Below are 55,910 nucleotides of genomic sequence, written 5' to 3'. Positions count from 1 at the left end.
CCCGGCTTGGGAGGCGGCGCCGCCCACCCCTCCGCAGCCCACGGAAGGCTCGACGCCCATGCAGAGCAAGCCCGCCGACGAGCACTCGTCCGCTCCGGGCCCCGAACGTCGCCGCCTCACCTCCCCCGAAACCGAGTCGGGCTCCTACGCCTGGCGCACGGCCGCCGACGACGGCTGGTCGCGGGTGGACAACGCCTTCGCCGAGACCGTCTCCGAGACGACCTCGGTGGGACTTCCCAAGCGCCGCCCCATGGAACGCCTGGTTCCCGGGGCCGTGGAGGAATCACAGGAGACCGTCAGCGCGCAGAAGCGCAACCCCGAGGGCATTCGGGGCCTGCTGTCGGCCTATCACCGTGGGGTGCAGCGAGGACGTGGCAATGACGGTAACTGAGTCGCTGAACCGCAACACGGAAGACGCTACTAAGGAGCGCAAACGATGAGCACTGGTGGAACCTCGGTCCAGGACCTGGGCTGGCTGCTGGCCGGCTTCGCCGAACGCGTGCCGGGCGTGGCCCACGCCGTCGCGGTCAGCGCCGACGGTCTGCTGCTGGCCTCCTCGCGGGACCTGCCGCGGGACCGGGCCGACCAGCTGTCGGCCGTGACCTCTGGCATGGTGAGCCTCACCCAGGGCGCGTCCCGCGTCTTCGAGGGCGGCGCCGTCCTCCAGACGGTGGTCGAGATGGACCGCGGCTTCCTCTTCGTCATGTCCATCAGCGACGGCTCGTCGTTCGCGGTACTGGCCTCGAAGAACTGCGACGTCGGCCAGGTCGGCTACGAGATGGCACTCCTGGTCGACCGCGTCGGCCAGGCCCTGACCCCTTCGGCCCGCAGCTGACCGGGCCGCTCGCACAGCCGCGTTTGGCGGTTGCGCGAACGGCACGGTAGGCTCCTTTCGAGCGGGACAGCCACGGCCCAGAGCCGTGAATGTGCATTGCACGAGTGGGACGAACTGAACACCAAACCCCTCCGTCGCATCCCCAGGCGACGGGCCGGTGCCTCCCCTGGCATCCGGTACACGGATAACTGACATGACTGCGGCACAAGGATTGTGGGATCTGCGGGTCGCGGTTGGAGGTAAGTAATGGTCCTCGGTGGTGATGAGCCGACCGGCTCACTCGTCAGACCGTACGCGGTCACTCGCGGCCGCACGCGGCCCCAATTGGAGATCGCCCTGGAAGCGCTGGTGGAGACCACCGCCCGCGGCCGGTCCGGGCAGTTCCTCGGCGGCCGGGAGCAGAAGGTGATCGTCGACCTGTGCGGCGGGCGCCTCCAGTCCCTCGCCGAGATCGCCGCGCGCATGGAGGTGCCCCTGGGCGTCGCGCGCGTGCTGGTCGCCGACATGGCGGCCGATGGATTGCTGGCAGTGCACGAACCCACCGGATTCGACGCGGACGGCGGCGACGAATCGGTCGGAACCGAGCTCCTTGAGCGTGTCCTCAGTGGACTCAGGAGGCTATAGACCCACATGAACTCACCCGCAGACACCTCTCGTGTGACCTCTGCCAAGATCGTCATCGCCGGCGGCTTCGGCGTCGGCAAGACGACCTTGGTCGGATCGGTCTCCGAGATCACTCCGTTGACGACCGAGGCGATCATGACCTCCGCCTCGGAGGGCGTCGACGACAACAACCTGGTGCCCGACAAGGCGACCACCACGGTGGCGATGGACTTCGGCCGTATCACCATCGACCAGGACCTCATCCTGTACCTGTTCGGCACGCCCGGCCAGACCCGCTTCTGGTTCATGTGGGACGAGCTCGTGCGCGGCGCGATCGGCGCGATCGTCCTCGTGGACACCCGCCGCCTGGCCGACTGCTTCTCGGTGATCGACTTCTTCGAGCACCGCAAGCTGCCCTACCTGGTGGCCGTGAACTGCTTCGACGGCAAGCAGCTCCACGACCTCAACGACATCCGCGACGCCCTGCAGATCTCGCACGACGTCCCCGTGATGTACACGGACGCCCGCAACCGGGAGTCCACCAAGCAGGTGCTCATCAAGCTCGTCGAGTACGTGCTCTCGATGCGCCGCACCCGCACCGTCGGCGTCCACTAGCTGCCCACAAGCGGACGCACGACCGTCTAGGCTGACCCATCTCCCTGGACCATACGTCGAAGGGGCCCAAAGCTTTCCAGCTTTGGGCCCCTTCCGCGTCCCCCGGACCCGGGCACGGCGAGTCGGGCGAAGCGCCGGGCGGTGTCGGACCCGGAGGCCATACTCAGGGCCCGGCCCCATTCCGGAGCCGCGGCATCGAGACGGAGGAGTCCGGCATGACGAAGTACTTGATCTCGTTCCCCAGCGAGGCCATGGTGTTCCCCGAGGAGGACTTCCAGGCGGTGGTGGACGACTCCCACGCCGTCATCGAGGAGGCCAAGGCCGCGGGCGTGTACGTCTTCGGCGGCGGGCTCAACGAGGAGGTCGCGCCGGTGCTCGTGGCGGCCGACGGCAGCGTCACCGAGGGGACGTACCCGGGCCGCGCGGTGCCCTGGGGCGGCTACTGCGTCCTCGAGCTGCCCTCCCGCGAGGCAGCGTACGAGTGGGCGGCGAAGATCGCCGCCGGGTGCCGCTGCGCGCAGGAGGTCCGGGAGTTCGGGTACGACCCGGCGAGCTGAGCCAGGCCCCAGGGGCTACCAGCGGTAGTCGAGGAACTTGCCGTCGAAGGTGACCACGACGCGGTCGCCGTCGGGGTCGGGGCGGCGCTTGATGTCGATGTTGAAGTTGATGGCGCTCATGATGCCGTCCCCGAACTCCTCGTGGATGAGCTCCTTGAGGGCCGGGCCGTACACGGTCACGGCCTCGACGAAGCGGTACACCGTGGGGTCGGACATCAGGGCCGGGTCGGTGCCGCGCGAGGGCTGCAGCCGCAGGCTCTCCTCGACCGCCTCCTCGAGTTCGAGCAGTTCGCAGACCGCCTTGGCCTGCAACGCGGTCAGGGGGTGCTGGCCCAGGAGTGCGGCGGTCGTCCACACCAGGGGCGCCTCCAGGTGCTCGGCGACCTGCGCCCAGGTCATACCGCGCCTGATCCTGGCGGCGTTGACGAGGGCTCCGGCGTCGGTCTTGGAGAGGATGGGCGTCATGGAGGGCTCCTTAGGACGGGAGCTTTCAACGTAACGGCATACCAGTAGCGCCGCCAAGCGCGAACGCGAATGGAAACCCGATCTTCACGCCGGTGTCACGCACTCCAGAACGCCTGCGGTGCAGCGTTTGTGACACGGCCATCTTCTGTCGTTCACGGGAGCGAAACGAGGGTTGGGGAGACTCCACCCGGTTCAACCGGTAGGGCCGAGGTCGTCCCCCCGGCGTACCCCCATCCCCGAGGAGACGCCCATGTCCTATGTGAAACCCGCGGAGTTCACCGCGAGAATGATCGACGCCGGCGAGGCGAAGGTCTTCATGTCGACCCGCGACACCGTCCTGCGCGCCTTCATGGCCGGCGCGATCCTCGCGCTCGCGGCGGCGTTCGCGGTCACGATCTCGGTGAACACCGGGCAGCCCCTGCTGGGAGCGCTGCTGTTCCCGGTCGGCTTCTGCATGCTGTACCTGCTCGGCTTCGACCTGCTCACCGGCGTGTTCACGCTGGTCCCGCTGGCGCTCATCGACAAGCGCCCCGGCGTGCGGCTGCGCGGCGTGCTCCGCAACTGGGGCCTGGTGTTCGTCGGGAACTTCGCGGGGGCCTTCACCGTGGCGCTCATGATGGCGATCATCGTGACGTACGGGTTCTCCGTGGAACCCAACGAGATCGGTCAGCAGCTCGGCGTCATCGGCGAGAGCCGCACCGTGGGCTACGCCGAGCACGGCGCGGCCGGGATGCTCACGCTGTTCATCCGCGGCGTCCTGTGCAACTGGATGGTCTCGACGGGCGTGGTCGCCGCGATGATGTCGACCTCGGTGCCCGGCAAGGTCATCGGCATGTGGATGCCGGTGATGGTGTTCTTCTACATGGGCTTCGAGCACTCGATCGTCAACATGTTCCTGTTCCCCGCGGGGCTGCTGCTCGGCGGCGACTTCTCGGTGGGGGACTACCTGGTCTGGAACGAGATCCCCACCGTGGTGGGCAACCTCGTCGGCGGCCTGACGTTCGTGGGCCTCACGCTGTACGCGACGCACGCGCGCACCGGCACCACGCGGACCCGCCCGGTCACGGTCGCCGCGCCGAAGTAGCGCAAAGCGAAAGGGCCCCGATCCGATCGGGGCCCTTTTCCGTTGTCTCAGATGACCTTCGGGATGGACCCGGTGTTCGTCAGCGCCTCGTTGAGGAGCGGCCCGACCTGCATCGTGAACTGGCCGAGCTCGTACCCGAGCTGCTCGCGGTCGCACTGGGAGACGGCCAGGAGCGTGAGGCAGATCTGCGGTCCGACCGGGGCGGCCAGGAGGACGCCTTCGGCCATCTCGACGATGACCTGCTGGGTGGGGCCGTGGTCCATGGACCGGCCGGCGCCCTCGCCCATCGACAGGAGGCCGGAGCCGATGCCCGCCAGCTGGTCCGCGCGCTCCTTGGGGAGCCCGGCGGAGACGGCGAGGGGGAGGCCGTCGACGGAGACGAGGACGGCGTGCGAGAGTCCGGGGGTGCGGGCCACGAGCGAGCCGAGCAGCATGCTCAGCGACCGCTCGTAGACGCCGAGGTTGGCGCTCATCGGGTGGCCATCCGCTCGTTGCGGGCGGGCGCGCCGGGGCGGCCGCCGCGGGCGCGGCCCCAGCCCTTGAAGTAGCCGGCCGTGTTCTGGGCGAGCAGTTCGGGGTCGCGGTCGATCGGCTCGTCGAAGCGCGGGTGCTCGTCGGCGACGACCGCGCCGGGGACCAGGTTCGCCTGCGGCTTGCGGCGCGGCAGCCCGGTGGGCGTGGTCGGCTCCTCGGTCTCGGGCGCCTCGGTGACGTGGCGGGCCATGCGCCAGCCCTCGTCGCCGGGGAGGTTCCACGACTCCGGTTCGGGCTCTTCGCCTTCGGGCCGCTTGAACCAGGCGCTGCGGGCCTGGCCGAGGATCATGAGGCCGTCGTCGTCGGCCATGAGGCTGGCGACGTCGACGATGTGGACGTCCTCCCGGGGCTGCCACGGGTGGCGGCGCGGCTCGGGGTCCGGCTGGCGCATGCCCTCGGACTGGAACGCGTCGTTCAAGGCCGTGCGCGAGGGCCGCTCGGCCGGTTCCGCCTGCGGCAGTTCGGCCGGTTCGGCCCGGCGGCGCCTGCGGATGGAGCGGGTGTGGCTCTCGCCGTCGACGGGCATCTGCGACTCGGGGATGACCTGGGTCGCTTCGAGGTCGACGACCGAGTGCAGCTGGGACGCGGGGTCGAGCGCGCGCAGGCTCTGGCGGTCGGGGAGGTCGCCGGGGAGGCGCACGGTGGTGTGCGTGTCGTGGCCGCGGCGGATCGGCCCGCGGTCCTCGTCGTCGTCGTACTCGGGGCGCGGCGCGTCGAGCCGGGGGCGCTTGGCCTGGAGGAGGCCGATGAGGCCTTCGAGCGACCGGTCCCAGGCGGAGATCGCCGCGGCGGTCGCGGAGACGGAAGGGGCGACGGACGGGTCGTCGCCGCCGCCGAGTTCGCGGATGGCCTCGGTGAGGGCGCCTGCCATCGCCGCGACCTGGCCGGGGTCGGCCACGGTGGCGAGGTCGGCGGCGAGCTCCTCGGTCGAGATCGACTGGAGCGCACCGGGCTGGGGGAGGCGGGTGAGGATGGCGACGGCGTTGGCCTCGCTCGGGTCGTCCCACGCGGCCAGCGCCGCCGGGAACACGGCCCGCAGGAGGCACGTGAGGGCCTCTGCCGCGTCGTGGCGTGCCCTGGCGGCCGATGCCACCGTGTCGAGGATGGGCCGCAGAGCGTTCATCTCAGGGCGCGCGGCGTAGGGCTGGCCGGAGACTTCGCCGGTGGCGAGGCCGCGGGCCATGGCGATGGCGTCGTCGAGGGCGTCCTTGGAGCGCGAGGCGGGGCTGGTGGAGCGGATGACGAGCTGTCCGGCGGCGGCGGCGAACTCGGCGAGCTGGACGACGTCGCCGTCGACGGCGACCGAGACCGACTGGCCGGGCGCGGATCGCGCGAGAAGGCTGTTGAGGCGGACCCAGCCGCGGGGGTCGTCGCCGAAGGTGTCGGTGGCGATGAGGCTGCCGCCGGCCGCGACGAGCGCGACGGCGCAGGCGGTGTCGCCTTGTCCGGCTCCTGCTACCTGCTGGTCGATGGTGATGCCGCAGAACACTTGCACCCGCGGGGCTCCTCTCGTCGGGCGCACCCGGACGGGCGCCGGCCCCTGTCGGCGGGCCGCAGCCCAGCCTGTATTTACCAGTCCGTTATCAGTTTTCCGCAGAATACTCGGTTCTGCAAGCGGACGGTCAGTGCGGGTTCATGAAGGGATGGAAGGTCATAGCACGCATTTCCGTCAATTCCTTGACGCTGCCCACCAGGGGATTCCCTTGTGGAATAACGCTGTGACACGTCGAGGCGCCGCCGCGTGGGGACGCGGCGGCGCCTCTGCAGGGCTTTGGAAACGGACTCCGAGTATGAGTCCGGATCGGCTGTTCGGCCGATTGCGGGCGGCGTTAATCGCGCCATTCGACGTGGTCGTTGATCTTGGCGATGACGCCGCGCCAGGCGATGGCGGCCTGCTGCGAGTCGTTCTTCTTCAAGCGGCGCTTGGCGAGTTTGCCGCGCAGGCCTCCGTCGACGACGACGCGGAAGGTCTCGTCGAGGTCGTCGAGCGGCGAGCCGGGCGCGAGCGAGGCGATGACGGAGTCGTTCTTGAGCGCGTAGCCGAGGTCGCGGCCGACTTCGGCGGCCTTGATGAGCAGCTCGGGCTCCCAGGACTCCTGGCCGCCGCGGAGGTTGGCCACGACCAGGTCGAGCTCGTAGATGTCGTCTTCGTCACACACGATGTCGTCGGCGCTGAGGCGCTCCTGGAGTTCGGCGTACTCCTCGATCGCGGCGAGGTCGTGGTCGTCGTTCGCCTTGACGTAGGCGACGAGCGCGTCGGCTTCGCGGAAGACGAGCAGCTTCCCCTTGCGGGTCAGGAAGACCGGGACCTCTTCGGGTTCGGCGTCGAGGGCGTCCTCTTCTTCCTCGGCGTCCTCGTCCTCGAAGTCGGCGGCGTCGGGCTCGGGGGCGTCCTCGTCCTCGGCGTCGGTGTCGTCGTCTTCGGCGGCGGCGTGCCTGCCGACCGGGACGTCCTCTTCTTCTTCCTCTGCCGCTTCGGGTTCCTCGGCTTTGGCCTTGGCGCCGGGGAGGGTGTCCGACATCCGGTACGCGCGCAGGGTGAAACCGGAGTCCTTGCCCAGGTGGAGCTCCACCGGGTCGACGCTCGTCTCATTCCAGAGCTTGTCGGTCTCGGCGCTGCGCACCGCGTCAGATTCGGCCGCCATGTCGCGTCCCTCCCGTAGTGATCTAGCTGGGGAACAGCCTACGACGGGGCGACACGCCCGGTCGTACCCGGTAGACCCTGAAAGAAAAAGGCCCCGCTCGATGCGAGCGGGGCCTTCTTGCAAGCGACTAGTACGCGCCTCCGGCGGCGGCGGCCATCCCGGCCGGGTGCCACACGGTCTTGTACTCGGTCCACTGCCGCAGCAGGTCGAGCGAGTCGCCGGACTTCCCGGGGCGGCGCACCACCTTGAGCGTCTCGGCCGCGGCGGCCTCCAGGGAGGCGGCCAGGCCGGCGTCGGCGACACCGGAGAGGTCGATCCCGTTGACGTCGGCGTGCGCGGCCAGGTGCGGCGCGACCTCGGCGGCCTTGCCGCTGAGGATGTTGACGACCCCGCCGGGCAGGTCGGAGGTGGCGAGCACTTCGCCGAAGCTCAACGCGGGCAGCGGCTTCGACTCGCTGGCGAGGACGACGACGGTGTTGCCGGTGGCGATCGCGGGGGCGACGGCCTCGACGAGCCCGAGGAAGGGGTCGTCCTGGGGCGCGACCACGGCGACGACGCCGAGCGGTTCGGGCGTCGTGTGGTTGAAGTAGGGGCCCGCGACGGGGTTGGCCCCGCCGAGCACCGACGTGTACTTGTCGGTCCAGCCCGCGTAGTGCACGAGCCGGTCGACCGCGGCCTCCACGGTCGCCAGGGCCGCCTGCGGCTCGACGCCCGTCGCGTCGGCGACCTCCTCGGCGAACTGCCCGGCGCGGCCTTCGAGCATCTCGGCGGCGCGGTAGAGGATCTGCCCGCGCAGGTACGCGGTCTGGCCCGCCCACGGCCGCTGCGCCTTGCGGGCGGCGGCGACGGCGTCGCGGCCGTCCTTGCGGCTGGCGAGCGCGGCGTTGGCCAGCTCGGTCCCGTCCGGACTGCTCACGGGGTAGCTCCTTCCGGACTCCGAGCGCGGGAACTTCCCGCCCACGTACAGCTTGTAGGTCTTCTTGACCCGCAGACGATCAGACATCGAGGTACGCCTCCAAGCCCTGGCGGCCGCCTTCGCGGCCGTAACCGGACTCCTTCAGGCCGCCGAAGGGGCTGGCGGCGTCGAACTGGTTGAACGTGTTGGCCCACACCACGCCCGCGCGCAGCCGCTCGGCGGCCCACAGGATCTTGGAGCCCTTCTCGGTCCACACCCCGGCGGACAGGCCGTACGGTGTGTTGTTGGCCTTGGCGATCGCCTCGTCGGGGGTGCGGAACGTGAGGACGCTGAGCACCGGGCCGAAGATCTCCTCCTTGGCGATCCGCATCGACTGCTGGACGCCGGTGAACACGGTGGGGCGGAACCAGAACCCGCGTTCGGGCAGGTCGCAGGCGGGCTGCCACACGTCGGCGCCCTCGCCCGTCCCGGTCTCGGCGAGGGCCCGGATGCGTTCGAGCTGCTCGGCGGAGTTGATCGCGCCGATGTCGGTGTTCTTGTCGAGCGGGTCGCCCACGCGCAGCGTCTCGACGCGGGCCTTCAAGCGCTCGAGGACCTCGTCGGCCACGGACTCCTGCACGAGGAGGCGCGAACCGGCGCAGCACACGTGCCCCTGGTTGAAGAAGATGCCGTTGACGATGCCCTCGACGGCCTGGTCGACGGGGGCGTCGTCGAACACGATGTTCGCGGCCTTGCCGCCGAGCTCCAGGGTGAGCTTCTTCTTCGACCCGGCGATGGACTTGGCGATCGCGCGGCCCACGGCGGTGGAGCCGGTGAACGCGATCTTGTCCACGGCGCTGTCGACGAGCGCCGCGCCCGTTGCGCCCGCGCCGGGGAGGATGTTGACGACGCCCGCGGGCAGGTCGGCCTCCTGGCACAGCTCTGCGAACATGAGCGCGGTCAGCGGCGTGGTCTCGGCGGGCTTGAGCACCACCGTGTTCCCGCACGCGAGGGCGGGCGCGATCTTCCACGCGAGCATGAGCAGCGGGAAGTTCCACGGGATGACCTGGCCGATGACGCCGAGCGGCCTCGGGTCGGCGCCGAGGCCCGCGTAGGCGAGCTTGTCGGCCCATCCGGCGTGGTAGAAGAAGTGCTGCGCGGCGGTGGGGATGTCGAAGTCGCGGGTCTCCTTGATGGGCTTGCCGTTGTCGAGGGACTCGGCGACGGCGAACTCGCGGGCCCGCTCCTGCAGGAGCCGGGCGATGCGGAACAGGTACTTGCCTCTTTCGCTGCCGCTCATGGGGCCCCACACGGACTCCTGCGCGCGGCGGGCGGCGGCGACGGCCTTCGCGACGTCGGCCGCGCCGGCCTCGGCCACCGTGAACAGGGCCTCCTCGGTGGACGGATTGACCGACTTGAAGACGGCGCCGTCGGCGGCGTCGGTGAACTCGCCGTCGATGAAGAGCCCGTAGTGCTCTTTGATCTGGGGCCGCACCGACTCGGGTGCGGGCGCGTACTCGAACATCGCTTAGTCCACCGTCACGTAGTCGGGGCCGGAGTAGTGGCCGGTTGTGAGCTTCTGGCGCTGCATGAGCAGGTCGTTGAGGAGGCTGGAGGCGCCGAAGCGGAACCACTCGTTGGAGAGCCACGGGTCGCCGAGGACCTCGTTGACGCACACCAGGTACTTGATGGCGTCCTTGGTGTTGCGGATGCCGCCCGCGGGCTTGACGCCGACCTGGACGCCGGTGAGTGCCTTGTAGTCGCGCACGGCCTGCATCATCAGCAGGGTCACGGGCAGGGTGGCGTTGACGCCGACCTTGCCGGTGGAGGTCTTGATGAAGTCGGCCCCGGCGTACATGGCGAGCCAGGACGCGCGGCGCACGTCGTCGTAGGTGACCAGTTCGCCGGTCTCGAGGATGACCTTGAGGCGGGCGTCGCCCGCGGCGGCCTTCACGGCCTTGATCTCGTGGAACACCCGCTCCAGATCGCCCGACAGGTAGGCGCCGCGGCTGATGACCATGTCGATCTCGTCGGCTCCGGCGCGCACGGCGGCCTCGGTGTCGGCGAGCCGCACGTCGAGGGGCACCTGCCCGGCCGGGAAGCCCGTGGCCACGGAGGCGACCTTCACGTCCGAGCCCTGGAGGGCCTCGGCGGCGACGGCGACCATCGACGGGTAGACGCAGACCGCGGCGGTGGAGGGCGCGTCGCCGTCGGGCCGCATGGCCTTCGCGGCGAGCGACCGGACCTTCCCGGGGGTGTCGGCGCCTTCCAGCGTGGTGAGGTCGATCATGCTGATGGCGAGGTCGATGGCCTTCGCCTTCGCGTCCGCTTTGACCGAGCGGGTGGCGAGCCCCGCCGCGCGCGCTTCGAGGCCGACCGCGTCGACGCCGGGGAGGGCGCGGACGAGGGACGCGGCCTCGACGCCGCTCAAAATTGATCCCATGACCCGATAATATCCGTTCGGTGTGACGTGGCGTTCGGAGTGTGGCGACAGGCTCACATTAGCGCGGCTGCCTGGGCGTTAAGGTTGGGAACCGTGGATGTCAAGATCGTCGAACACCCGCTCGCCGCAGAACGGCTTACCGCCATGCGGGACGAGCGCTCGGACTCGCCTAGGTTCCGGGCTGCCCTGCACGAGCTCACCATGATGCTCGTCTACGAGGCCACGCGCGACGTGGCCGTGACCGAATACGAGATCCGGACGCCGGTGGCTCCGGCCAAGGGCTTCCGCCTCGGGAACCCGCCGGTGCTCGTGCCGGTGCTGCGCGCCGGGCTCGGCATGGCCGACGCGGCGCAGGCGATGATCCCTGACGCGTCGATGGGGTTCGTGGGCCTGGCCCGCGACGAGGAGACGCACGAGCCGTACGCGTACATGGAGTCCCTGCCGGACGACCTGACGGGGCGGCACGTGATCGTGCTGGACCCGATGGTCGCCACCGGAGGGTCGCTGCTGCGCTGCTGCGAGATGATCGCCGCCCGCGGCTGCACCGACATCGACCTGATCAGTGTCCTGTGCGCGCCGGACGGCATCGAGAAGCTCGCCGCGTCGGGCATCGCGATGAAGATGACGACCGCGGCCGTGGACCCGGTCCTCAACGACAAGGCCTACATCGTCCCCGGCCTGGGGGACGCGGGCGACCGCCAGTTCGGCGCGTACCGCCGTTTCTAGCAGTCGACAGAAAAAGGGGCCCGGGATCATGCCGGGCCCCTTTTCCTGTTCACAGCTCGATGACGTTCACTCCGGGGAGGCCGCCGAAGTCGGCCTTGCGGTCGAGGGTGACAAGGGCCCGCTGGGTCTCCAGTGCGGTTGCGGCGATGATGAGATCGAGCTCGCCCCGAGGCGATCCGGTCCTCGTGCAATGGGCCTTGAGTTCGGCATGGAACTCCGCCGTATCCGCCGTGTAGTCCTCAATGGTGCAAAGCCGAAGCACGCGTTCGATCGCGCCGGTCCGGCGCGCTCGCTTTTCAGGCGGGGAGAGCTTCACGCCGACCTTCAACTCGGTCAGCGTCACGGTCGCGACGGCGGCGTCGTCGTCGAAGTCCAGAACCGATGTCGGGTCGAGCTTGCGCCGCTCGAAGGCGATGAGCACACCGGTGTCGAGGATCAGTCTTCGGCCCACGGGTCCTCGATCTCGGACGGCTTGTTCATGTCGCGGTGGACTTCTTCGAGCAGGTCCGCGAATTCCTCGTCGGGCTCGATCGAGGAGTACGCCTCGATGATGGCCGCGCCGTTGGCGCGGTGCGGGGGCGTGATCGTCGCGACGTGTTTGCCTCCGCGCATGACCTCGAAGGTCTCGCCGCGGCTCGACGCGTCCAGGATCGCCGAGAACCGGCGCGCGGCCTCGGTGGCGGTTATGGCAGTCATACCTATCATATTATCTGATTTACCAGACTCCAGCGGTCATTCGTGGGAGTGACACGCGCTCACGAAAAAGGGAGGCCGGGCTCACATCGCCCGGCCTCCCTTGACGTCCGCTTCCTAGTGGGGCACGCCCAGGACGGCCGCGATCTCGGCCTTCAGGGCCTCGACGGAGGCGCGGGCGCGCTCGCGGGCCGCGCCGAGGTCGCCGCCGACGTCCTCGCGGACCTCGAGGTAGGCCTTGAGCTTCGGCTCGGTGCCGGAGGGGCGGCAGACGACCCGGGCGTTCGCGGTGGTGACGGTGACGACGTCGGCGTCGGGGAGCCGGTCGAGGTACTCGGTGACGGGCTCGTCGAGCAGCGACGTGGGCGGGTGGGCGCGCAGGCGCTTCATGCACGCGGCGATCTCGCTGAGGTCCTCGACGCGGACGGACAGCTGCCCGGTCTCGTAGACGCCGAACTCCTCGGCGAGCTCGTCGAGCCGGTCCTGGAGCGTCGCCATGCGGGCGGCCTGCCCGGCGGCGATCTCGGCGACGACGAGGGACGCGGAGATGCCGTCCTTGTCGCGCAGGAACTCGGGGGCGACGCAGTAGCCGAGGGCCTCCTCGAACGCGAACGCGAGGTCGGCGTTGGTGCGGGCGAGCCACTTGAAGCCGGTGAGGGTCTCCATGTAGCCGAGGCCGCGCTTCTCGCACATCGCCTTGAGCTGCGTGGTGGAGACGATCGTGGTCGCGTAGGTGCCCTTGCGGCCCTTGCGCATCCAGTGGTCGGCCAGGAGCACGCCCACTTCGTTGCCCGAGAGCTGGCGCCAGGTGCCGTCGCCGGCGGGGACGGCCACGGAGCAGCGGTCGGCGTCGGGGTCGAGGGCGAGCGCGACGTCGGCGCCCTCTTCGACCGCGAGGGCCTTGAGCCGGTCGATCGCGCCGGGCTCTTCGGGGTTGGGGAACGCGACGGTGGGGAAGTCGGCGTCGGGCTCGGCCTGGTCGGCGACGAGGATCGGGGCGGGGAACCCGGCCTTCTCCATGGCGCGCACCAAGGTCGCGCCGCCGACGCCGTGCATCGGGGTGGCGACGGAGGCGAGGCGCTTGGGGTCGTCGGGGTCGACGACGGAGGCGATCGCCGCCAGGTACTGGTCCACGATGGACTCGTCGAGGGTCTCGCCCTCGTCGCCGAGGGGGATCTCCGAGAGCGGGCCGAGCGCCTCGATCGCGGCCTCGATCTCGGTGTCGGCGGGCGGCACGATCTGGGCGCCCGCGCCGAGGTCGCCGCCGAGCTCGCGGCCGAGGTAGACCTTGTAGCCGTTGTCCTGCGGCGGGTTGTGGCTGGCGGTGACCTGGACGGCCGCCGCGGCGTTCAGCTTCGTGACGGCGTAGGCGGTCACGGGCGTGGGGAGCGTCCCGGGCATGACGAGGGCGCGGCGGCCCGAGCCGGTGACGACGCGCGCGGTCTCGGCCGCGAACTCGCGGCTGCCGTGGCGGGCGTCGTAGCCGATGACGACGGGCCCTTCGGCGCCCTTGGCGTCGAGCCAGTTCGCGAGCCCCGCGGCGGCGGCGCGCACGACGGCGAGGTTCATGCCGTTCGGTCCGGCCCGCAGGGGCCCGCGCAGGCCCGCGGTGCCGAACTTCAGCCGCCCGGCGAAGCGGTCGGCGAGCTCCGGAGCCGTCGCGGGGAAGCCGTCGAGCAGCCGGTACAGCTCGTCCCGGGAGGTCTTGTCAGGGTCGTCGGTGATCCACTGCAGCACGTCGGCGCGCAGCGCATCCAGGTTGGTCGTCTCCTCGGTCATGCGGAAATCGTCGCATACCCGCATGACGGGAGGCACCTGTTGTGGACGGTGTGGCCTCAGCCGGTCTGGAACGACGCCACAGCCTCGTCGTACACCTGCTGTGATAGGTCCCATGAATCGGCGTCGCCGGAGACGAACACGCCGTACGAGGCCGCTTCGCCGTCGTAGACGAGCGACCAGATCGAGTGCCGCTCGGCCCCGCCGTCGGTGTTCGTGCCCGTGTACTCCAGGACCGCGCCGTCCATCCCCGCGACCGAGGCGTCCGCGAGCTGGACCTGCTCGAGGTCCTCCATGCTCTCCGGCAGGCTCTCCCAGTAGTCCTCGAGGTACTCCCGGTCGGTGTCGAAGTCGTGGCTGAACCCGGAGTAGAACCGCACCCACTGGGTGTCGTCCTCAGGGTTGTAGAACACGACGTACGACTCGCCCGCTTCGCCCTCGGCCCAGCCGGCCGGATAGTTCGCGGTGAACCCGTCCCCCTCGTAGGTCGCCGTCTCGAACGCGGGGGCCTCCCCGCCCTCGCTCCCCTCCGACTCGCCGCCCTCGCCGGACGGCTCCTCGGCGGCGCTCTCGGACGCACCCGGCTCCCCGCCCCCGCCGCCGCTCGTGTCGCCGAGCAGGAACTTGTAGGCGCCCCAGCCCAGCACGAGCGCCAGCAGCACGCAGATTACGATGACCGAAGTGGACTTCCAGACGTTCCCGGCCGGCTCCTCCGGCTCCACGTCCCGCACCTGCGGCCGCCCGCCGGTGCGCGGCGGCGACACATCCTGGTACGGCGCGGCCTGCCGCTGGTACGGCGGCGACTGCTGCGGGATGCCGCCCGTCCCCAGCGGCCCGGCCAGCAGCACCTGCAGCTCCTGGCGGACCTGCGGCAGCGGCGCCCGCTGCTGCGGGTCCTTCGCGAGCATCCCCCCGATGAGCGGCGTCAGCGGCCCCGCATGGCGCGGGCTCTCCGGCGGCTCCTGCACGACCGCGCGCATCGTCGACACCGCGTCCCCGCGGTCGAACGGCGGACGCCCCTCGACCGCCGCGTACAACGTCACACCCAGACTGAACACATCGCTCGCGGGCTCGGCCGGATGGCCCACCGCCCGCTCCGGCGCGATGTAGTGCGCCGACCCCAGCACCTTCCCCGGCGTCGTCCCACCCGACACCTGATGCTGCTGCGCCGCACCGAAATCCGACAGGACGCACCGCCCGTCCGTCGAGATCAGCACGTTCCCCGGTTTGATGTCACGGTGGATGATCCCCGCATCGTGCGCCGCCTGCAACGCCCCCACCAGCGCCAGACCGATCTTCGCCGCCACCCGCGGCGCCAACGGCCCGTCCTGCGTCAGGATCTCCGCCAGACTCCGCGCCTGCAAGAGCTCCATCACGATCCACGGCAGCCCGCCGTGCTCCACCACGTCGAAGATCCGGATGATCGACGGATGCGACAGCGCCGCAGCGATCTGCGCCTCCCGCCGCGACCGGTCGATCAACTGCGCCCGCTCCGGCGCCGGCAGGTCCGGCGGCAGGAACACCTCCTTGAGCGCCACCTCCCGACGCAGCACCATGTCCTGCGCACGCCACACCGACCCGTTGCCGCCCTTGCCGACCAGATCCACCAGCCGGTACCGCTCGGCCACCAGGTCACCGGGCCCCGCCCGGTTCCCCGTGCCCGCCGGACCGCCCGGACCGCGCCCGTCCTGCCCGCCGACCGCGAAACTCTGCCCCAGGTTCCCGTAGTTCCCGTACGACGACGAATGCCGGTACGAGGAGTCCCCGTACGAGTCCCCGCCGTACGCGTCCCGGTTGAAACCCGGATTCGACCGCGGGTCCGGACGGGACCCCGAACGGTACGGGTCCGACCCGGTGAACCGCGCCCCGAACGAAGGATGCGGATCGGCACCGCCGAGCTCCGCACCCCAGTTCGACTGAGGCTCTTGCGGTTCCTGGGAGTACCGAGGGGTCGGCACCGCACCGGGGCGGGGGTCCTCGTATGCGCCGGGACCACCGCGACCGTAGTCAGATGAGTACGTCATTCGGCCACTCCTCGCGAGGGATCCCCACTAGTCTGCCGTGTCCGGGCCAACCGGTCGGTACCGGGTTTCCGTAACCGGTCGCGGACGGCATCGTAAACGGCGGGCGGCCGGGGGCACGACGACCCCGCCGGGAACCGGTCGGACCTTCCCGAAGACGAGGTACGACCCCTAGGATGGCAGCCATGCAGTCGTCACCGCAAGGCCGCGACGGGATCGAGATCCGACCCGTCTACCGACCCGAAGACACCCCCGCCGACCTCACCGAACGACTCGGCGAACCCGGGTCCTTCCCCTACACCCGCGGCGTCCACCCCACCATGTACACCTCCAAGCCCTGGACCATGCGCCAATACGCCGGCTTCGCCACCGCCGCCGAATCCAACCGCCGCTACCGGGACCTCCTCGCAGCCGGCACCACCGGCCTCTCCGTCGCCTTCGACCTCCCCACCCAGATGGGCTACGACTCCGACGCCCCCGAAGCCGCAGGCGAAGTCGGCAAAGTCGGCGTCGCCATCGACTCCCTCGCCGACATGCGCACCCTCTTCGCCGACATCCCCCTCGACGAGGTCTCCACCTCCATGACCATCAACGCCCCCGCCGCCGTCCTCCTCCTGCTCTACCAGCTCGTCGCCGAAGAACAAGGCGCCGACCCCGCACGCCTGCGCGGCACCGTCCAGAACGACATCCTCAAGGAGTACATCGCCCGCGGCACCTACATCTTCCCGCCCGCCCCCTCGCTCCGCCTCGTCGCCGACACCTTCGCCTACTGCGCCGCCGAACTCCCGCAATGGAACACCATCTCCATCTCCGGCTACCACATGGCCGAAGCCGGAGCCACCCCCGCGCAGGAACTCGCCTTCACCCTCGCCGACGGCATCGAATACGTCGACTGCGCCGTCAAAGCCGGACTCCACGTCGACGCCGTCGCACCCCGCCTCTCCTTCTTCTTCGTCGCCCGCTCCCGCATCCTCACCGAAGTCGCCAAATTCCGCGCCGCCCGCCGCATCTGGGCCCACATCATGCGCGACCGCTTCGGCGCCAGGGACCCCCGCAGCATGAAACTCCGCTTCCACACCCAGACCGCAGGCGTCGAACTCACCGCCCAGCAACCCGAAGTCAACCTCGCCCGCGTCACCGTCCAAGCCCTCGCCGCCGTCCTCGGCGGCACACAATCCCTCCACACCAACGCCTACGACGAAGCCATCGCCCTCCCCACCGACAACTCCGCCCGCCTGGCGCTGCGCACCCAGCAGGTCATCGCCAACGAGACCGACCTCACCGACACCGTCGACCCCTTCGCCGGCTCCTACGCCGTCGAAGCCCTCACCGACGACATCGAAACCGAGACCCTCCGCCTCATCGACGCCGTCTTCGCCCACGGCTCCGCCGTCGCCGCCATCGAAGCCGGATTCCAGAAGAGCGAGATCGAACGCAGCGCCTACGAGACCGCCAAACGCATCGACTCCGGCGAACAGACCGTCGTCGGCGTCAACGCCTACACCCTCGACAACGCCGAAACCCCCTACCAGCCCCTCAAAGTCGACCCCGCCGTCGAAGCCGCCCAAATCCAACGCCTCGCCGCCCACCGCGCCGCCCGCGACCCCCAGGCACTCGCCACCGCCCTCACCGCCGTCACCGCCGCCGCCGCAGGCACCGCCAACGTCCTCTACCCCCTCAAGGACGCCCTCGCCGCAGGCGCCACCGTCGGCGAAGTCTGCACCGCCCTCGCCGCCGAATGGGGACGGTACACACCCACCGACAACTGGTGACCGCACCATCACCCACAGCCGAAGCGCACAACGCGTCTGTCGCCGAAAACACGACCCCGGGAAACACTGGTCCGCGGACGCGTCATGCCCGACATGCGCGTCCGTGTTCTGTATGAAAAAAGGATCTCGGCCGTAACTTATCGGCTCGGCAAGCGTTATGCCTCATGACGGCGGGTACGGCTCCAACATCGTGACCGCACGTCGCAGCACCGTCACCACTGGCGCGGGGACCAGGGCGACGGGACCCGGGCGTCGCAAATCACGGCGCTGGCCGCAACGGAGCGCGATCGGATTAAGCTTGCCGGATCGCCTCCTTTCGGCTTTGATCCTCGAACGCGAATAGCGAGGCGCGAAGGAATGTTTACGCTCACTGCGGAGAAAGTCGTCGAGATGGGTACCGCCACAAAGTCCAATGAGCCGCTGCCGAGCGCGATCGCGCCCGAACCGTGTCTCGTGGTACCCGGCGCCCTTCCCTCGTTCGACCATTCCGGCGATCCCGCTGAGGAGCAGCCCATGTCCACGTCGCTGCCCGAGTTCCTGGACGGCTGGCTCGCCGCCCACGCGGGCGAGGTCGTCGCGGCCCGCCGCCACATCCACGCGAACCCGCGCCTCTCCCGCCAGGAGCACGACACCGCGGACTTCGTCGCCGCCCGTCTCGCCGAAGCCGGACTCGACCCGCAGCTCATCCCCGACGGCACCGGGCTCACCTGCGACATCGGCACCGGCGACCGCGTCATCGCCATCCGCGCCGACATGGACGCCCTGCCCATACACGACCCCAAGCAGGTCCCGTACCGCTCCACCGTCGACGGCGTCACCCACGCGTGCGGGCACGACGCCCACACCGCGATGCTCGTCGGCCTGGGCCGCGTCCTCGCCGAACTCGAACGCCGCGAAGGACTCCCCGGCCGCTTCCGGCTGATCTTCCAGCCCTCCGAGGAGCAGTTCCCGTCCGGCGCGCCCACCATGATCAAGTACGGCGCGCTCACCGACGTCGCCGCGATCTTCGCGTTCCACTGCGACCCGCAGTTCCTCGCCGGGCAGATCGGCGTCCGCAACGGCCCCCTGACCGCGGCCTGCGACGTCATGGAGGTCCGCATGAAGGGCCGCGGCGGCCACACCTCCCGCCCGCACCTCACCTCCGACCTCGTCAACGCCATCGGCCGCGTCGTCGTCGACGTCCCCGCGCTCGTCAACCGCCGCCTCGACCCGCGCCAGTCCGTCGCGATCGTCTTCGGCGCCGTCCAGGCCGGCGAGGCCGCGAACGCCATCCCGCAGGAGGCCCTCGCGCGCGCCACCGTCCGCGTCCACGGCCGCGAGACCTGGGACATGATCCCCGACCTCGTCCAGGAGGTCACCCGCTCCGTCGCCCGCGCCTCCGGCGTCGAATGCGAGATCGACTACCGCCGCGGCGTCCCGCCCGTCGTCAACGACCGGCTCGCCTCCGCCATGTTCGCCGGAGCCGCCGCCGCCGCGCTCGGCGACGAAGCCGTCGTCGAAGCCCCCATGTCCATGGGCGGCGAGGACTTCGCGTACTACCTCGAGCAGGTCCCGGGCGCCATGGCCCGCCTCGGCGTCGGCCGCCCCGGCGAGCGCCTCGACATCCACCAGGGCAACTTCGACATCGACGAGACCGCCCTCGGCCACGGCATCCGCGTCATGACCCACACGGTCCTCGCCGCCGCCAACAGCCCGGCCTTCTGACCGACAAGGCACGAAGAGGGGGGAGCCGCCCGGCGGTCCCCCCTCCTTTTCGTCTACTGAGGACTCACTCCGCGGTGGGACGCTTGCGCAGCGCCTCCACGTAGTCCTGCGGCGCCCCCGCGGCCTCGGCCGCGCGCATGATCTCGTCCAGGTACCACTGGCTCGGCAGACCGCCCTCGAAGCCCTCGAACACGTACAGCCACACCGGCCGGTTCGCCTCGAGCGTCGCCGCCTGCGTGTGCATCTTCCGGTACAGGCCCGAGTTCAACCCCTCGAGCTCGTCCAGCACCTGCCGGTCGGCCGGATCCAGGTCGTAGAGCGCCACGAACACCCGCTCGCCCGGCGACTCCACCACCGTGGCCACCGCCGACTCCGAGCCCAGGTCGGCGTTGCCGAACGTCAGACGCCAGCCTTCCAGCCAACCCGTCCCCACCAAGGGCGACCGCGGGCACGTGGCGCGCATTCGGGCAGGGTCGAGATTCGAGCCATACGCGGCATAGAGATGCACGACTCGAAGATACCCTTAAACCAGCCCGCACTGAAGCATCCCGAACACCGAAAGGCGCACCGTGGCACGAGTAGCGATCATCGGCGGAGGCCCCGCCGGGTACGAAGCCGCCCTCGTAGCGGCCCAACTCGGCGCCGACGTCACCCTCGTCGAGGCCACCGGCGCGGGCGGCGCCTGCGTCCTCTCCGACTGCGTCCCCTCCAAGACCTTCATCGCCGCCTCCGCCGTCCTCACCGAGATCCACGAGTCCTCCGAGCTCGGCGTCGGCACCAAAGAGGCCACCGCCGACCCCGCCGCCGTCAACGGCCGCGTCCGCCGCCTCGCCACCCAGCAGTCCGCCGACATCGCCCAGAAGCTCGTCAACGCCGGCGTCGACATCGTCTACGGCCGCGCCGCACTCCGCGTCGACAAGGGCTACAACTACGTCCACGAACTCCACGTCGTCCCCCTCGAAGGCGACCCGTTCGACACCGACGCCGACATCGTCCTCATCGCCACCGGCGCCACCCCCCGCACCCTCACCTCCGCCCCCGTCGACGGCGAACGCATCCTCACCTGGCGCCAGCTCTACGACCTCAAAGAGCTCCCCGAGCACCTCATCGTCGTCGGCTCCGGCGTCACCGGCGCCGAATTCGCCTCCGCCTACCTCGCCATGGGCTCCCGCGTCACCCTCATCTCCTCCCGCGACCGCGTCATGCCCCACGAGGACGCCGAAGCCGCCGAGACCGTCGGCCGCGTCTTCGTCCGCCGCGGCATGGACGTCCGCAACCACTCCCGCGCCGCCGCCGCCCGCCGCACCGACACCGGCGTCGAAGTCGAACTCGACGACGGCACCGTCATCGAAGGCACCCACGCCCTCATCTGCGTCGGATCCATCCCCAACTCCGACAACCTCGGCCTCCACGCCTACGGCGTCAACATCAGCGAGCAGGGCTTCATCCCCGTCGACAAGGTCTCCCGCACCAACGTCCCCGGCGTCTACGCCGCGGGCGACGTCACCGGCGTCCACGCCCTCGCCTCCGTCGCCGCCATGCAGGGCCGCATCGCCATCTGGCACGCCCTCGGCGAAGCCGTCCGCCCCATCAAGCTCGCCCACGTCGCCGCGAACGTCTTCACCGACCCCGAACTCGCCTCCGTCGGCGTCACCCAGGCCGACGTCGACTCCGGCAAAGTGGACTGCCGCGGCGTCCTCCTCCCGTTCGCCTCCAACCCCCGCGCCAAGATGGTCGACCGCACCGAGGGCTTCGTGAAGCTCTTCGCGTGGAACTCCTCCGGCATCGTCGCCGGCGGCGTCGTCGTCGGCTCCCGCGCCTCCGAGCTCATCACGCCGATCGCGCTCGCGGTGGAGCAGCGCCTCACCGTGGAGCAGGTCGCGCGGACGTTCACGATCTACCCGTCCCTGTCGGGCTCGGTCGCCGAGGCCGCCCGCCAGCTCATGGAGTTCTGACACGCGCGAAAGAGGGCCCGCGGCTTCCGCCGCGGGCCCTCTTTCGCTGCTCGCTCCATCCCTAGTCGACGAAGGTCTCCACACGCAGGTGCCGGATGAGGTGCACGTCCGTCTTCCCGCCGGTCGAGGAAGCGAACCCGATCTTGAACGTCTCGGGCGCCGCGAACGGGACCGAGGTCTCCAGGACCCGCTGCCAGCCGCCGCCGTCCAGGAAGTCGAGGTCGACGGTGACCTTCGGCTGGTCGCCGCCGGTGACCTTGAGCTTGACGAGGCGCTTGGCGTCGTCGATCGACTCGCTGCGCAGGCTCTCGGGGAAGGTCGTCCCGTACAGGTCGCCGTTGCTCACGGTGCCGATCTTCTCGTCGGTCGCGGTGGTCGCCAGCAGGCAGTAGCCCTCGAGCCCCTGGCCGGGCCCGCGCAGGGCCACGTTGTCGGGCGCGCGGTTGAACGCGGTCCGCAGGTACTCGGGGGCCTGGTAGTCCTCGGGGCAGCCGGTGCCGCGCCCCTCGGTGTCGGCCGAGAAGTTCCCCCACGCGTCGAGGCCGAGGCCGAGGTAGCCGCCGTCGACGCCGGGGATGTCGCCGAGCTGGGCGTAGCCGAGGCTGCCGCCGAACGCGCCCGACTCGGTCAGGTCGGTCTCGCCGTCCACGAGGAAGAACGAGATGCCGTCCGCGCCGGTCCCGCCGTACTGGTACTGCGCGAAGGTGACCTCGATGCCGCCCTTGTTCGGCAGGGCCTTGTTGAGGATCGCCGCGCCGGTGTTGTGGTTGCTGGCGTCGGTGAGCTGCAGGTAGCCGGGCGTCTTGCCGGCTTCGGGGACCGGGCCGGTCAGGTCGTTGCAGGCGGGCCACCCTGAAGGGCCGACCGGGATGGTCTGGCCGGTGAGGCACGCGTCGAGCGAGAGCACCGTGTCCGGAAGGTTCTCGCCGTCCCCTGTCATCGGGGCCGAGACCAGGACCTGCTTCTTCTCTTCGGCGTCCTCGGCCCCGGCGGAGGCGGGGACGGCGGCGAGCGCGGCGGCGAGGAGCATCGAGCCCGCCCCGGCCATGGCAATGCGTTTCACTGGTGCTCCTTCTGCGACAGGACGCCGGCGGCGCCCGGGAAGTCCGCGACCCGGCGAATCCAGGCCGATTACAGAATGAAGCTATATGAACACATAGAGCGATGAACTCTGTTCGGGTAAGTGTGCACTGTCTACAAGCAACTGACAATGGGCCGCCGCGGCGTGTCGCCGCGGCGGCCCTTCCTGGCATCCTGTCCCGGGCGTCCCGGTTCAGGCGTCTCTGCGCCGCATGGCGAACCATCCGCCGGCGAGCGCCGCCGCCGTCCACAGCACCAGGATCGCGATGCCCTCCCATGGTCCGTAGTCCCGTCCGAACTGCGGGTGGCCCGGCTGCGTCAAGTGCATGATCACCATGCCCACCTGGTCGGGGAAGTACTGGACGACCGGCTTGATCGCCTCCAGGTTCCCCAGGCCCTGGCCCGACAGGAACAGCACCGGCAGCAGGATCGACAGCGTCACCACCGTGCTGCGCAGCATCACCGCGACCGCCGCGGTGAACACGCTCAGCAGCGTCAGATGGATCCAGCCGCCCAGCAGCGACTCCAAGGTCCACCATTCGTCGAGCGGCGCCGCCGCCTCCCCGAGCATGAGCCGCACGAGCCCGAACACCGCGAGCTCCACGACCAGCGCGGCGACGGCCACGGTCGCCCCGAGCAAGGTCATCTTCGCCGCGAACAGCCGCCCGCGCGAGGGCACCGCCGCCAGCGACGCCCGGATCGTGCCCGTCGAGAACTCCGACCCCACGGTCGCCACCGCGAACGTCACCAGCACCAGCTGCGCCGTCAGCAGCCCGAAGAACACCGGCAGCAGCGCGTCCGTCGCCGGACCGCCCGCGCTGAACCCGTTCGCGACCACCCAGCCCAGTCCGAGCGCGACGAACGCGAACAAACCCAGGGTCACCACTGTGGACCTGACAGAGCGGATCTTCACCCACTCCGCCGAGACCGCCTGCCCGAACGCCTTCACCGCAGACCTCCCGACCGGAACTCGACCGACGCGCCCGTCAACCGCATGAACGCCTCCTCCAGGCTCGCGCCGCCCGGGGCGTGCGCCGTAATGAACTCCTCAGTGGACGTATCGGCGAGGAGCCGGCCGCGCCCGATGACGACCAGGTGCTCCGCCGTCAACGCCATCTCCGACATCAGATGGCTCGACACGAGCACGGTGCGGCCCTCGGCCGCGAGCCCCTTCATCAGGTTCCGGATCCACACCACCCCTTCGGGGTCGAGCCCGTTCACCGGTTCGTCCAGGATGAGCACCTCCGGGTCGCCGAGCAGCGCCGCGGCCACGCCGAGGCGCTGCTTCATGCCGAGCGAGAGGGTCTTCGCGCGCTTCCGCGCCGCCCCCGCCATCCCGGTCGCCTCCAGGACTTCGCCGATCCGGGCCTCGCCGATGCCGTTCGTCCGCGCGATCCAGCGCAGGTGCTCCCGGACGCTGCGCGTCGGATGCAGGTCCCCGGCGTCCAGCAGCGCCCCGACGGCCGTGAGCGGCCGCTCGATGGACCGGTACGGCTTTCCCCGCACTGTGGCGATGCCGCTCGTCGGCCGGTCGAGGCCGAGGATGAGCCGGATCGTGGTGGACTTGCCCGCGCCGTTGGGGCCGAGGAAGCCGGTCACGCGACCGGGCTCCACGGTGAATGAGAGGTCGTCGACGGCCGTGCCGCCGCGGTACCGCTTGGTCAAATTCCTGACGTCGATCACGGATCCAACGTAGAAACCGAGACTCGTCCCCGACAGTCGCCGGAAGTAGCGGAAGAAATCGACGAAAGTGAACCCGCCGCCAGCCCGGCCTCCGCGGCGGGCTGCGTAGGGTTGCCGTATGAAAGGTCTGCTCGCGACCGTGGCGATCGTGCTGGCCGAGTTCGCCGTCCTCGCGTTCCTTCCCGCGGGGCCGATCCCTGCCGGGATCCTCGGGCTGCTCGCCGCGGCCGTCGTCGTCGCGCTCTGGCAGCGGTACCGCCGGTCCATACGCGAGCAGGAGGTGGCCGTCGAACGCGAGCGGCTCCGCCTCGCCCGCGACATGCACGACCGCATCGGCCGCCGCCTGGGCCTCGCCGCAGTCCAGGTCGCGGCCCTCGAGGTCCGCGAGACCGATCCGGCCCGCCGCGCTGAGACGAGGCAGGTCGGCGACACCGTGCGCGCCGCCGTCGAGGATCTCCACGGCCTCGTCTCCCTGCTGCGCACCGGATCCGAGACCGAAACCGGGTTCGACCAGGCCGAGGCCGCGACGCTCGCCGCGGCATTCGTCGAGTCAGGCGTGGCGGTCGAACTGCGCCACGAAGGCGAACCCGCACCGCTCCCCGCCGTGACCGCCCGCGCCGCCTACGCCGTGCTCGAGGAGGGCCTCGCGAACGCGGCGAAGCACGCCCCGGGCGAACCCGTGCGGGCGACGGTCACCTGGGAGGACGACGCGCTCCTGGTGTCCGTCGAGAACCCGCTCTCCGCGGCCGCTCCGGCGGACCTCCCAGGGGGCCACGGCATCGCGGGCCTGCGGGAGCGTGTCGACGCCGCGGGCGGCCTGCTCGACCGACGCGCCGACGCCGACCGGTTCCGGCTGAGCGCGATGCTGCCCCTGCCGTCGACCCGCCCGTCCCTCCCGCGCGCCGCCCGCGCGGCGGCGATCGGCACGGTCGTCCTGCTCCTGGTGCTGCTCCCGCTCACCTCGATCGCGGGAGTCCAGGCCGGATGACCAGGGTCGTGATCGCCGACGACGAGCCGCTCGTGGTCGAAGGAGTCCGCATTGTCCTGGAGACGGCAGGAATATCAGTCGTCGCAACAGCCAACAACGGAAACGAAGCCCTCGCCGCCGTCACCGAACACCACCCGGAAGTAGCCCTGCTCGACCTGCACATGCCGGGAACCGGCGGCCTGGAGGTCCTCAACGGCCTCGCTGCGGCATCGCCGGGCACCCGGGCGCTGATCCTGACCTCCTTCGGCGACCAGGAGAACGTGCTCGCCGCAGTAGCGCAAGGCGCTGCCGGTTTCGTACTGAAGACCTGCACTCCAGAAGAACTGGTGACCGCCGTACGCGCAGTCGCGGCAGGCGAGGCCTACCTCTCACCAGTAGTGACCCGGATGGTGCTCGGCCTCGTGGCCCCTGAATCCGCTCCTCGCCGCCGCGACGCAGTCGAACGCGTCGCCCGGCTCGCCGCCCGCGAACGCGAAGTACTCGAAGCGATAGCCGAGGGCCTCTCGAACGCGGAGATCGCAAGCACTGTCCACATGAGCGAAGCGACCGTGAAGACCTACGTGAGCCGGATCCTGGCGAAACTCGGCTGCACCAACAGAGTCCAGGCCGCGATGCTCGCAAGAGACGCCAAAAACTAAGCGCCCCACCACCCTGTGGATAACTTCACCGCACCCCATCAGGCAAAATAACAAACACTCGCATAGTTATCCACAGGCAGGAAAATAGTTCTTGGCAGGTGTTGCCGGGCATGTGATTGTTGATAGATAAAAAACGGTCGTTCCGCCGGTGGTGGTGGAAGTGCGGAGCGGAGACCTGGTCCTGGCAGGACTGGCGGCGATGTGGGAACCCCGGGGGCCGCCCCCGAAGACCGCGCGGGAGTGCACTCCCGCGCGGCTCCTGCCAGGACACCTCGCGAGGAAGAACGCGGGCGCATCGGCACCCAGCCGATGCGCCCGCACCAAACACACGACAAAGACCACCACGGGCCCAGGCGCCAAAGAAACGACGAGGACCAGCACAAACCCGCACGGCACCAAATGCACCACGAGGACCGACACGAGCCCGTACAGCACCGAAGAACACCCAAGAACACCGAAGGCGCCCGCCTACCGGCGGACGCCCACGGATTCGCTTGCGGCGCTTACCAGCTGCTCGGGACCGGCGCCCCCTCGGTGTAGCCCGCCGCGGACTGCACACCGACGGCGGCCCGCTCGTGGAACTCTTCCAGGGTCGTCGCCCCCGCGTAGGTCGCCGCGGAGCGCACGCCCGCGACGATCGAGTCGAGCAGGTCCTCCACGCCGGGGCGCTTCTGGTCCAGGTACATCCGGCCGGTCGAGATGCCTTCCTCGAACAGGGCCTTGCGGGCCTGGTCGAACGATGAGTCGCTCGCGCTGCGGGCCTTGACGGCCCGCGCCGAGGCCATGCCGAACGACTCCTTGAAGGGCCGGCCGTCGGCGTCGTAGTGCATGTCGCCGGGGGACTCGTGGGTCCCGGCGAACCAGGAGCCGATCATGACGTTCGAGGCGCCCGCGGCGAGCGCGAGGGCCACGTCGCGCGGGTGGCGCACGCCGCCGTCGGCCCACACGTGCTTGCCGTGGCGGCGGGCGGTCGCGGAGCATTCGAGGACCGCGGAGAACTGGGGCCGGCCGACGCCGGTCATCATGCGGGTGGTGCACATGGCGCCGGGGCCGACGCCGACCTTGATGATGTCGGCGCCCGCGTTGATGAGGTCGGTGGCGCCTTCGGCGGTGACGACGTTGCCCGCGGCGATCGGCAGGTTCGGGGCGGCGTCGCGCACGAGCTTGAGCGCGTCGAGCATCTTCTCCTGGTGGCCGTGGGCGGTGTCGACGACGATCACGTCGGCTCCGGCCTCGACGAGCGCCGCGGCCTTGCCGGTGACGTCGCCGTTGATGCCGATGGCGACCGCGACGCGGAGCTTCCCGTCGGCGTCGGTGTTGGGCCGGTAGATCGTGTTGCGCAGGGCGCCGGCCCGGGTGAGGACGCCGTGGAGGCGGCCTTCGGCGTCGAGGACAGGCGCGAGCTTGATGTTCGCGTCCTCGAGGATCTTGAACGCCTCGGCGTTCGAGATGCCCATGGGGAGCGTGACGAGCCGGTCGGACGCGACCTGTTCGAGCTGCGTGAAGCGGTCGACGCCGCGGCAGTCGGCCTCGGTGACGACGCCGAGCGGGCGGCGCTCGGAGTCGGTGACGATGACCGCGCCGTGGGCGCGCTTGGGGAACAGGGCGATCGCCTCGGCCACCGTGGCGGTCGGCGGCAGGGTCAGGGCCGCGTCGCAGTCGAGCGGGCGGGACTTGACGCGGGCGATGACGTCGGCGACGACGTCGACGGGGATGTCCTGGGGGATGACCGCGAGGGCGCCGCGTCGGGCGAGGGTCTCGGCCATGCGCCGACCCGAGACCGCGGTCATGTTGGCCGCGATGATCGGGATGGAGTTCCCGGTGCCGTCGGCGGTCGACAGGTCGACGTCGAGGCGGGAGGCCACGCTCGACCGGTTCGGGACCATGAACACGTCCGAGTAGGTGAGGTCGTGGCCGGGTTGTCCGTCGATGAAGCGCATGGCTGTCCCCCTGTAGGGAGTGGTCGGGTTCCGGACGGAGGATTTTCCGCCGCCGGGAACCCTAACCCGTTTTCGGTCGATGAGAGCAGTGCTTGTGGTGCTACGCACAGCACTGACTATTGTCCCTCTACAAACGGCCGGTTGTAAGTCTGCGATCTGACAGATCGGTTACGCGGCTCACTCCGAGATCTGGCAGATCGGGGCCCCGGCGGCCACGACGTCGCCGATGCCGACTTCGAGCCCCGAGACCGTGCCGGACTTGTGCGCCTCGATGGGCTGCTCCATCTTCATGGCCTCGAGGACCACGATCGTGTCGCCCTTGACGACGGACTGCCCGTCGGCCACGGCGACCTTGACGATGGTGCCCTGCATGGGGGACGGGAGGCCGTCGCCGCCGATCGCCGGGCCCGCGTCGGCCTGCTTCTTCGGGCCGCGCTTCTTCGGCTTGTTCGACGCGACCGGGTTGAGGAGCCCGGCCGGGATCGACACTTCGAGGCGCTTGCCGCCGACCTCGACCACGAGGCTGGTGCGCTCCTCGCTGTCGCCGCCGCCGGCGGTGCCCGCGCCGTACGGCTCGAGCGTGTTGTCCCACTCGGTCTCGATCCAGCGGGTGTGGACGGTGAAGTCCTCCGCGAACGCCGGGTCGTCGATGACCGCCCGGTGGAACGGAAGCACCGTCGCGAGCCCCTCGACCTCCATCTCGGCCAGGGCCCGGCGGGAGCGGCGCAGCGCCTCCTCGCGCGTGGAGGCGGTGACGATGACCTTCGCGAGCAGCGAGTCGAAGTTCCCGTCGATGACGGTGCCCTCTTCGATGCCGGTGTCGACGCGGACGCCCGGCCCGGCGGGGAGCCGCAGCTTCGTGACGGCGCCGGGCGCGGGCAGGAACCCGCGGCCGGGGTCCTCGCCGTTGATGCGGAACTCGATGGAGTGGCCGCGCGGCGCGGGGTCCTCGGTGAGCGGGACGGCCTCGCCGGAGGCGATGCGGAACTGCTCGCGCACGAGGTCGAGGCCGCTGGTCTCCTCGGAGACCGGGTGCTCGACCTGGAGGCGCGTGTTCACCTCGAGGAACGAGATGGTGCCGTCGACGGCGACGAGGAACTCGACCGTGCCGGCGCCGTGGTAGTCGGCTTCCTTGCAGATCGCCTTGGCGGCGTTGTGGATGACGGCGCGCTGCTCGTCGGTGAGGAACGGCGCGGGGGCCTCCTCGACGAGCTTCTGGTGGCGGCGCTGCAGGGAGCAGTCGCGGGTGCCGACGACGATGACGTTGCCGTGCGTGTCGGCGAGGACCTGCGCCTCGACGTGGCGGGGCCGGTCGAGGTAGCGCTCGACGAAGCACTCGCCGCGCCCGAACGCGGCCTCGGCCTCGCGGACGGCGGACTCGAACATCGCGGGGATCTCGTCGCGCTCGCGGGCGACCTTGAGGCCGCGCCCGCCGCCGCCGAAGGCGGCCTTGATCGCGACGGGCAGGCCGTGCTCGTCGGCGAACGCGAGGATCTCGCTCGCGTCCTTCACCGGGTCCTTGGTGCCGGGCACCAGCGGCACGTTCGCCTTCATGGCGAGGTGGCGCGCGGTGACCTTGTCGCCGAGGTCGCGGATGGACTGCGGGGTCGGGCCGATCCAGGTGAGCCCGGCGTCGATCACGGCCTGCGCGAACTCGGCGTTCTCGGAGAGGAACCCGTACCCGGGGTGGACGGCGTCGGCTTCGGACCGCTCGGCGATCCGCAGCAGCTTGTCGATCCGCAGGTAGGTGTCGGCGGCGGTGAGGCCGTCGAGGGCGAAGGCCTCGTCGGCCAGGAGGGTGTGGGGTGCGTCGCGGTCGCCGTCGGCGTAGACGGCGACGGACTCGTACCCGGCGTCCCGGCAGGCCCGGATGACTCTCACTGCGATCTCGCCGCGGTTGGCGATCAAAACCTTGCGCACGTTCCGCAGTGTAATGGCCGTGTATCGGAGGTTGGGGGGTCGCCATCACCTAGGGCCCGGACGAACTGACATATACCGCCCACACTTTGGAGGGTCTCCATAAGGAGGGTTGTCGATTTTTTCGGATGATCTCCTAAACGGCCGTTCAGGTCCTCGTGGGAGGACGCGACGTCGTCGATCATCGCCTGCCGCTCCTTCGCGTTGTCGAGGAACCGGTCGCCCTTGATCGCCTCGCGCCAGTACGCGGCGTGCTCGGCGTCGAGGTCGGGGCCGAGCACGAGGTCGCCGCTCTCGATCCGTGCGGCCGTGGCCTCGCACCATTCGGCGTCGGTGATCCACAGGTCGATCTGGCGCTTCATCATCGCGCGCGCGTGCGCCGGTACGAAGGCGCCCTCCTCGCCGGGGGTGAACTCGGGGGTGGTGGCCGCGAGCAGCACCGTCACCTGCTCGACGCGGGAGAAGAGCACCTCGGCGCGCTGGCGCAGCAGCGCGATGTTCTCGGCGGGGGTGAGGACCAGCGCGAAGGACCACGCGGTGGCGAACGGGTCCTCGCCGCCCTCGACCTCCCACAGCTTCTCCCGCAGGGTCCGCTGGAACTCCGCCTCGCCCTGCGCGGTGATCTGGTACGTGGTCCGGGCCGGGCGCGCGTCGACCGACTCGGTGGCGACGACCTCGATGCGGCCGTCGGCGGTGAGCCGCTTGAGCGCGTGGTAGATCGAGCCCGCGCCGATCTCGGGCTTGCCGGGCATCCGCCACGTGTCCAGCTCCCGCCTGACGAGGTAGCCGTGGACGGGACCGAGCCACCGGACGAGGCCGAGGACGAGAAGACGCGTACTCCACATGCCGCAATATTATCGCTTTGACTAATCTCACGGTTGCTCGTATACCTGGTTGTGCCCTCGGATACGCCATGGTTATAGTCAACGTTGAACAAGGAAATAGGAATATCGTTCAACCACCCGTGAGGTACCCATGCTCATCGAGACCAAGGGGCTGAAGAAGACCTTCAAGTCCCGCGGCAAGGAGGTCGAGGCCGTCCGCGGCGTCGACCTGGCCGTGAAGGAGGGCGAGGTCTTCGGCCTCCTCGGCCCCAACGGCGCCGGCAAGACCACCACGATGCGGATGCTCAGCACCCTCATCGAGCCCACCGACGGCCACGCCGTCGTCTGCGGCCACGACCTGGCCCGCGAGTCCGCGAAGGTCCGCCGCGACATCGGCTACGTCGGCCAGGCCGGCGGCACCTGGGGCGAGGTCACCGCCCGCGAGGAACTGGTCATGCAGGGCCGCCTGTACGGCATGTCGAAGAAGGCGGCGCAGGCCCGCGCCGTCGAGGTCCTCGAGTCGTTCCAGCTCGGCGAGTACGCCGACCGCAACGTCAAGACCTACTCCGGCGGCCAGAAGCGCCGCCTCGACATCGCGCTCGGCATCATGCACGAGCCGAAGCTGCTCTTCCTCGACGAGCCCACGACCGGCCTCGACCCGCAGTCGCGCGCCCACATGTGGGACGAGGTGCGGGCCCTGCGCGACCGCGGCACCGCGATCTTCCTGACCACGCACTACCTCGACGAGGCCGACGCCTTGTGCGACCGGCTCGCGATCATCGACCACGGCGAGATCGTCGCCGAGGGCACTCCGCTCGAGCTCAAGAAGGAGGTCGCGGGGGACGTCGTCGCCGTCGGCGTCGCCGACCGCGCCGACGAGGCCCGGGACCTGTTCGCCGCCAAGGACTTCGTGCGCGAGGTCGAGGCGGGCGCACCCGACCCGGCGACCGGCGTCGCCGTCCTGCGCCTCTACGTCGAGGACGGCGCGGCCGCCCTCCCCGAGCTCCTGCGCGGCCTCGACGCCGCCGCGATCTCCCCGGCCTCCATCGAGCTGCACCGGCCCAGCCTCGACGACGTCTTCCTGAAGCAGACCGGCCGGTCGCTGCGAGAGGAGAAATAACGGTGAAGACCGTCCGCGACACCTGGCTCGTCTACTCCCGGGCCATGAAGCTCAACCTGAAGCAGCCGGTGTGGCTCATCGTCATGCTGGTGCAGCCGATCTACTTCCTGTTCCTGTTCGCGCCGCTGCTCGAGCCGATGGACGGGATGCCCGGCTTCGAGAACGGCGCGATGGAGACGTTCGTGCCCGGCCTCATCATCATGATGGCGCTGTTCGGCTCGGCGTTCGTCGGCTTCGGCCTCATCGCGGAGCTGCGGCAGGGCGTGATCGAGCGGATGCGCGTGACCCCCGTGAGCCGGGTCGCGCTCATGCTCGGGCGCACGCTGTCGACGGTGACGACCACGCTGTTCCAGTCGCTCGCGCTGGTGCTGCTCGCGTCGCTGACCGGGAAGCTCGACATCTACTGGCCCGGCGTCGGGCTCATGCTCCTCATCGTGATGCTGACGGCGTTCATGCTCGCGGCCGTGTCGCTGGGCCTGGCGATCATCCTCAAGAGCGAGGACGCGATGGCGCCGACGATCAACACGCTCGTGCAGCCGATCATGCTCATCTCGGGCATCATGCTGCCGATGGTGATGGCGCCGCAGTGGCTGCAGAACGTGGCCGACTTCAACCCGTTCTACTACGCGGTGCAGGCATCGCGCGACCTGTTCGCCGGCGAGCTGTCGACCGCGGTCGTGTGGCAGGCCCCGGTGATCCTCGGGGCGCTCACGCTCGTGCTGGTGTGGTGGGCGACGAGGAAGTTCGCCCGCGCGGTCGCTTAGGCGCCGCAGCGAACGCGGAACCGCCGCGAGCCGTGAGGCTCGCGGCGGTTTGCTCACTCTTCCGGGTGACATTTTCGTTTACGACGGTAAGAACCGGGGTTTTCTGTCGGACCCGCGCGAAACACTTGAATCGGGGTCGCCCCCCCAGGGAGGGCGGGGGGCTGCCCGGGGGCGGGTTCGGCCCTAGAGGGCCTCCACGCCCGCGACTCCGCGCAGCGCCCCGCGCGTGTCCAGCACCGGCACCCCCGCCGGGAGCGCGGCGGCCTCGTACTCGGCGTGGTTGGTGAGCAGCACGATCAGGTCGGCCTTCGCGGTCGCGAGGTCGACGACGCGCTCGACCTGCTGCGTCCCCACGGACCAGGCCGGCACGTGCGGGTCGTGGTAGGCGAGTTCCGCGCCCGCGGCGATGAGCTTGCGCGCCACCGGCGTCGAGGGCGACTCGCGCTGGTCGGCGATGTCGGGCTTGTAGGTGACGCCGAGCAGGAGCACGCGGGCGCGCGAGAGCGCGAGCCCGTCGGCGTTCAGCTTCGCCATCGCGCGCTGTACGACGTACTCGGGCATGCGGTTGTTGATCTCCTGCGCCAGCTCCACGAACCGGAACGGGTAGCCGAGGGTCCGCACCTTGTACGACAGGTAGTTCGGGTCGATCGGGATGCAGTGCCCGCCGACGCCGGGCCCGGGGTAGAACGCCTGGTACCCGAACGGCTTCGTCTTCGCGAGGTTGATCGCGTCCCACAGGTCCACGCCGAGCTCCTGGCAGAACACGGCCATCTCGTTGACGAGCGCGATGTTCACGTGCCGGTACGTGTTCTCCAGCAGCTTCGCCATCTCGGCCTCGCGCGGGCCCTTTGCCAGCACCACGCGGTCGATGAACTTCGAGTACAGGGCCTCCGCGGCCGCCGTGCACGCCGGGGTGAGGCCGCCGACGACCTTGGGGGTGTTGACGATCCCGTAGACGGGGTTGCCCGGGTCGACCCGCTCGGGCGAGAACGCGAGGTGGAAGTCGACGCCCGGCTCGAGCCCGGACTCCTCGCGGAGGATCGGCGCGACGACCTCTTCGGTCGTGCCCGGGTACGTGGTCGACTCCAGGACGACGAGCGCGCCGCGCTGGACGTGCCGCCCGGCGGCGTGGGACGCGCCGATGACGGCGGCGAGGTCGGGTCCGCCTGCTTCGCCGAGCGGGGTCGGCACGCAGATGACGATCGCCTTCGCGCGGGCCTGCACTGCGGCGTCGGTCGAGGCGGTGTAGCCGCCGCTGAGCATGGCGTCGAGTTCGGCGTTCGAGATGTCGTCGATGTGGCTGGAGCCGGCGTTGAGAGCGTCCACGACCGACTGCGAGCGGTCGAGGCCCACCACGGTGAGGCCCTTGGCGATCGCCGCCTGCGCGAGCGGCAGGCCGACGTATCCTTGGCCGACCACGACCAGGTCGATCGGGCGCGCTGCTCCGTCAACAGTTGCCACAGTGGAGTCCTTTGCGATTCAGAGACGTCTCGGGGTGCTCTGATCAACATTAGCAATGGCGAGTACCACCACCCTGACCAGGTGAGACACAGATATTTGTAGGTCGTGAGTTCATTTCGGCGACATCTTTGGTACAGCCTTTCGTTGCATTGCCGGACTGTTCATCTCTCGCTCGAAAAGAGTTCACCATTCTTTTGGGTCGTGACGGCCAGCGCGAATCGGTTTCTCAATGGCAGCGGAAATCCGCCGTTTACATGCGCGGACGCCCTATCTGCGGCGTGACACGGGTCCTATTCTCCGGCCAATGCGGGTGTGCCGGTGGGGCTACTATCGACCCATGCCCGCTCTGAGCATTGTCATCCCCGTATTCGAGGCCGAGAAGTACCTTCCCGGTTGCCTCGACACCGTCGTCGACGGCGGCGGGGACGAGCTCGAGGTCGTCGTCGTCGACGACTGCTCGCCCGACGGCTCCCGCGCCGTCGCCGAGCGCTACGCCGCCCGCGACGCGCGCGTGCGGGTCATCAGCACCCCGGTGAACGCCGGGTCGGGTCCGGCCCGCAACTTCGGTCTGGCGCAGGCGAAGGGCGACTACGTGTGGTTCGTCGACGCCGACGACGAGCTCAAGCCCGGTGCGGTCGAGCGCGTGCTCGCCGCCGTCTCGGTGCCCCGCCCGCCGGACGTCGTGCTCGTGCAGCACGAGAAGCGCCGCGACACCGGCTTCATCGAGTCGGGCGAGCTGCCCGAGCTCGCCGAGCAGTGCCCGGCCGACCCGTCCGGTTTCACGCTCGCCGAGTGGCCGCGCATCGTCGACTACACGCACACCCCGTGGACGAAGGTCTCGCGCCGGGCGTTCCTGGACGGCACCGGGCTCGGCTTCCCCACCGGCTGGTACACCGACATCCCGTGGACGTACGCGCTGCTGCGCCGCGCCGAGCGGATCGCGGTCGTCGTCGAATGCTGCTACCAGTGGCGCCAGCGCGCCGGGTCGTCGATCACCCGTACCAGGGACGACCGTCATTTCGACGTGTTCACGCAGTGGCAGCGCACGTGGGACGATTTCGAGGACGTCGACGACGCGGGTGTCCGGGTCGCCCTGTTCAACCACATGGTGTGGCATCTGCTGCTGGTCATCGGCAACACCGAGCGGGTCGAGCCGAAGAAGCGCCGCGAGTTCTTCCGCCGCACGTCGGAGCTGTACCGCCGCTACCACCCGGGGCCGGACGCGTGGCGGCCCGCGCAGGGTGTCACGGGTCTGAAGCAGCGGCTGCTGGCGGCCCGCGCCTATGTCGGGTACGAGGCGTTCCGGCAGGTGTACCGGATCGCGAAGCGCGTCAACCGGAACGGGGGGCCGCGGGTGCCGGCGCCGTCGCCGGAGCCGACGGCCTCTGAGGTCGAGGCGTCGTCGGCGAACAGTTCGGTGGGCGCCTCAGTGGCCCAGCATGCGTCGGAGGACGCGTCGGGCCTTGCCGCGCAGCCCACGCTGCCCGCTCCGCGCGTCTCCGGTTCCTGATCCCGCGGTTCCTGAGCCCGCGAACGCTTCGGTGAGCGGCCCGGCGAGTCGGGCGCTGCCCCATACTTTCTCGATGCTGACGTCGAGGTGTGCGGCGCGTGCGGCGGCGGCGGTGCGTTCGAGGGTGACGAGGCCTTCGGGGGTGGCGGCTTCGACGAGGCCGAGCCGGTGCCGGTTGGCGTAGGCGATGACGGCGGTGACGGTGTCGGGTCCGGGCCTGGCTGCGGCGGGCATGCGCATCGTGTAGGGCACTTCGGGGTCGGGCTGGAATGCGTCGGTGAAGCGCACGCGGGGTTCGCCGCTGTACGTCTCGAGGAGGAGCCGGGCGGGGAGGTCGGGGTCGTCGAGCATGGGGTGGCGGCCGGTGTGTGGTGCGGGCCAGTCGCCGGTGAGGGTGACGCGGATGTCGGGTGCGGTGCCGGTCAGGAGTGTGTCCACAGTGGACTCGAGATCGGGGTCCGGTGTGGTTCCGGCGTCGATGACGACGTCGGCGAGGGGGGTGGGCCAGAGCCGGGCGGCCCTGGGCCGCTTCAGGTCGAGTTCGGGGACGCGTCCGGCGATGCGGGGGCGCCGGTAGGCCTTGGCGAGGGCGCCGCGTTCGGCGATCTGGCGCGGGCCGAGGTGCCACGCGGAGGAGCGGTCGTCGGGGACGAACACGGCCCCGGCTTGGTGGAGCCGGTACCCGAAGATGGTGTCGGAGCCGAGGAGGACGTCGGCGTCCATGCCGCCGGAGGCGTCGAAGAGGCTGCGGTGCAGGGAGAACGAGGCGCCGACGAGGACGCGGAAGGCGCGGTGGTCGGCTTGGCGGAGCCCGGCCGCGGCGTCGATGATCTGCTCGGTCCACTGCGGTTCGGAGCGTTCGGTGTCGTACAGGTCGGCCGCTTTCCCCGCCTTGACGGCGTCGTACACGGCGGCCGGGTCGAGGTCGCCCTCGTGGTAGTCGACGAACCGCTTGTGGCCCATGACGGCGAGGTAGTCGGCGGTGTGGTGCCAGCGCAGCTGGGAGGCGACGTGGTCGTCGAAGGCGAGCATGTCGGCGTCGAGGCGGAGGATGACGTCGCCGTCGCTTTGGGCCGCACCGGAGTTGGTGGCGTGCGCGGACGCCCAGCCGCCGGGCAGGGGCGCGACGATGCGGGTGTTGTCGGGCCGGAGGTCGGGGAGGCGCAGGGCGGGGTCGGAGCCGTCGTCGACGACGACGGTCTCGAAGAGCGCGGCCGGGTAGGTCTGGGCGGCGAGGGCGGCGAGGGTGACGTCGAGTTTGTGCTGGTGGCCGTGGGCGGGGATGACGACGCTGACGGTGAGGCGCGGGGTCCAGTCGTCGCCGGGGCGCTGGAGGGGCCCGTAGTCGTTGCCGCGCAGGGCGGGGTTGTCCATGGTCACCGCCGCAGGAGGGCGCGCAGGCGGGCGCGTTGGCGGGCGTCGAAGAGGCGGCGGGCGAGGCGCCGGGCGGCGTCGGGCGGGCCGGGTTCGTACACCGTGGGGCCGGGTTCGCGGGCGGCGAGGCCGCTGTACTGGGCGGCGCCCCAGATGCCGGCGACGGTGGCGTCGAGTGCGGTGCCGCCGGTGATGTGGCGGGCGCGGGCGAACGCGGCGGTGCGTTCGAGGCGGGCGGGGGGCGCGTCGGGGAGTGCGGCGAGGACGAGTCCGGCGTCGGCGCGTTCCATGCTGGCGAGGAGTTTCCCGACGCTGTTCGGGCGCAGGGGGACGGGTTTGGGGAGGAGGAGCCGGTAGGGGGCGGCGGGGTCGGGTGCGGGGGTCTCGGCGGTGACGCGGACGCGCGCTTCGGCGTCGTAGGCCTCTTCGATGAGGCGCTGCTGGGCGCCGTCGCCGGCGAGGATGGATTCGCGGTCCTGGGGGGCGGGGCCATTGCCGTGGACGAGGGTGATGCGGATGTCGCCGTCGGGTCCGGAGAGGACGGGGGCGACGCAGGCGTCGACGTCGGCGGCGGTGGCGTCCTTGATGTCGACGACCATGTCGACGAGGGGGACGCGCCAGGCGCGGGGCGGGGCGGTGCGGCGCATGCCGTGGAGGGGGACGCGCTGGGCGATGTAGGGGACGCGCTGGTGGCGGCCCTCGTCCCATTTCTGGACCATCTGGGGCATGCCGAGGTGCCAGGCGGAGGAGGTGGTCTCGGGGACGAACACGGCGCCGGCCTGGGCGAGGCGGTAGGCGAACTCGGTGTCGGAACCGAGGCGCAGGTCGGTGTCGAGGCCGCCGACGGTCTTGAAGAGGTCGCGGTGGAGGGAGTTGGTGGCGCCGACGAAGACGCGGAAGATCCCGGGGTGGTGCTGGACGAGGCCGCCGGTGTCGGCGATGACGTTCTCGATCCAGTGCGGCTGCGCGTCCTCGACCGCGAAGAGCGCTTCGGCTTCGCCCGCGAGGACCTTCTCGTGGACCTGCTCGGGGGTGAAGCGGCCGGGTTCCCATGCGGTGAAACGCTTGTGGCCGAGGACGGCGAGGTAGTCGGCGGTGTGGTGCCAGCGCATCTGGGCTTCGACGTGGTCGCGGTAGGCGAGCATGTCGGCGTCGAGGCGCAGCAGGACCTGCCCGTCGGCGTGGCCCGCGCCGGTGTTGACGGCGTGCGCGGATCCCCATGACTCGCTTGTGGTGACGACGAGGCGGGTGTGTTCGGGGCGCAAGTCGGGGAGGCGCAGCGGGGGCGTGGAATTGTCGTCGACGACGACGACTTCCATGAGGTCCGCCGGATAGGTCTGGGCGGCGAGGGCCGCCAATGCGAGGTCGAGTGCGGCTTGGCCCCCATACGCCGGTACGACGACGCTTACCGCGAGACTCGGCCGCCAATCACCCGAGGTGGGCGGGTGCAGGGCCCTATAGTCGTTGCGGACGATGCGCGGGCGTTTCGGTGAGTCGCTCATTTCGCGCCCACGATATCCCGGGGCCATTCATGAGGATTGACCGGCTTCCCAGTTCAGCATCTGTTTACGCGACTGAGGACAATTGTTCGCGTTCAATTCAGCATTATTGCCATTGGACACGCGAAGATCTGGGCGGAATGCAACCTGGAGATGAACGGACGAGATGCACAGAGCTGAGGAGACCGCGCGATATCCGGGCCGGCTGACCGACGACCTCCTGGTCCGGGCGGGGGAGCGGGCGCCGGGGACGATGGCGGCGACGGCGCTGCGGACCCGTTCTCCCGGTGCGCGTCACCTGCTGGCGCGGGCCGCGTCGCGCGGGACGGACCTGCCGGGCCTCATCGCTGCAGCGCATCGCGGCGGGCGGGGCGCGGCGCGGGAACTCGGGGTGAACGCGGAGGCGCTGGCGTCGCTGGCGTCTGTCGTCGGTCTGCAGTTCGGGGGTGAACAGGACCGGCGGGACGCGTTGGCGCTGTTCGACTTCGCGCTGGAGGCGGGCGGTCCGCGGCGTGTCGGCCCGCGAGAGGCGATGGTGCACGCCCAGTTGGCGTACGTGCTCGGGGACGCCGGGCGGGCGCGGTCGCTGTTGCGCCGCTACGGGAGGCGCCTGCCCGCGCTGGAGCGGCACGCGCTGGCGGCGGACCTGGCGCACCCGGATGCCGGTGGCGGCGAAGGCGCTTGGCTGCGGCGGTTCCGTGCGTTGACGGGCCGCCCGGACCTGCGGCTCGACCCGGTCGACGGCGGTCCGTGGTTCGACCGGCTGCGCGCGGCGTCGGCCGACACGGTGCCGGGGCCGCGGATCTCGGTGGTGATGACGGCGTTCCGGCCGGGCCGGGCCCTGCTGACGGCGGTCAGGTCGCTCGTCGAGGGCGTCTGGTCGAATGTGGAGGTCGTCGTCGTCGACGACGCCTCCGGGCCGGGGTTCGACGCCGTGTTCGACGCGGTCGCGGCCCTCGACGACCGGGTGCGCGTGGTCCGCAGAGAGGTCAACGGCGGGACGTTCGCGGCCCGCAACACCGCGTTCGACGTGCTCACCGGGGATTTCGTGACGGGCCTGGACTCGGACGACTGGGCCGCGCCGGGGCGGCTGGCGCGTTCGGTCGCGCCGCTCCTGGCCGACCCGGACCTGCAGATGACCGTCGGCCGGGCGTTCCTGTGCAACGAGGACCTGACGGTGACGCGCCCCGGGCGGGTCCTCACCACGGTGTCGACCGCGTCGATGATGTTCCGCCGCAGCGTGCTCGACCGGGTCGGCTACTACGACGAGATCCGCAAGGGCGCCGACACGGAGTTCCTGCACCGCGTCGGGGCGGCGTTCGGCGACGATTCGGTGCGCCGCCTCCCCGTGTGCGACACGGTGATGCGGCAGGCCCCCGGGTCGCTGTCGCGTGAGGAGTTCGGGCCCGGCTGGAAGCACCCGGCGCGGCGCGCCTACCAGTCCTCGTACCCGCTGTGGCACGACGAGATCCGCGCGGGCGCCGACCCGTACCTGCCGCGCTCCCCGGCGCGGCGGCCGTTCTGGGCGCCCTACCACGCGGCCGTCGCCCGCGACGCGCAGCGCCCGCGGCACTTCGACGTCGTGTTCTGCCTCGACTGGCGGCCCTTCGGCGGCCCCCAGAAGTCGACGATCGAAGAGGTCAAGGCCCTCAAGGCCGCCGGGCTGCGCATCGCGGTCATGCACCTGGAGTCGTGGCGGCACATGACCGTGGAGGACCGGCCGATGTGCGAGCCGTTCCAGCGGCTCGTCAACGACGGCGCCGTGGAGCAGGTCCTCGTCACCGACGACGTCACGTGCGGCCTGCTCGTGCTGCGCTACCCGCCGATCCTCCAGTTCCGGTCCAGGGAGGTGTCGAACGTGCGGCCCGAGCGGATGGTCGTGCTCGCCAACCAGGCCCCGCACGAACGCGACGGCTCCGACACCCGGTACGTGCCGGACGCGTGCCACGCCAACGCCGCCGACATGTTCGGCGTCGAACCGCTGTGGGTCCCGCAGGGCCCGCAGGTCCGCGAGGCCCTCGCAGGGCTCACCGCGGCCGCCCTCGCGGACTTCGACATGCCCGGGATCCTCGACGCCGCCGACGTCGCCCCGGCCCGCACCGGGTTCCGGTCCTCGCTGCCCGTCGTCGGCCGCCACTCCCGCGACGACTGGACGAAGTGGCCGACCAGAGCCGACCTCCCGCTGGTCTACCCCGGCGACGGCCGCTGGGACGTCCGCGTCATGGGCGGCGCGGCCTCGGTCGCCCGCATCACCGGCCAGGAGCCCCCGTCGGCGTGGACCTGCTACGGCTTCGACGAGACCGACGTCGACTCGTTCCTGTACCAGCTCGACTTCTGGATCTACTTCCCGCACCCGCAGCAGTACGAGGCCTTCGGCAGAGCCGTCCTCGAAGCCCTCGCCGCCGGGTGCGTCACGGTGCTCCCGCCCCGGTTCGAGCCCACGTTCGGCGACGCCGCCCTCTACTGCGAACCGTCCGAAGTGGCCGGTCTGGTGGACGGCCTGTACGCCGACCCCGAGCGGTTCCTCGACCAGAGCGCCCTCGCCCAGCAGCGCGTGCGCGAGCGGTTCAGCCACGACACCTACCGGGCCCTCGTCAAGGACCTCCTCGACCGCCCCGCCCCCGCCGCCCCCGCAACCGCGGAGGCGCCCGCCCAGGCCGAGCCCGCGGCCCTCCGCAGTCCCGCCGCCAGATGAGAGCGCACCGATGAAGCAGAAGCTCAAAGCCGTCTACATCCGGTTCGGCCGGCCCTCCCCGCTGCAGGTCGCGGGCGTCGCCGGCGCCCTCTGGGCCCTCGCGCTGCTCGCCGTCGCCCTCTTCGGCGGCCAGCGCCTGGTGTGGGTCGTCTCATCGCTGATGAGCCTGGTCACGTTGGGCGCGCTGGGGCTGGTGTGGAACGAGAGCCGCCAGACGCGCCTGGAGGCGCGTGCGTCGGCCGAGCGCGCGGAGGTCACGCTGCGCCGCATCCTCGCCGCGTTCGAGGTCGAACGCCTGGCAGCGGAGCGGCGGCGGGCCGCCGAGGGCGACCGCGCGGCCTGACCGGAGGCCTCGGGCCGGACATGAGGAAGCTCTCGGATCTGCCGCGAGCTGCCGAAAACCACCGGGCGGTACTATTGGCGCGCTGTGTCAACCACCTGTCCGGGAGGGCCGCCCCCATGGAAGAGCCGATCATTCAGGCTCGTGACCTCGGGATCTGCTTCGCGAAAGGCAAGCAGAAGAAAGGCCGGGTCAAAGACCTGTTCGTCAGGCGCTCGGCCAACCAGAAGGGCGCCGCGGCGCAGGACTTCTGGCCCCTGCGCCACGTCAACTTCGACATCTTCCCCGGCGACGCCGTCGGCATCATCGGCCGCAACGGCACCGGCAAGTCCACGCTGCTGCGCCTGATCACCGGCGTGCTCATCCCCGACGAGGGGTACGTGCGCCGCGAGGGCCGCGTGGCCCCGCTCATCGCGCTCTCCGCGGGCTTCTCGGGCGACCTCACCGGCCGCGAGAACGTGAACCTCGTGGGTGCGCTGCACGGCATGAGCAACAAGGAGATCAAGGCCAAGTACGACGAGATCGTGGACTTCTCCGAGCTGGAGGACTTCATGGACACGCCGTTGAAGCACTACTCCTCGGGTATGAAGGTGCGTCTGGGCTTCGGCGTGATCACGCAGCTGCCGCACCCGATCCTCCTCGTCGACGAGGCGCTGGCCGTCGGCGACGCCGCGTTCAAGCGCAAGTGCCAGGCGGTCATCGCGAACCTGCTGGACCAGGGCCGCACCCTCGTGTTCGTGTCGCACTCCGAGGGCGACCTGAAGAAGTACTGCAAGCGCGGGATCTTCCTGGACGCGGGCACGCTGGAGACCGACGGCACCGTCCAGGAGGCCCTGGACGCGTACAAGGCTGCCGAGAAGCGCGACGCGGACGCGAAGGCCGAGAAAAAGAAGCGCGAGGCGGCCGCCAAGGCCGCCGCGGAGCAGGCCGCCGCTCCGGCCCTCGTCCCGGGAGCGGTCGAGGCGGCCACGTGAGCCGAGCCGTCATCCTGCCGGCTCCGGGCGGCCACGCCGACATAACCGAAGACCAATCCGTGCTCGACCGGCTCATCGCCGAGATCCGCGAGGCCGGCTGCGACGACGTCACCGTCCTCACCAGGCCCGGCACGGACCGGCCGGTGAAGGCCGCGCAGATCGAGTCGGCCGACGCCGACGCCGACCTGCGCCACCTCGCCGATCTGGCGTTCGCCGGTCAGGGCGCGCTGTTCGTGGCGTGCGCCGACCTGGTCGCGTCCCCCACGACCGTGGCGGCGGTCCTGTCGGACTCGTCGCGGCGTTCGGGCGTGCTCGTCGGCGGGGACGACCCGGCGGCGGCGCCCGTGCACTGCGAGCGCGGCCTGGTCACCGGGCCCGGCCCGGGGCCGGTGCGCCTGGGCGGGCTCCTGAAGGTCTCGGCCGCGCACCTGGCGCGGCTCAAGCGGCACTGGCCGCGCCGCGCCGAAGGGGACGCGTTCGCGTCGATGCTCGCCGCGCTCCACGCCCGCGCGATCCCCGTGAACGCGTACCGCACGGACGGGCTCGAGCACCGGCAGGTCGCCACGGCCGAGGAGGCCCTGGCGACCATCGCGGCGTTCGAGGCCGTCGACATGGACGCGTGGCGGCTCAGGAACGCCGTCAAGCACGACGACGACTTCTTCGCGACGTACGCCGTCTCGACGTGGACGCCGAAGCTGGTGAAGCTCTCGGCGCGCCTGGGCTGGACGCCGACGCCGATCACGTGGGTGTCGATCGCGCTCGCGGTGGCCGCGGCGGGGATCTTCGCGACGGGCTGGTCCTGGTGGTACGCGGCCGCCGCGGCGCTCATGTACTTCAGCTTCGTGTTCGACTGCGTCGACGGGCAGCTCGCGCGCTACACCCAGAACTTCTCGTCCTTCGGCGGCTGGCTCGACATGATGGCCGACCGCTCGAAGGAGTTCCTGATCTACGCCGGGCTCGCCGCCGGGGCCGTCGCGGGCGGCGCGTCCGCGCCCGCCGCGTGGGGCCTGGCGATCGCCGCCATGGCGACGCAGACGGTCCGGCACACCGCCGACACGTGGTACGCGGTCCTGCTCGACACGGCCGTGGTCCGCCAGGCGCGCAAGCGCGAGTCCGCGCCGCCCGTGGGGCGCGCCGCCCACCTCGGGCAGCGGCTCGGCTCCGCGTCCGAGCAGGTCATGGGCGCGCACCGGACGCCGCTGTACTGGATCAAGCGGACGATCGTGGCGCCCGTCGGCGAACGCTGGCTGCTGCTGGCCGTCGCCGCCGTCGCGTTCGGGCCGCAGATCGCGCTCACCGCGCTGCTCGTGTGGCAGCTCCTGGCGCTCGGGTACACGACGGCGGGGCGCACGCTCCGTTCGCTCGCGGCCCGCACCGCCGCGCTCCGCCGCCCCGACCGGGCCGCGCACCGCGACGACGGGCCGCTCGGGAAGCTCGTGCCGCGCAGCCCCGTCGGCGGCGACATGACGCCGTTCGCGGCCACCGCGGCCGCCGTCCTCGCCGCCGCCGCCGCTGTGCTGGCGGCCGCGCTCGGGACGCCGCCGTGGGTGCCGTTCGGGCTCGCCGCGCTCGCCCTGGTACTGGCCGCCTCGGTGGCGCGCACCGACCACGAGGGCCTGCTCGACTGGTTCATCCCGGCCGGACTGCGCGCGGTCGAACTCGGCGTCATCAGCGCCGCCGGGATCACCGCGGGCGTGTCCTGGCCGGTCCTGTACACGCTCCTCACCGTGATCGCCCTGTACTTCTACGACCTCGCCGCGGGTCTGGACAAGGCCGCCTCCCCGGTGGCCCGCCGCGACCTCGGCCTCGGCTGGCCCGCGCGGTCGCTCATCGCGATCGCCGCCGCCGCCGTCAGCGTGGCGACCGTTCCCGCAGTGGCCACTGTGGTCTACGGGGTGCTCGCGGTGTACGTCGCCGCCGTGTTCGTCGGCGCGGTCGTCGCGGGCACTGTCCGCGCCTCCCGCGCGGCCGCCGCCTGACCCGCCCCCCGCCGCCGAAACCCCCGCCGCCGCACCGCGAACGGGCTCGATCGGACCGTCATGCTTGACCGCCAAGCGAACTCGTTCGGGTTACATGCCCCGACAGGCGAGCGCCGCTGGTGTCCCACGACTAAGGTGTACCTGTGCGCAAGTTCCGGCTCTCGCGTCTGGTGCTCGCCTCCACGGCGATTGGGGTGGCGGGCCTCTTCTCCCTGCCCGCGGTCCTGGACGCCACGGCCGCGGACGGAGCCGCCGAAAGCCATTCCGCCATTTCCCATGTGGACTGGACGAACGCCGACGAGACCTACCCGGTCCCGCCCGGCTCGCCCACGCCCAGCCCCAGCTACGACGGCGACGGCACCTCCGACCCCCACTCCACGGACTCCGGCGGCGACGGACAGGGCCCCGACCCGTCGAACGGCGGCGCGTCCCCCGAGTCAGGGCCGCGCGACCCCGGCGGGGACGACAGCGGCGGCGGCCTCCTCGACCTCGCGTTCCCCGCGCAGGCGGGCATGAGCGTCGGCCTCCTCGCCCTCGCGTTCCTCGCACTCCTGCCGGGCCGCAAGATGCCCGCCGACCTGCGTTAGGCCCGCTCAGAGCGCCGTGTATGTGTAGCCGCGCCGCGAGAACTCCGCGAAGATCGACTCGAGCGCCCCGCACATGTCCTTCTGGTTCGACGCGCCGTCGTGCAGCAGCACGATCGCGCCCGGGCCGCTGCGGTCGAGGACGTGGTCGCGGATCTCTGCCTCAGTCGTCCGGTTGTCCCAGTCCGACGGGTCAACGGTCCAGTGCAGCGACTCCATGCCCATGTCGGCGGCGACCGCGATCGCCCGGTCGGTCCACTGCCCGCCCGCGTGCCGGAAGTACTTCACCTCGGCGCCGGGCGCGGCCTTCGTGATCGCGTCGTTCGTGCGCTGCAGGTTCGAGCGGATCTCCTCCTCGCTCTGCTTGCCGAGGTCGAACTCGTGGAACCACGAGTGGTTGCACAGGGTGTGGCCCTCGCGGGCGATGTCGGCGACCAGCTCCGGGTAGGCCTCCGCGTACGCCCCGATGAGGCAGAACGTCGCCTTGACGCCCTGCTCGCGGAGCATGTCGAGGACTTTCGGGGTCCACTCGGGGGACGGCCCGTCGTCGAAGGTCAGCGCCACCCGGTCGTCCCCGGTGTGGTTGCGGGTCCCCAGCGGCCCGTCGTAGGTGTTCGCGGCCGGCTCCGCCACGGGCGGCGGCGGATCCGAGGGCGCGGGGGACGGAGTGGACGACGTCGCCGGATCCGATGCCGGCGCGTCCGACTCGGCAGCCGAGGAGGCGGGCGCTTCGGGCTCCGCCGTGTCCCCTGCCTCCCCGTCGCCCTCGCTCGCGGGCGCGGGGGACGCCGAGGCAGTAGGCTCGGTCGCGGTCGTCGCGCTCGCCGGGGGCCGCTCGCCTTCGGGCCAGACCCAGGCGAGCGCCAGCAGCAGGGCGGCAGCAGCTGCGATGCCCAGTTTGTGACGACTCATACCGAGATTGTAAGTGTGCTGGGCCACATTTCGCGGAAAGCTGGAGGGGACATGCGACTCGTCGTCGGCATCACCGGAGCGACCGGCGCGATCTTCGGCGTCCGCCTCCTCGAAGCCCTCCGCGACACCGGCGGCGTCGAGACCCACCTGGTCATGAGCCGCTGGGCCCGCACCACGCTCCGCCTCGAGACCCCTTACACGCCAGCGGAGGTCACCGAGCTCGCCGACCACTCGTGGGGGCCGGGGGAGCAGGCCGCGCCGATCTCCTCGGGGTCGTTCCGCACCGACGGGATGGTCATCGCGCCGTGCTCGATGAAGACCGTCGCGGCCGTGCGCACCGGCTACACCGAGGGCCTGATCGGGCGGGCCGCCGACGTGACGCTGAAGGAGCGCCGCCGCCTCGTCCTCCTGGCCCGCGAGAGCCCGCTCTCGGAGATCCACCTGGAGAACCTGCTCGCGCTCTCGCGCATGGGCGCGGTCGTGCTGCCGCCGGTGCCCGCGTTCTACAACCGGCCTGAGACGATCGAGGACGTCGTGGACCATGTCGTCGCCAGGACGCTCGACCAGTTCGGACTCGAGCACCCGCGCGCGCGGCGCTGGGACGGCCTGAAAGGCACTGAGCCGGAAGAGGAGTAGCGGTGGACACGCTGATGTGGGAGGCCAAGGCCGCCGGAGGGCGCGGGGCCGAGCTGCTCCGCTGGGTGCTCGACGAGGGCGTGCACGCCGTCGCCGACCCCGGGGTGCGCACCGAGGTCTTCATCGCGGGGGAGCGCGTCGTCGTCATCGCCGTCGGCCAGGGCACGCCCCGCCGCCTCCCCGACCCGCCCGCCGAACTCGTCGAACGCCCCCCGCACGCCTGGCCCTTCACGCGAGTGAACGTCACGCCCTGATCGAACCGGGCCCTGTCGGACCCGCAAGGGAGCATTGACATCGGGGGGTCCCCAGGATGTCCGTTTTGCGGGCAAGCGCCGTGAACCGCCCAAACGCCACGGGCGTTGTCGGACCCTTCCGGGAGTATGGAAAACGGGGGTCCCCAGGGCGCCCGGTTTGTGCGCAAGCGCCGCGAACCGCCGGAAACAGCGAACCGCCCGGCGCGTCAGGCGCGCCGGGCGGTTCGGGGATTCGCGGCCTTCAGTCTAGCGGCCGATGCCCTGATAGGACCAGCCGTGCCCGCGCCACCGCACCGGGTCGAACGCGTTCATGCCGTCCAGAATCCGCCGCTCGGCGACCTGCTGGCCCAGCGCCTCCGGGTCGAGCGTGCGGAACTCCTCCCACGGCACCATCGCGCACACCACGTCGGCGCCCGCGACCGCCTCGGCGAGGGTCTTCACGAACGACAGCTCCGGCGCGTACGCCTTCGCGTTGTCGATGCCCTCCGGGTCGTACACGACCACGTCGGCGCGGGCGGCCCGCAGCCGCCGCGCGATGTCCAGCGCGGGCGAGTCGCGGATGTCGTCGGTGTCGGGCTTGAACGTCGCGCCGAGGTAGGCGATCCGCACCCCCGACAGGTCCGGGCCGTTCGGGCCCGAAGGCCGCCCGGCGAGGTTCGCGACGGCCCGCACGGTGTGCGCGCGGCGGCGCGTGTTCACCGAGTCGACCTCGTCGAGGAACCGGAACGACTCGCCGACGCCGAGCTCGCCGGCGCGCGCCGACAGCGCCCGGATGTCCTTGGGCAGGCACCCGCCGCCGAAGCCGATGCCCGCGCGCAGGAACCTGTTGCCGATGCGCTGGTCGTAGCCGATCGCGCGGGCCAGGTCGACGACGTCGGCCCCGGCGGCCTCGCTCAGGTCGGCCATGGCGTTGATGAAGGAGATCTTGGTGGCCAGGAACGCGTTCGCGGCGACCTTCACGAGCTCGGCGGTCGCCAGGTCGGTCTCGACGACGGGCACTTCGCGGTCTTCGACGGCGGCGAGTTCGAGGATGCCGCGGTGCACGTCCTTGAGCAGCTGCGAGGCCCACTCGGACTGGGCGGCGTAGACGATCCGGTTGGGGCGCAGGACGTCGTGCATCGCGTTCGACTCCTGCAGGAACTCCGGGCTCCAGCCGACCTCGACGCCGAGCCCCTCGGGCGCGTGGCGGTCGACGAGCTCCTGGACCCACTGCGCGGTGCCCACGGGCACCGTGGACTTGCCGACGATGAGGACCTTGCGGCTCAGGTGCTGCGAGAGGTCGACGACCGCTTCCTCGATGTAGGAGAGGTCCGCGCCGTGCTCGCCCTTGCGCTGGGGGGTGCCGACGCAGATGAAGTGGACGTCGGCGAAGTCGGCGACGGCCTTGACGTCGGTGGTGAACCGCAGGCGCCCGGACTCGAGGTTCTTCTTGAGCAGCTCGGGCAGGCCCGGCTCGTGGATGGGGAGGACCCCGGTGTTGAACGACTCGATCTTGGCGGTGTCGACGTCGTACCCGATCACCTCGTAGCCCAGCTCTGCGAAGCAGATCGCGTAGGTCGCCCCGAGGTACCCGCAGCCGATGAAGGCGATGCGGGGCCGGGTGGTGGTGTTCTGCGAGGGAGTCGGGTTCGCGTTGACCATCTGGTGCCCTGTCTGTTCGTTCGGCGGGCTCGCCCCGCGGGGGCGGCGCCCGTGCGTCCGTGCGGTGGATCCGTGCGCGGCGACCTCGAATTGTACGTGAATGCGACTATGGCCTGCGCAGTCGTATATTCGACTTCACGCATGAACTTAGTCCTAAGTTGCGGCGAAGCAGTAGAAAATTCGCGGTGGCGGCCATCACCGGTCGCGTCCTCCGTGGGTTACACTCGATCGGTATTACTCACGAGTAACAAAACGCGGGAGCCACTGATGTCCACCGGGTTCAGCCCCTACCAGCTGCCAGTAGAGTACGCCGACATCCGGGCGGCGGCCCGGGAAGTCTGCGACACGGGGGTCGCCCCGCACGCCGCCGAGGCCGACGCGACCGCGTCCTTCCCCAAGCGCTCCTACGACGCGCTGAAGTCCGCCGACCTCCACGCCCCGCACATCCCCGCCGAGTACGGCGGCGCGGGCATCGACGCGCTGGGCACCGCGATCGTCATCGAAGAGGTCGCCCGCGCGTGCGCGTCCTCCTCGCTCATCCCGGCGGTCAACAAGCTCGGCTCGCTCCCGCTCATCCTCGACGGCTCCGAGGAGCTCAAGCGCCGCTACCTGCCGCCCGTGGCCTCCGGCGACGCGATGTTCTCGTACTGCCTCTCCGAGCCCGAGGCCGGTTCGGACGCCGCTTCGATGACCACCCGTGCCGTACGCGACGGCGACGAGTGGGTCCTCGACGGCGTCAAGCGCTGGATCACCAACGCGGGCGTCAGCGAGTTCTACACCGTCTTCGCCGTCACCGAGCCCGGCGCGGGCGCCAAGGGCATCTCCGCGTTCCTCGTCGAGAAGGGGGACGCGGGCGTCTCCTTCGGCAAGCCGGAGAAGAAGCTCGGCATCAAGGGCTCGCCGACCGCCGAGGTCTACCTCGACTCGGTGCGCCTGTCCGCCGACCGGCTCATCGGCGAAGCGGGCCAAGGGTTCTCGCTCGCCATGCGCACCCTCGACCACACGCGCGTCACCATCGCCGCGCAGGCCCTCGGCATCGCCCAGGGCGCGCTCGACGCCGCCACGAGCTATGCCGCCGAGCGCGAGCAGTTCGGCAAGCCGATCGCCGCGTTCCAGGGCGTCCAGTTCCTCCTCGCCGACGCGGCCATGAAGATCAGCGCCGCGCGGGAGCTCACGTACGCCGCCGCCGCCCGCTCCGAGCGCGGGGACGGCGACCTCACCTACTTCGGTGCGGCCGCCAAGTGCTTCGCCTCGGACGCGGCCATGCAGATCACCACCGACATGGTGCAGGTCCTCGGCGGCTACGGCTACACGCAGGACTTCCCGCTCGAACGCATGATGCGCGACGCCAAGATCACCCAGATCTACGAGGGCACCAACCAGGTGCAGCGCATCGTCATCGCCCGCGAGCTGCAGCGCGGCAAGGCCTTCTGAGCGACCATCTGGTGGAGGGCCCGGACCGTTCACCGGTTCGGGCCTTTCCTGTCACCTTGCGGGGCTTCCGCATTCGAAGTCCTTTCGCATAGGCTTTCGGACATGAGTGAACCTCTGCACCACGCCCCCCGCCGCCGCAAGCTGACCTCGCTGGCGCTCGCCCTGCTCACCGCTACCGGGCTCCTCGCGTTCGCGCCCGGCGCTGCGCAGGCCGCCGCCGCGCCCGCCGACCACTGCGTCGTCAACCTCTCCACGGGCGAGACCACCTGCGCTGCAACCCAGGCCGGGGCCCTCGCCGCCGACGCGGCCGCCGCCGAGGACGTCGGCATCATGTCCGTCACCCTCATCACCCTCTACGACCGCACCAACTACGACCCGGCCGGCGGCACCCGCTCGTTCGTGGCCGACGGCAGCTACACGTGCTCCGCCGCGTACTCGCCCGTCGAGTTCAGCGTGGACTACCTCGACGCCGCGAACTGGAACAACCGCGCCAGCTCCGTCCACACGTACCGCTCGTGCGACATCAAGCTGTGGGACACCGTGACCCTGTCCGGCGCGTCCTCGACGTGGATCGACAACCTCGCGAACCTCGACACCATCGGCTGGGCCAACCGCGCCGGGTCGTACCAGATCAGCTAGTCCGAAGACGTGGGAAGGCCCGGGCCACAGGTCCGGGCCTTCCGTCTACGCTTCGGCCTCCACCGGGGCCGCTTCCTGCCCGGCCTCTTTGGCCGCCTTGCGTTTCGGGGCCGCCAGGACGAGGGCCCACACGGCCGCGAGCAGCAGGTACAGGCCCGTCACGACCGGCCACGGGACCGCGAAGTTCCCCAGGAGCGTGCGCAGGTTGAGCGCGATCACGAGCATGCCGATCGTCGAACCGAGCTTCGCGGTGGGGATCTTGCGGGTCAGCCAGGCCGCCAGCGGGGCCGCGGCCATGCCGCCGACCGCCATGCCGACGACGATCGGCCACAGCACCGTGAGCGTGTCGGGCACGGCCAGCCAGAAGCCGATCACGGCCGCCGCCGACGCGAAGACCTGCGCGGTCGAGACCGAGCCGACGACCCGGTGCGGCTCCAGCCGCGAGGTCGTGAGCGTGATCGGCATCGTCACCGGGCCCCAGCCGCCCCCGCCGACCGCGGCGAGGAACCCGCCGACCAGGCCAGTGGGGATCGCGAACCCGGACCGGACCGGGCCGTGGCCCGCGCCCCGGCCCTTCACGAAGCGCCACACGATCACCGCGCCGAGAATGATGAGGATCGTGCTCGTCACGGGCGTCGCCGCGTCCAGGCGCGTCAGCGACGCCAGCGCCCACGCCCCGGCGAAGCCGCCGACGGCTCCGGGGATGCCGAGCTTCAGGGTGGTCGGCCAGTGGACGTTCTGCAGCTTGTGGTGGGAGGCGGCGCTGACGGCGCCGGTGGCGATCGTCGCGACGTTCACGGAGGCGGACGCGACGGCCGGGGCGATGCCGAGGCCGAGGAGGAACGTCATGGTGATGGTGCCGAAGCCCATGCCGAGGCTGCCGTCGACGAGCTGGGCTACGAAGCCCGCGGCGACGGAGGAGAGGATGGTGGTCGCGAACAGCACGCGCGGCTCCCTCGGGTACGGATGGCCACTGAATAGTCCACTAGATCTGTAGGAGAAGTCAACGAGTGCCCACGCTTCGGGACGCCGGAGCGCGTCGGATGTGCGACACCCCGCCGGCACCCGTCCGTCCCCTCATCATCCCCCGCCCCGGCGGCCCCCGTCCCTCACACCCGGGCCGATCGCTTTTGGAGGCCTCCGCCACCCGGTCAGGGGCCGGATGCGCCCTTCGAGACCCGGGTCATAGCGTGGACGAACCGACCTGGTTACGCTCGCGTAACCGCCATTCACGTGGTCGCACCAACCCGAGGGCCTGCGAACCGCACAGGCAGCCTTAATGCAGAGGAGCATTCGATGGGTAAGAAAGTCACGGTCGTCGGCGCCGGATTCTACGGCTCCACCACCGCCCAGCGCCTGGCCGAGTACGACGTCTTCGACGAGGTCGTCCTGACCGACATCGTCGACGGCAAGCCCGAGGGCATCGCCCTCGACATGAACCAGTCCCGCACCATCGAGGGCTTCGAGACCAAGGTCGTCGGCGCGACCACGGACAACGACGGCAACGGGTACGAGAAGACCGCCGGGTCCGACGTCATCGTCATCACCGCGGGCCTGCCCCGCAAGCCCGGCATGAGCCGCATGGACCTCCTCGAGGTGAACGCCAAGATCGTCCGCGGCGTCACCGAGAACCTGGTCAAGCACTCCCCGAACGCCGTGATCATCGTCGTCTCCAACCCGCTCGACGAGATGACGGCGCTCGCGCAGCTCGCCTCGGGCTTCCCGAAGAACCGGGTCCTCGGCCAGGCCGGGATGCTCGACACCGCGCGCTTCACCAACTTCGTCGCCGAGGAGCTGCAGGTCCCGGTCAAGTCGGTCACGACCCTGACGCTCGGCTCGCACGGCGACACCATGGTCCCCGTCCCCTCGCAGTCCTCTGTGGACGGGAAGCCGCTCGCGGACCTCCTCCCGGCCGAGAAGGTCGACGAGCTCGTCGAGAAGACCCGCAACGGCGGCGCGGAGATCGTGGCGCTCCTCAAGACCGGCTCGGCGTACTACGCCCCGTCGGCCGCCGCCGCCCGCATGGCCAAGGCCGTCGCCGAGGACTCCGGCGCGGTCATGCCCGTGTGCGCGTGGGTCGACGGCGAGTACGGCATCTCCGGCGTCTACCTGGGCGTGAATGCCCAGATCGGCGCCGAGGGCGTCAAGAAGGTCGTCGAGACCTCCCTGACCGACGCCGAGCTCGCGAACCTCAAGGAGGCCGCCGAGGCCGTCCGCGCCAAGCAGGCCGACGTCGCCGGGCTGTAACCCGGTGTTACACCAGCGTGCAAGGGGGCGTCCGCGATCGGCGGGCGTCCCTTTCGCCGTCCCCACCCCGATATCGGATTCGCGGGCCGGGCCCCTGTCGCTAGGCTTACGCCCGTGACCGCCGCAGACCAGCGCCGAACCGACGCCCAGGCCTGGCGGCCCTTCGTGCTGAAGCGGCCGCGCTCGTGGGTGCCCGACATCGCCCTGGCCGTCGCCTTCGTGGCCCTCACCGTCCCGCTCGCGTGGCCGAGCCCGCTGGTGGACCTCGACATCTGGATCCGCGACTTCTCCGACGCGCACCGCCCCGACTGGGCCAACTTCATCGCGGTCCAGACCAACCGGCTCGGGCAGGGCGGCCTGCTCGGCGGCATCGCGCTCGGCCTCGCCGCGATCATCGCCTGGCGCGGACGGAACGTCCGCCCGCTCGTCGCGTTCCTCGTCGCCTACGGCATGGCCGGGGCGGTCCTCGTCCTCAAGTACACGCTGCCGCGCGTCTACCCGCACTGGCCCCGGCCCGAGCCCGGGCCGTACGCCGAAGCCGCGCAGGCGGTCCTGTTCACCTCGCTCGAACCCTCCGGCGCGTACCCGTCGGGGCACGTGCTCAACACGATCATCTGGTACGGGTTCATCGTCCTGCTCGTCGGCGCGCACCTGAAACCGTGGGTGCGCGGCCTCATGCGGATCGCGCCGCCGATCATCGTCATCTTCTCCACGACCTACGTCAGCTTCCACTGGTTCACCGACACGCCGGGCGGACTCGTCCTCGGCTTCCTCATCCTCCGCACCGTCCAGCGCATCCCGTGGGACACAGTGGAACTCCCGTTGCTCCTCGAACCCGAACGGCGCTATCGCTGAGCGGCTTCCCGAAACCTGCGCACGGTATCTTCGACCCATGCCCACACCGCCGCGCGAGCGGCCGACCCTCCAGCGCAGACTCGGACTCCCGTCCGCGATCGCGATCGGACTCGCCTCGATGCTCGGGGCGGGCGTGTTCGCCGTCTGGGCCCCCGCCGCGGACGCCGCCGGATCCGGGACCGGACTCCTTGCGGCCCTGGTCGTCGCCGGATTCATCGCCTACTGCAACGCCCGCTCGACCGCGCGCCTCGCCGCCCTCCACCCGCAGGCCGGAGGCGCCTACGTCTACGGCACGCGCCGCCTCCACCCCGCCGCCGGGTTCACCGCGGGCTGGGCGTTCCTCGTCGGCAAGACCGCCTCCGCCGCCGCCATGGCCCTCACCCTCGGCGCGTACCTCCTGCCCGACCACCCGCGCGCCCTCGCCGCCGCGGCCGTCGTCGCCTTCTGCGCCATCAACCTCCTCGGCGTCCAGCGCACCGCGCTCGCCTCGGCCGTGTTCGCCGCCGTCACCCTCGCCGTGCTCGCGGCCGTCGTCCTCGCCGGGACCGCCGGGCCCGTCGCCGCCCAGGAGACGGGCGACGCCCACCCGTGGGGCGTGCTCACCGCCGCCGGGTTCGTGTTCTTCGCCTTCGCCGGGTACGCCCGCATCGCGACCCTCGGCGAAGAGGTCAAACGCCCCGAGCGGACCATCCCGCTCGCCGTGCCGATCGCGCTCGCGGTCACGTTCGCCGTGTACCTGCTCGTGGCCGTCACCGTCCTCAACGTCCTCGGCGCCGACACCCTCGCCGACTCCGACGCGCCGCTCGCCGACCTCGCCGGGGCCAGCGCGCCCGCGCTGAAACCGGTCGTCGCGATCGGCGCGGGCGTCGCCGTCGCCGGGGTCCTGCTCAGCCTGCTCGCCGGGATCGGCCGCACCGCGCTGGCGATGGCGCGCGACCGGCGGCTCCCCGGCGCCCTCGCGGCGGTGTCGGAGCGGTTCGGGGTGCCGTGGGCGGCGGAGGTGGCCGCGAGCGGCCTCGTCCTCGTCCTGGTGTCCACACTGGACTTGGCGGGCGCGATCGGGTTCTCCAGCTTCTGCGTGCTGGTCTACTACGGGGTCGCGAACGCCTCGGCGGCGACGCTCGACCGGCGCGCCCCGCTGCCGTGGCTGGGGCTCGCCGGGTGCCTGCTCGTGGCAGCGAGCCTGCCGGTGGCGTCGGTGCTCGGCGGCCTGGCGGTGTTCGCGGTCGGCGCGGGCTGGTACGCGCTCACTGAAAGCCGCGCCCGCAAAGGCTGACGGGCTGGGTCCGCGTGATCGCGCCGATCCGGCACGCCCGCAAGGCATCGCGATCCGAACTGCGTGCGGCACGGCGCGACCGTGGCGGCCGGACTTCCGGGACCGCGTTCGCGGCAGCCGGTGCGGTCCGGCATGGCGGCAGCGTCGCACGGGCCGCGCCGATCGCGTGGTTCTTGTACCGTTCGGCCCGCGCCGATCGCCTGCTTCGCCTACCGCTCCGCGCGGCGTTCGTCCCGGGCGGCTCTGAGCCTCCGGACGACCGCGGGCTGCTCCGCGGCCGCCTCCGGGTGGTCGATGAGCCGCGCCAGGTGCTGGTAGTACCGTTCGGGGGTGAGCTCCAGCTCGTCGCTGATCGCCTGCGTCTTCGCGCCTGAGGCGCGCCACCAGCGCGCCTCGAACGCCAGGAGCCGCGACTCCAGCGCGCTGAGCTTCGACTCGGGGCCCGACTCCCGGTGCGGCACGGCCTGTTTCGGCGGCGCCTCCCGCCCGGACGGGGGAGCGGCCTCCCCGCGCGCGGGTCTCGGCGCGGGGACGAAGTCGTCGTCACCTCCCTGCCGCGCACGCGAGACGGGCTTGGCGGGGCGTTGCGGGGGAGGCATGGGGCGGCTCCTCGAAGGCTGCGGCTACTCGATCCAGTCGATGAGGTCCGCCACCGAGTCCTTCACGTGGTTGGGTCGGAAGGGGTAGCGCTCGACTTCCTCCATACTGTCAGTCACCCCCGACAAAACGAGGACCGTCTCCAGGCCCGCTTCGAGGCCCGACAGCACGTCGGTGTCCATGCGGTCGCCGATCATCACCGTCGTCTCCGAGTGGGCCCCGATGCGGCGCAACGCGTTCCGCATCATCAACGGGTTCGGCTTACCCGGGAAGTACGCCTCCGAACCGGTCGCCGCCGTGATCATCGCCGCAACCGCGCCCACGCCGAGCATGAGGCCCTCCGGGCTCGGGCCCGTCGTGTCCGGGTTCGTGCAGATGAGCCGCGACCCGGACTTGACCAGCCGCACCGCAGTCGTGAGCGCCCCGAAGTCGTACCGGCGCGTCTCGCCGAGCACCACGTAGTCCGGGCGGTAGTCGGTCAGCACGTACCCGATCTCGTGCAGCGCCGTCGTCAGGCCCGCCTCGCCGATCACGTACGCCGAGCCCTTGGGCCGCTGCGACTGCAGGAAGTCCGCCGTCGCCATCGCCGACGTGTAGATCGACTCGACCGGCACCTGCAGCCCGGAGTTCTTCAACCGCACGTGCAGGTCGCGGGGCGTGTAGATCGAGTTGTTCGTCAGGACGAGGAACCGCTTCCCCGCCGACTGCAGCTTCTCGATGAGCTTG

General features: G+C 70.9%; 53 protein-coding genes (2 of these 53 only partly in view). 27 read left to right on the top strand and 26 right to left on the bottom strand.

Annotated features, from left to right (window positions below):
* The 5 genes from ACGGCP_RS23805 to ACGGCP_RS23785 all read left to right on the top strand — a co-directional run.
* Nucleotides 1-391: the end of a nitrate- and nitrite sensing domain-containing protein gene (locus ACGGCP_RS23805; RefSeq protein ID WP_392970092.1), read on the top strand. Its footprint begins 2,768 nt before the window's first position; the window shows 391 of its 3,159 coding nt (coding positions 2,769-3,159); the start codon falls outside the window, past its left edge; its stop codon occupies nt 389-391.
* Nucleotides 392-436: 45 nt separating this feature from the next.
* On the top strand, nt 437-835 hold the full coding sequence (locus ACGGCP_RS23800; protein WP_392970089.1) for a roadblock/LC7 domain-containing protein: 399 nt from the start codon (nt 437-439) through the stop codon (nt 833-835).
* Between the two features lie 246 nt (nt 836-1,081).
* Entirely contained in the window at nt 1,082-1,459 is a 378-nt protein-coding gene (locus tag ACGGCP_RS23795; protein ID WP_106364086.1) for a DUF742 domain-containing protein, read from the top strand.
* 6 nt (nt 1,460-1,465) lie between these two features.
* Nucleotides 1,466-2,053: an ATP/GTP-binding protein gene (locus ACGGCP_RS23790; protein WP_208499596.1), complete on the top strand. Its 588-nt coding sequence runs from the start codon at nt 1,466-1,468 to the stop codon at nt 2,051-2,053.
* Nucleotides 2,054-2,268: 215 nt separating this feature from the next.
* Nucleotides 2,269-2,610: a YciI family protein gene (locus ACGGCP_RS23785; protein WP_392970085.1), complete on the top strand. Its 342-nt coding sequence runs from the start codon at nt 2,269-2,271 to the stop codon at nt 2,608-2,610.
* A gap of 15 nt (nt 2,611-2,625) precedes the next feature.
* On the opposite strand, the gene cynS is transcribed toward ACGGCP_RS23785, so the two are convergent.
* Nucleotides 2,626-3,075: a cyanase gene (gene cynS / locus ACGGCP_RS23780; protein ID WP_392970082.1), complete on the bottom strand. Its 450-nt coding sequence runs from the start codon at nt 3,073-3,075 to the stop codon at nt 2,626-2,628.
* A gap of 250 nt (nt 3,076-3,325) precedes the next feature.
* On the opposite strand from cynS, the gene ACGGCP_RS23775 reads away from it, so the two are divergent.
* Entirely contained in the window at nt 3,326-4,159 is an 834-nt protein-coding gene (locus tag ACGGCP_RS23775; RefSeq protein ID WP_392970079.1) for a formate/nitrite transporter family protein, read from the top strand.
* Nucleotides 4,160-4,206: 47 nt separating this feature from the next.
* On the opposite strand, the gene ACGGCP_RS23770 is transcribed toward ACGGCP_RS23775, so the two are convergent.
* From ACGGCP_RS23770 to deoC, 6 genes are all read right to left on the bottom strand, one after another.
* Complete coding sequence (locus ACGGCP_RS23770) at nt 4,207-4,632, bottom strand: roadblock/LC7 domain-containing protein (RefSeq protein WP_205328069.1); 426 nt, start codon at nt 4,630-4,632, stop codon at nt 4,207-4,209.
* Nucleotides 4,629-6,188, bottom strand: coding sequence for a hypothetical protein (locus ACGGCP_RS23765; RefSeq protein ID WP_392970076.1), 1,560 nt, complete (start codon nt 6,186-6,188; stop codon nt 4,629-4,631). Before ACGGCP_RS23765 ends, ACGGCP_RS23770 begins: the two co-directional genes overlap by 4 nt.
* A 334-nt stretch (nt 6,189-6,522) precedes the next feature.
* Entirely contained in the window at nt 6,523-7,338 is an 816-nt protein-coding gene (locus tag ACGGCP_RS23760; protein WP_392970073.1) for a DNA primase, read from the bottom strand.
* A 127-nt stretch (nt 7,339-7,465) separates the two neighbouring features.
* On the bottom strand, nt 7,466-8,341 hold the full coding sequence (locus tag ACGGCP_RS23755; RefSeq protein WP_392970070.1) for an aldehyde dehydrogenase family protein: 876 nt from the start codon (nt 8,339-8,341) through the stop codon (nt 7,466-7,468).
* Entirely contained in the window at nt 8,334-9,758 is a 1,425-nt protein-coding gene (locus ACGGCP_RS23750) for an aldehyde dehydrogenase family protein (RefSeq protein ID WP_392970067.1), read from the bottom strand. The genes ACGGCP_RS23755 and ACGGCP_RS23750 overlap by 8 nt, the downstream gene beginning before the upstream one ends.
* Nucleotides 9,759-9,761: 3 nt before the next feature.
* Complete coding sequence (gene deoC / locus ACGGCP_RS23745) at nt 9,762-10,676, bottom strand: deoxyribose-phosphate aldolase (protein ID WP_392970064.1); 915 nt, start codon at nt 10,674-10,676, stop codon at nt 9,762-9,764.
* Between the two features lie 93 nt (nt 10,677-10,769).
* Here deoC and upp point away from each other — a divergent pair, with 93 nt between their 5' ends.
* Nucleotides 10,770-11,402: a uracil phosphoribosyltransferase gene (gene upp, locus ACGGCP_RS23740; protein ID WP_392970061.1), complete on the top strand. Its 633-nt coding sequence runs from the start codon at nt 10,770-10,772 to the stop codon at nt 11,400-11,402.
* A 49-nt stretch (nt 11,403-11,451) separates the two neighbouring features.
* Here the strand turns inward: upp and ACGGCP_RS23735 are convergent, their stop codons facing one another.
* The 4 genes from ACGGCP_RS23735 to ACGGCP_RS23720 form a co-directional block, all read right to left on the bottom strand.
* On the bottom strand, nt 11,452-11,853 hold the full coding sequence (locus ACGGCP_RS23735) for a PIN domain-containing protein (protein WP_392970058.1): 402 nt from the start codon (nt 11,851-11,853) through the stop codon (nt 11,452-11,454).
* Nucleotides 11,838-12,098, bottom strand: coding sequence for a type II toxin-antitoxin system Phd/YefM family antitoxin (locus ACGGCP_RS23730; RefSeq protein WP_392970054.1), 261 nt, complete (start codon nt 12,096-12,098; stop codon nt 11,838-11,840). Before ACGGCP_RS23730 ends, ACGGCP_RS23735 begins: the two co-directional genes overlap by 16 nt.
* 114 nt (nt 12,099-12,212) lie before the next feature.
* Nucleotides 12,213-13,874, bottom strand: a complete 1,662-nt coding sequence (locus ACGGCP_RS23725) for a phospho-sugar mutase (RefSeq protein WP_392970051.1) — start codon at nt 13,872-13,874, stop codon at nt 12,213-12,215.
* Between the two features lie 56 nt (nt 13,875-13,930).
* Entirely contained in the window at nt 13,931-15,895 is a 1,965-nt protein-coding gene (locus ACGGCP_RS23720; protein WP_392970048.1) for a serine/threonine-protein kinase, read from the bottom strand.
* 182 nt (nt 15,896-16,077) lie between these two features.
* On the opposite strand from ACGGCP_RS23720, the gene ACGGCP_RS23715 reads away from it, so the two are divergent.
* A complete protein-coding gene (locus ACGGCP_RS23715; protein WP_392970045.1) occupies nt 16,078-17,664 on the top strand; it encodes a methylmalonyl-CoA mutase in 1,587 nt (528 codons plus the stop codon).
* Nucleotides 17,665-18,177: 513 nt separating this feature from the next.
* Nucleotides 18,178-19,368, top strand: a complete 1,191-nt coding sequence (locus tag ACGGCP_RS23710) for an amidohydrolase (RefSeq protein ID WP_392970042.1) — start codon at nt 18,178-18,180, stop codon at nt 19,366-19,368.
* Nucleotides 19,369-19,432: 64 nt separating this feature from the next.
* Here ACGGCP_RS23710 and ACGGCP_RS23705 read toward each other — a convergent pair whose 3' ends face one another.
* Nucleotides 19,433-19,876, bottom strand: a complete 444-nt coding sequence (locus tag ACGGCP_RS23705) for a gamma-glutamylcyclotransferase family protein (RefSeq protein ID WP_392970039.1) — start codon at nt 19,874-19,876, stop codon at nt 19,433-19,435.
* 61 nt (nt 19,877-19,937) lie between these two features.
* Here ACGGCP_RS23705 and ACGGCP_RS23700 point away from each other — a divergent pair, with 61 nt between their 5' ends.
* The gene (locus tag ACGGCP_RS23700) at nt 19,938-21,323 is read left to right on the top strand and encodes an NAD(P)H-quinone dehydrogenase (RefSeq protein WP_392970036.1); all 1,386 of its coding nucleotides are present in this window, start codon (nt 19,938-19,940) and stop codon (nt 21,321-21,323) included.
* A 61-nt stretch (nt 21,324-21,384) separates the two neighbouring features.
* On the opposite strand, the gene ACGGCP_RS23695 is transcribed toward ACGGCP_RS23700, so the two are convergent.
* The 3 genes from ACGGCP_RS23695 to ACGGCP_RS23685 form a co-directional block, all read right to left on the bottom strand.
* Complete coding sequence (locus ACGGCP_RS23695) at nt 21,385-22,386, bottom strand: hypothetical protein (RefSeq protein ID WP_392970033.1); 1,002 nt, start codon at nt 22,384-22,386, stop codon at nt 21,385-21,387.
* A 210-nt stretch (nt 22,387-22,596) separates the two neighbouring features.
* Nucleotides 22,597-23,352 carry an ABC transporter permease gene (locus tag ACGGCP_RS23690; protein ID WP_392970031.1) on the bottom strand — a complete coding sequence of 252 codons (756 nt, stop codon included), beginning with the start codon at nt 23,350-23,352 and terminating at the stop codon, nt 22,597-22,599.
* Nucleotides 23,349-24,086, bottom strand: a complete 738-nt coding sequence (locus tag ACGGCP_RS23685) for an ABC transporter ATP-binding protein (protein WP_392970028.1) — start codon at nt 24,084-24,086, stop codon at nt 23,349-23,351. The genes ACGGCP_RS23690 and ACGGCP_RS23685 overlap by 4 nt, the downstream gene beginning before the upstream one ends.
* A gap of 118 nt (nt 24,087-24,204) precedes the next feature.
* Between ACGGCP_RS23685 and ACGGCP_RS23680 the strand changes: the two genes are divergently transcribed.
* Nucleotides 24,205-25,074: a sensor histidine kinase gene (locus tag ACGGCP_RS23680; protein ID WP_392970026.1), complete on the top strand. Its 870-nt coding sequence runs from the start codon at nt 24,205-24,207 to the stop codon at nt 25,072-25,074.
* Entirely contained in the window at nt 25,071-25,712 is a 642-nt protein-coding gene (locus ACGGCP_RS23675) for a response regulator (RefSeq protein WP_392970023.1), read from the top strand. The genes ACGGCP_RS23680 and ACGGCP_RS23675 overlap by 4 nt, the downstream gene beginning before the upstream one ends.
* Nucleotides 25,713-26,215: 503 nt before the next feature.
* On the opposite strand, the gene ACGGCP_RS23670 is transcribed toward ACGGCP_RS23675, so the two are convergent.
* The 3 genes from ACGGCP_RS23670 to ACGGCP_RS23660 all read right to left on the bottom strand — a co-directional run bounded on the left by ACGGCP_RS23670 (nt 26,216) and on the right by ACGGCP_RS23660 (nt 30,414).
* Entirely contained in the window at nt 26,216-27,652 is a 1,437-nt protein-coding gene (locus ACGGCP_RS23670; protein WP_392970020.1) for a GuaB1 family IMP dehydrogenase-related protein, read from the bottom strand.
* A 177-nt stretch (nt 27,653-27,829) separates the two neighbouring features.
* Nucleotides 27,830-29,572, bottom strand: a complete 1,743-nt coding sequence (locus tag ACGGCP_RS23665; RefSeq protein WP_392970018.1) for an acetyl/propionyl/methylcrotonyl-CoA carboxylase subunit alpha — start codon at nt 29,570-29,572, stop codon at nt 27,830-27,832.
* Complete coding sequence (locus tag ACGGCP_RS23660; RefSeq protein WP_392970015.1) at nt 29,557-30,414, bottom strand: PadR family transcriptional regulator; 858 nt, start codon at nt 30,412-30,414, stop codon at nt 29,557-29,559. Before ACGGCP_RS23660 ends, ACGGCP_RS23665 begins: the two co-directional genes overlap by 16 nt.
* A gap of 130 nt (nt 30,415-30,544) precedes the next feature.
* Here ACGGCP_RS23660 and ACGGCP_RS23655 point away from each other — a divergent pair, with 130 nt between their 5' ends.
* Together ACGGCP_RS23655 and ACGGCP_RS23650 are read left to right on the top strand one after the other, a co-directional pair.
* Entirely contained in the window at nt 30,545-31,513 is a 969-nt protein-coding gene (locus tag ACGGCP_RS23655; protein WP_392970012.1) for an ATP-binding cassette domain-containing protein, read from the top strand.
* Between the two features lie 2 nt (nt 31,514-31,515).
* Nucleotides 31,516-32,277: an ABC transporter permease gene (locus ACGGCP_RS23650; protein ID WP_392970010.1), complete on the top strand. Its 762-nt coding sequence runs from the start codon at nt 31,516-31,518 to the stop codon at nt 32,275-32,277.
* Between the two features lie 183 nt (nt 32,278-32,460).
* On the opposite strand, the gene ACGGCP_RS23645 is transcribed toward ACGGCP_RS23650, so the two are convergent.
* Nucleotides 32,461-33,738: a nucleotide sugar dehydrogenase gene (locus ACGGCP_RS23645; RefSeq protein ID WP_392970007.1), complete on the bottom strand. Its 1,278-nt coding sequence runs from the start codon at nt 33,736-33,738 to the stop codon at nt 32,461-32,463.
* A gap of 337 nt (nt 33,739-34,075) precedes the next feature.
* On the opposite strand from ACGGCP_RS23645, the gene ACGGCP_RS23640 reads away from it, so the two are divergent.
* Nucleotides 34,076-35,248 (top strand): glycosyltransferase family 2 protein, encoded by a 1,173-nt coding sequence (locus tag ACGGCP_RS23640; protein WP_392970004.1) that lies wholly within the window; start codon nt 34,076-34,078, stop codon nt 35,246-35,248.
* Here the strand turns inward: ACGGCP_RS23640 and ACGGCP_RS23635 are convergent.
* Both ACGGCP_RS23635 and ACGGCP_RS23630 read right to left on the bottom strand, forming a co-directional pair.
* Complete coding sequence (locus ACGGCP_RS23635; protein WP_392970001.1) at nt 35,165-36,622, bottom strand: glycosyltransferase; 1,458 nt, start codon at nt 36,620-36,622, stop codon at nt 35,165-35,167. The genes ACGGCP_RS23640 and ACGGCP_RS23635 overlap by 84 nt on opposite strands.
* Nucleotides 36,623-36,624: 2 nt before the next feature.
* Complete coding sequence (locus tag ACGGCP_RS23630; RefSeq protein WP_392969998.1) at nt 36,625-38,124, bottom strand: glycosyltransferase; 1,500 nt, start codon at nt 38,122-38,124, stop codon at nt 36,625-36,627.
* 163 nt (nt 38,125-38,287) lie between these two features.
* Between ACGGCP_RS23630 and ACGGCP_RS23625 the strand changes: the two genes are divergently transcribed.
* The 5 genes from ACGGCP_RS23625 (at nt 38,288) to ACGGCP_RS23605 (ending at nt 44,696) form a co-directional block, all read left to right on the top strand.
* Nucleotides 38,288-40,816 carry a glycosyltransferase gene (locus ACGGCP_RS23625; RefSeq protein ID WP_392969995.1) on the top strand — a complete coding sequence of 843 codons (2,529 nt, stop codon included), beginning with the start codon at nt 38,288-38,290 and terminating at the stop codon, nt 40,814-40,816.
* 10 nt (nt 40,817-40,826) lie between these two features.
* Nucleotides 40,827-41,159 (top strand): hypothetical protein, encoded by a 333-nt coding sequence (locus ACGGCP_RS23620; RefSeq protein WP_392969992.1) that lies wholly within the window; start codon nt 40,827-40,829, stop codon nt 41,157-41,159.
* A 116-nt stretch (nt 41,160-41,275) separates the two neighbouring features.
* Entirely contained in the window at nt 41,276-42,130 is an 855-nt protein-coding gene (locus ACGGCP_RS23615) for an ABC transporter ATP-binding protein (RefSeq protein ID WP_392969989.1), read from the top strand.
* Nucleotides 42,127-44,109 (top strand): CDP-alcohol phosphatidyltransferase family protein, encoded by a 1,983-nt coding sequence (locus tag ACGGCP_RS23610; RefSeq protein WP_392969986.1) that lies wholly within the window; start codon nt 42,127-42,129, stop codon nt 44,107-44,109. The genes ACGGCP_RS23615 and ACGGCP_RS23610 overlap by 4 nt, the downstream gene beginning before the upstream one ends.
* 143 nt (nt 44,110-44,252) lie before the next feature.
* Complete coding sequence (locus tag ACGGCP_RS23605; RefSeq protein ID WP_392969983.1) at nt 44,253-44,696, top strand: hypothetical protein; 444 nt, start codon at nt 44,253-44,255, stop codon at nt 44,694-44,696.
* Nucleotides 44,697-44,702: 6 nt separating this feature from the next.
* Here the strand turns inward: ACGGCP_RS23605 and ACGGCP_RS23600 are convergent, their stop codons facing one another.
* Nucleotides 44,703-45,605 carry a polysaccharide deacetylase family protein gene (locus ACGGCP_RS23600; protein WP_392969980.1) on the bottom strand — a complete coding sequence of 301 codons (903 nt, stop codon included), beginning with the start codon at nt 45,603-45,605 and terminating at the stop codon, nt 44,703-44,705.
* Nucleotides 45,606-45,656: 51 nt separating this feature from the next.
* On the opposite strand from ACGGCP_RS23600, the gene ACGGCP_RS23595 reads away from it, so the two are divergent.
* Complete coding sequence (locus ACGGCP_RS23595) at nt 45,657-46,241, top strand: non-oxidative hydroxyarylic acid decarboxylases subunit B (protein WP_392969977.1); 585 nt, start codon at nt 45,657-45,659, stop codon at nt 46,239-46,241.
* Between the two features lie 2 nt (nt 46,242-46,243).
* Nucleotides 46,244-46,495: a hypothetical protein gene (locus ACGGCP_RS23590; RefSeq protein WP_392969974.1), complete on the top strand. Its 252-nt coding sequence runs from the start codon at nt 46,244-46,246 to the stop codon at nt 46,493-46,495.
* Between the two features lie 246 nt (nt 46,496-46,741).
* Here ACGGCP_RS23590 and ACGGCP_RS23585 read toward each other — a convergent pair whose 3' ends face one another.
* Nucleotides 46,742-48,136, bottom strand: a complete 1,395-nt coding sequence (locus tag ACGGCP_RS23585; RefSeq protein ID WP_392969971.1) for a UDP-glucose dehydrogenase family protein — start codon at nt 48,134-48,136, stop codon at nt 46,742-46,744.
* 267 nt (nt 48,137-48,403) lie between these two features.
* Between ACGGCP_RS23585 and ACGGCP_RS23580 the strand changes: the two genes are divergently transcribed.
* Nucleotides 48,404-49,570, top strand: a complete 1,167-nt coding sequence (locus tag ACGGCP_RS23580; RefSeq protein WP_392969968.1) for an acyl-CoA dehydrogenase family protein — start codon at nt 48,404-48,406, stop codon at nt 49,568-49,570.
* Nucleotides 49,571-49,672: 102 nt separating this feature from the next.
* Entirely contained in the window at nt 49,673-50,209 is a 537-nt protein-coding gene (locus ACGGCP_RS23575) for a hypothetical protein (RefSeq protein ID WP_392969965.1), read from the top strand.
* A 45-nt stretch (nt 50,210-50,254) separates the two neighbouring features.
* On the opposite strand, the gene ACGGCP_RS23570 is transcribed toward ACGGCP_RS23575, so the two are convergent.
* The gene (locus ACGGCP_RS23570) at nt 50,255-51,154 is read right to left on the bottom strand and encodes a sulfite exporter TauE/SafE family protein (RefSeq protein ID WP_392969962.1); all 900 of its coding nucleotides are present in this window, start codon (nt 51,152-51,154) and stop codon (nt 50,255-50,257) included.
* 351 nt (nt 51,155-51,505) lie between these two features.
* Here ACGGCP_RS23570 and mdh point away from each other — a divergent pair, with 351 nt between their 5' ends.
* From mdh to ACGGCP_RS23555, 3 genes are all read left to right on the top strand, one after another.
* Nucleotides 51,506-52,456: a malate dehydrogenase gene (gene mdh, locus ACGGCP_RS23565; RefSeq protein WP_392969959.1), complete on the top strand. Its 951-nt coding sequence runs from the start codon at nt 51,506-51,508 to the stop codon at nt 52,454-52,456.
* Nucleotides 52,457-52,570: 114 nt separating this feature from the next.
* Nucleotides 52,571-53,311 carry a phosphatase PAP2 family protein gene (locus ACGGCP_RS23560; RefSeq protein WP_392969956.1) on the top strand — a complete coding sequence of 247 codons (741 nt, stop codon included), beginning with the start codon at nt 52,571-52,573 and terminating at the stop codon, nt 53,309-53,311.
* 37 nt (nt 53,312-53,348) lie between these two features.
* Nucleotides 53,349-54,587 carry an APC family permease gene (locus ACGGCP_RS23555; protein WP_392969953.1) on the top strand — a complete coding sequence of 413 codons (1,239 nt, stop codon included), beginning with the start codon at nt 53,349-53,351 and terminating at the stop codon, nt 54,585-54,587.
* A gap of 209 nt (nt 54,588-54,796) precedes the next feature.
* Here the strand turns inward: ACGGCP_RS23555 and ACGGCP_RS23550 are convergent, their stop codons facing one another.
* On the bottom strand, nt 54,797-55,186 hold the full coding sequence (locus ACGGCP_RS23550; RefSeq protein ID WP_392969952.1) for a DUF3263 domain-containing protein: 390 nt from the start codon (nt 55,184-55,186) through the stop codon (nt 54,797-54,799).
* Between the two features lie 24 nt (nt 55,187-55,210).
* Nucleotides 55,211-55,910 carry the 3' portion of an HAD-IIA family hydrolase gene (locus tag ACGGCP_RS23545; RefSeq protein WP_392969949.1) on the bottom strand. Its footprint extends 86 nt past the window's final position, so only the last 700 of its 786 coding nucleotides appear in the window; its start codon lies beyond the right edge, outside the window; its stop codon occupies nt 55,211-55,213.

This window comes from Glycomyces sp. NPDC048151 (assembly GCF_043202775.1).
Lineage (GTDB): Bacteria > Actinomycetota > Actinomycetes > Mycobacteriales > Micromonosporaceae > Glycomyces.
The sequence above is the reverse complement of the archived record's forward strand: the minus strand, read 5'-3'. Positions and strand labels throughout refer to the sequence as shown.

What these genes read in the sequence shown, in the direction of transcription:
- ACGGCP_RS23640 (WP_392970004.1), top strand. Translation starts at nt 34,076, where the DNA reads ATGCCCGCTCTGAGCATTGTCATCCCCGTATTCGAGGCCGAGAAGTAC.
- ACGGCP_RS23680 (WP_392970026.1), top strand. Translation starts at nt 24,205, where the DNA reads ATGAAAGGTCTGCTCGCGACCGTGGCGATCGTGCTGGCCGAGTTCGCC.
- ACGGCP_RS23770 (WP_205328069.1), bottom strand. Translation starts at nt 4,632, where the DNA reads ATGAGCGCCAACCTCGGCGTCTACGAGCGGTCGCTGAGCATGCTGCTC.
- cynS (WP_392970082.1), bottom strand. Translation starts at nt 3,075, where the DNA reads ATGACGCCCATCCTCTCCAAGACCGACGCCGGAGCCCTCGTCAACGCC.
- ACGGCP_RS23750 (WP_392970067.1), bottom strand. Translation starts at nt 9,758, where the DNA reads ATGTTCGAGTACGCGCCCGCACCCGAGTCGGTGCGGCCCCAGATCAAA.
- ACGGCP_RS23715 (WP_392970045.1), top strand. Translation starts at nt 16,078, where the DNA reads ATGCAGTCGTCACCGCAAGGCCGCGACGGGATCGAGATCCGACCCGTC.
- ACGGCP_RS23795 (WP_106364086.1), top strand. Translation starts at nt 1,082, where the DNA reads ATGGTCCTCGGTGGTGATGAGCCGACCGGCTCACTCGTCAGACCGTAC.
- ACGGCP_RS23635 (WP_392970001.1), bottom strand. Translation starts at nt 36,622, where the DNA reads ATGGACAACCCCGCCCTGCGCGGCAACGACTACGGGCCCCTCCAGCGC.
- ACGGCP_RS23785 (WP_392970085.1), top strand. Translation starts at nt 2,269, where the DNA reads ATGACGAAGTACTTGATCTCGTTCCCCAGCGAGGCCATGGTGTTCCCC.
- ACGGCP_RS23725 (WP_392970051.1), bottom strand. Translation starts at nt 13,874, where the DNA reads ATGACCGAGGAGACGACCAACCTGGATGCGCTGCGCGCCGACGTGCTG.
- ACGGCP_RS23595 (WP_392969977.1), top strand. Translation starts at nt 45,657, where the DNA reads ATGCGACTCGTCGTCGGCATCACCGGAGCGACCGGCGCGATCTTCGGC.
- ACGGCP_RS23575 (WP_392969965.1), top strand. Translation starts at nt 49,673, where the DNA reads ATGAGTGAACCTCTGCACCACGCCCCCCGCCGCCGCAAGCTGACCTCG.
- deoC (WP_392970064.1), bottom strand. Translation starts at nt 10,676, where the DNA reads ATGGGATCAATTTTGAGCGGCGTCGAGGCCGCGTCCCTCGTCCGCGCC.
- ACGGCP_RS23720 (WP_392970048.1), bottom strand. Translation starts at nt 15,895, where the DNA reads ATGACGTACTCATCTGACTACGGTCGCGGTGGTCCCGGCGCATACGAG.
- ACGGCP_RS23755 (WP_392970070.1), bottom strand. Translation starts at nt 8,341, where the DNA reads ATGTCTGATCGTCTGCGGGTCAAGAAGACCTACAAGCTGTACGTGGGC.
- ACGGCP_RS23675 (WP_392970023.1), top strand. Translation starts at nt 25,071, where the DNA reads ATGACCAGGGTCGTGATCGCCGACGACGAGCCGCTCGTGGTCGAAGGA.
- ACGGCP_RS23555 (WP_392969953.1), top strand. Translation starts at nt 53,349, where the DNA reads ATGCCCACACCGCCGCGCGAGCGGCCGACCCTCCAGCGCAGACTCGGA.
- ACGGCP_RS23775 (WP_392970079.1), top strand. Translation starts at nt 3,326, where the DNA reads ATGTCCTATGTGAAACCCGCGGAGTTCACCGCGAGAATGATCGACGCC.
- ACGGCP_RS23670 (WP_392970020.1), bottom strand. Translation starts at nt 27,652, where the DNA reads ATGCGCTTCATCGACGGACAACCCGGCCACGACCTCACCTACTCGGAC.
- ACGGCP_RS23615 (WP_392969989.1), top strand. Translation starts at nt 41,276, where the DNA reads ATGGAAGAGCCGATCATTCAGGCTCGTGACCTCGGGATCTGCTTCGCG.
- ACGGCP_RS23550 (WP_392969952.1), bottom strand. Translation starts at nt 55,186, where the DNA reads ATGCCTCCCCCGCAACGCCCCGCCAAGCCCGTCTCGCGTGCGCGGCAG.
- mdh (WP_392969959.1), top strand. Translation starts at nt 51,506, where the DNA reads ATGGGTAAGAAAGTCACGGTCGTCGGCGCCGGATTCTACGGCTCCACC.
- ACGGCP_RS23760 (WP_392970073.1), bottom strand. Translation starts at nt 7,338, where the DNA reads ATGGCGGCCGAATCTGACGCGGTGCGCAGCGCCGAGACCGACAAGCTC.
- ACGGCP_RS23710 (WP_392970042.1), top strand. Translation starts at nt 18,178, where the DNA reads ATGTCCACGTCGCTGCCCGAGTTCCTGGACGGCTGGCTCGCCGCCCAC.
- ACGGCP_RS23580 (WP_392969968.1), top strand. Translation starts at nt 48,404, where the DNA reads ATGTCCACCGGGTTCAGCCCCTACCAGCTGCCAGTAGAGTACGCCGAC.
- ACGGCP_RS23800 (WP_392970089.1), top strand. Translation starts at nt 437, where the DNA reads ATGAGCACTGGTGGAACCTCGGTCCAGGACCTGGGCTGGCTGCTGGCC.
- ACGGCP_RS23600 (WP_392969980.1), bottom strand. Translation starts at nt 45,605, where the DNA reads ATGAGTCGTCACAAACTGGGCATCGCAGCTGCTGCCGCCCTGCTGCTG.
- ACGGCP_RS23585 (WP_392969971.1), bottom strand. Translation starts at nt 48,136, where the DNA reads ATGGTCAACGCGAACCCGACTCCCTCGCAGAACACCACCACCCGGCCC.
- ACGGCP_RS23620 (WP_392969992.1), top strand. Translation starts at nt 40,827, where the DNA reads ATGAAGCAGAAGCTCAAAGCCGTCTACATCCGGTTCGGCCGGCCCTCC.
- ACGGCP_RS23625 (WP_392969995.1), top strand. Translation starts at nt 38,288, where the DNA reads ATGCACAGAGCTGAGGAGACCGCGCGATATCCGGGCCGGCTGACCGAC.
- ACGGCP_RS23660 (WP_392970015.1), bottom strand. Translation starts at nt 30,414, where the DNA reads ATGTGGAGTACGCGTCTTCTCGTCCTCGGCCTCGTCCGGTGGCTCGGT.
- ACGGCP_RS23655 (WP_392970012.1), top strand. Translation starts at nt 30,545, where the DNA reads ATGCTCATCGAGACCAAGGGGCTGAAGAAGACCTTCAAGTCCCGCGGC.
- ACGGCP_RS23790 (WP_208499596.1), top strand. Translation starts at nt 1,466, where the DNA reads ATGAACTCACCCGCAGACACCTCTCGTGTGACCTCTGCCAAGATCGTC.
- ACGGCP_RS23730 (WP_392970054.1), bottom strand. Translation starts at nt 12,098, where the DNA reads ATGACTGCCATAACCGCCACCGAGGCCGCGCGCCGGTTCTCGGCGATC.
- ACGGCP_RS23630 (WP_392969998.1), bottom strand. Translation starts at nt 38,124, where the DNA reads ATGAGCGACTCACCGAAACGCCCGCGCATCGTCCGCAACGACTATAGG.